The sequence below is a fragment of the Actinomadura xylanilytica genome, assembly GCF_030283145.1.
Classification (GTDB): Bacteria; Actinomycetota; Actinomycetes; order Streptosporangiales; family Streptosporangiaceae; genus Spirillospora; species Spirillospora xylanilytica.
Genome location: NZ_JASNWE010000001.1, coordinates 2,198,065 through 2,255,735 on the forward strand (window position 1 = coordinate 2,198,065; position 57,671 = coordinate 2,255,735).

Annotated in this window: 43 protein-coding genes and 2 pseudogenes (2 of these 45 only partly in view); 12 read left to right on the forward strand and 33 right to left on the reverse strand. The window is 73.4% G+C overall.

Annotation, left to right across the window (positions count from 1 at the left end; translation table 11 throughout):
- From QP090_RS10245 to QP090_RS10265, 5 genes are all read right to left on the reverse strand, one after another.
- On the reverse strand, positions 1–173 hold the 5' portion of the coding sequence (locus QP090_RS10245; RefSeq protein ID WP_285938354.1) for a LysE family transporter. The gene continues 7 nt to the left of window position 1, outside the view; only the first 173 of its 180 coding nucleotides appear in the window; it begins with the start codon at positions 171–173; the stop codon falls past the left edge of the window.
- Positions 174–192: 19 nt separating this feature from the next.
- Positions 193–1,239 (reverse strand): CU044_5270 family protein, encoded by a 1,047-nt coding sequence (locus tag QP090_RS10250; RefSeq protein ID WP_285938355.1) that lies wholly within the window; start codon positions 1,237–1,239, stop codon positions 193–195.
- Entirely contained in the window at positions 1,232–1,831 is a 600-nt protein-coding gene (locus QP090_RS10255) for an RNA polymerase sigma factor (RefSeq protein WP_285938356.1), read from the reverse strand. The genes QP090_RS10250 and QP090_RS10255 overlap by 8 nt, the downstream gene beginning before the upstream one ends.
- Positions 1,832–1,936: 105 nt before the next feature.
- Positions 1,937–2,758 carry a phosphoenolpyruvate hydrolase family protein gene (locus QP090_RS10260; RefSeq protein WP_285938358.1) on the reverse strand — a complete coding sequence of 274 codons (822 nt, stop codon included), beginning with the start codon at positions 2,756–2,758 and terminating at the stop codon, positions 1,937–1,939.
- Entirely contained in the window at positions 2,755–3,957 is a 1,203-nt protein-coding gene (locus QP090_RS10265) for a Tm-1-like ATP-binding domain-containing protein (RefSeq protein WP_285938359.1), read from the reverse strand. The genes QP090_RS10260 and QP090_RS10265 overlap by 4 nt, the downstream gene beginning before the upstream one ends.
- A gap of 188 nt (positions 3,958–4,145) precedes the next feature.
- On the opposite strand from QP090_RS10265, the gene QP090_RS10270 reads away from it, so the two are divergent.
- Positions 4,146–4,949, forward strand: a complete 804-nt coding sequence (locus QP090_RS10270; RefSeq protein ID WP_285938360.1) for an SAM-dependent methyltransferase — start codon at positions 4,146–4,148, stop codon at positions 4,947–4,949.
- Between the two features lie 47 nt (positions 4,950–4,996).
- Here the strand turns inward: QP090_RS10270 and QP090_RS10275 are convergent, their stop codons facing one another.
- The 5 genes and pseudogenes from QP090_RS10275 to QP090_RS10295 form a co-directional block, all read right to left on the reverse strand.
- Positions 4,997–6,217 (reverse strand): epoxide hydrolase family protein, encoded by a 1,221-nt coding sequence (locus tag QP090_RS10275; RefSeq protein WP_285938361.1) that lies wholly within the window; start codon positions 6,215–6,217, stop codon positions 4,997–4,999.
- Between the two features lie 34 nt (positions 6,218–6,251).
- Positions 6,252–6,698 carry a MarR family winged helix-turn-helix transcriptional regulator gene (locus tag QP090_RS10280; RefSeq protein ID WP_285938362.1) on the reverse strand — a complete coding sequence of 149 codons (447 nt, stop codon included), beginning with the start codon at positions 6,696–6,698 and terminating at the stop codon, positions 6,252–6,254.
- A gap of 34 nt (positions 6,699–6,732) precedes the next feature.
- Entirely contained in the window at positions 6,733–7,155 is a 423-nt protein-coding gene (locus tag QP090_RS10285) for an ATP-binding protein (RefSeq protein WP_285938363.1), read from the reverse strand.
- 91 nt (positions 7,156–7,246) lie between these two features.
- Entirely contained in the window at positions 7,247–8,395 is a 1,149-nt protein-coding gene (locus QP090_RS10290; protein WP_285938364.1) for a helix-turn-helix domain-containing protein, read from the reverse strand.
- A gap of 54 nt (positions 8,396–8,449) precedes the next feature.
- Positions 8,450–8,713, reverse strand: a pseudogene (locus tag QP090_RS10295) (DUF6461 domain-containing protein); the annotation flags it as partial.
- A gap of 328 nt (positions 8,714–9,041) precedes the next feature.
- Here QP090_RS10295 and hisS point away from each other — a divergent pair.
- From hisS to QP090_RS10310, 3 genes are all read left to right on the forward strand, one after another.
- Complete coding sequence (hisS, locus tag QP090_RS10300) at positions 9,042–10,358, forward strand: histidine--tRNA ligase (RefSeq protein WP_285938365.1); 1,317 nt, start codon at positions 9,042–9,044, stop codon at positions 10,356–10,358.
- Between the two features lie 32 nt (positions 10,359–10,390).
- Positions 10,391–11,002, forward strand: coding sequence for a hypothetical protein (locus QP090_RS10305; protein WP_285938366.1), 612 nt, complete (start codon positions 10,391–10,393; stop codon positions 11,000–11,002).
- Positions 11,003–11,311: 309 nt separating this feature from the next.
- Positions 11,312–13,126: a serine/threonine-protein kinase gene (locus QP090_RS10310; RefSeq protein WP_285938367.1), complete on the forward strand. Its 1,815-nt coding sequence runs from the start codon at positions 11,312–11,314 to the stop codon at positions 13,124–13,126.
- Between the two features lie 3 nt (positions 13,127–13,129).
- Here the strand turns inward: QP090_RS10310 and QP090_RS10315 are convergent, their stop codons facing one another.
- From QP090_RS10315 to QP090_RS10340, 6 genes are all read right to left on the reverse strand, one after another.
- Complete coding sequence (locus QP090_RS10315) at positions 13,130–13,840, reverse strand: ABC transporter ATP-binding protein (RefSeq protein WP_285938368.1); 711 nt, start codon at positions 13,838–13,840, stop codon at positions 13,130–13,132.
- Positions 13,833–14,807, reverse strand: coding sequence for an ABC transporter ATP-binding protein (locus tag QP090_RS10320; protein WP_285938369.1), 975 nt, complete (start codon positions 14,805–14,807; stop codon positions 13,833–13,835). Before QP090_RS10320 ends, QP090_RS10315 begins: the two co-directional genes overlap by 8 nt.
- Before the next feature lie 16 nt (positions 14,808–14,823).
- On the reverse strand, positions 14,824–17,532 hold the full coding sequence (locus QP090_RS10325) for an FtsX-like permease family protein (protein WP_285938370.1): 2,709 nt from the start codon (positions 17,530–17,532) through the stop codon (positions 14,824–14,826).
- Complete coding sequence (locus QP090_RS10330) at positions 17,529–20,858, reverse strand: FtsX-like permease family protein (protein ID WP_285938371.1); 3,330 nt, start codon at positions 20,856–20,858, stop codon at positions 17,529–17,531. Before QP090_RS10330 ends, QP090_RS10325 begins: the two co-directional genes overlap by 4 nt.
- Before the next feature lie 73 nt (positions 20,859–20,931).
- Positions 20,932–23,448: a nitrate- and nitrite sensing domain-containing protein gene (locus QP090_RS10335; RefSeq protein WP_285938372.1), complete on the reverse strand. Its 2,517-nt coding sequence runs from the start codon at positions 23,446–23,448 to the stop codon at positions 20,932–20,934.
- A 267-nt stretch (positions 23,449–23,715) separates the two neighbouring features.
- Complete coding sequence (locus tag QP090_RS10340; protein WP_285938373.1) at positions 23,716–25,104, reverse strand: cytochrome P450; 1,389 nt, start codon at positions 25,102–25,104, stop codon at positions 23,716–23,718.
- A gap of 359 nt (positions 25,105–25,463) precedes the next feature.
- Here QP090_RS10340 and QP090_RS10345 point away from each other — a divergent pair, with 359 nt between their 5' ends.
- Positions 25,464–28,442, forward strand: a complete 2,979-nt coding sequence (locus QP090_RS10345; protein ID WP_285938374.1) for an AAA family ATPase — start codon at positions 25,464–25,466, stop codon at positions 28,440–28,442.
- On the opposite strand, the gene QP090_RS10350 is transcribed toward QP090_RS10345, so the two are convergent.
- Together QP090_RS10350 and QP090_RS10355 are read right to left on the reverse strand one after the other, a co-directional pair.
- Complete coding sequence (locus QP090_RS10350; RefSeq protein WP_285938375.1) at positions 28,439–29,689, reverse strand: alpha/beta fold hydrolase; 1,251 nt, start codon at positions 29,687–29,689, stop codon at positions 28,439–28,441. The genes QP090_RS10345 and QP090_RS10350 overlap by 4 nt on opposite strands.
- Before the next feature lie 66 nt (positions 29,690–29,755).
- Positions 29,756–30,241: a protein-tyrosine phosphatase family protein gene (locus tag QP090_RS10355; protein ID WP_285938376.1), complete on the reverse strand. Its 486-nt coding sequence runs from the start codon at positions 30,239–30,241 to the stop codon at positions 29,756–29,758.
- A gap of 201 nt (positions 30,242–30,442) precedes the next feature.
- Between QP090_RS10355 and QP090_RS10360 the strand changes: the two genes are divergently transcribed.
- A complete protein-coding gene (locus QP090_RS10360) occupies positions 30,443–31,003 on the forward strand; it encodes a dihydrofolate reductase family protein (protein ID WP_285938377.1) in 561 nt (186 codons plus the stop codon).
- A 61-nt stretch (positions 31,004–31,064) separates the two neighbouring features.
- Here QP090_RS10360 and QP090_RS10365 read toward each other — a convergent pair whose 3' ends face one another.
- Positions 31,065–31,841 carry a methyltransferase domain-containing protein gene (locus tag QP090_RS10365; protein WP_285938378.1) on the reverse strand — a complete coding sequence of 259 codons (777 nt, stop codon included), beginning with the start codon at positions 31,839–31,841 and terminating at the stop codon, positions 31,065–31,067.
- A gap of 141 nt (positions 31,842–31,982) precedes the next feature.
- On the opposite strand from QP090_RS10365, the gene QP090_RS10370 reads away from it, so the two are divergent.
- Both QP090_RS10370 and QP090_RS10375 read left to right on the forward strand, forming a co-directional pair.
- Entirely contained in the window at positions 31,983–35,513 is a 3,531-nt protein-coding gene (locus QP090_RS10370; protein ID WP_285938379.1) for a bifunctional glycosyltransferase/CDP-glycerol:glycerophosphate glycerophosphotransferase, read from the forward strand.
- Positions 35,514–35,581: 68 nt separating this feature from the next.
- Entirely contained in the window at positions 35,582–35,860 is a 279-nt protein-coding gene (locus QP090_RS10375; protein WP_285938380.1) for a hypothetical protein, read from the forward strand.
- A 30-nt stretch (positions 35,861–35,890) separates the two neighbouring features.
- Here QP090_RS10375 and QP090_RS10380 read toward each other — a convergent pair whose 3' ends face one another.
- A complete protein-coding gene (locus QP090_RS10380) occupies positions 35,891–36,802 on the reverse strand; it encodes a Sco1979 family transcriptional regulator (protein WP_329519434.1) in 912 nt (303 codons plus the stop codon).
- Positions 36,803–37,071: 269 nt separating this feature from the next.
- Between QP090_RS10380 and QP090_RS10385 the strand changes: the two genes are divergently transcribed.
- Complete coding sequence (locus QP090_RS10385) at positions 37,072–37,428, forward strand: YciI family protein (protein ID WP_285938381.1); 357 nt, start codon at positions 37,072–37,074, stop codon at positions 37,426–37,428.
- A 169-nt stretch (positions 37,429–37,597) separates the two neighbouring features.
- Positions 37,598–38,806, forward strand: a complete 1,209-nt coding sequence (locus tag QP090_RS10390; protein ID WP_285938630.1) for an RNA polymerase sigma factor — start codon at positions 37,598–37,600, stop codon at positions 38,804–38,806.
- Here QP090_RS10390 and QP090_RS10395 read toward each other — a convergent pair.
- Together QP090_RS10395 and QP090_RS10400 are read right to left on the reverse strand one after the other, a co-directional pair.
- On the reverse strand, positions 38,800–39,990 hold the full coding sequence (locus tag QP090_RS10395) for an FAD-dependent monooxygenase (RefSeq protein WP_285938382.1): 1,191 nt from the start codon (positions 39,988–39,990) through the stop codon (positions 38,800–38,802). The genes QP090_RS10390 and QP090_RS10395 overlap by 7 nt on opposite strands.
- Positions 39,991–40,124: 134 nt before the next feature.
- The gene (locus QP090_RS10400; RefSeq protein ID WP_285938384.1) at positions 40,125–40,703 is read right to left on the reverse strand and encodes a TetR/AcrR family transcriptional regulator; all 579 of its coding nucleotides are present in this window, start codon (positions 40,701–40,703) and stop codon (positions 40,125–40,127) included.
- A gap of 200 nt (positions 40,704–40,903) precedes the next feature.
- On the opposite strand from QP090_RS10400, the gene QP090_RS10405 reads away from it, so the two are divergent.
- Positions 40,904–42,406 (forward strand): MDR family MFS transporter, encoded by a 1,503-nt coding sequence (locus tag QP090_RS10405; RefSeq protein WP_285938386.1) that lies wholly within the window; start codon positions 40,904–40,906, stop codon positions 42,404–42,406.
- 19 nt (positions 42,407–42,425) lie between these two features.
- Here the strand turns inward: QP090_RS10405 and QP090_RS10410 are convergent, their stop codons facing one another.
- The 5 genes from QP090_RS10410 to QP090_RS10430 all read right to left on the reverse strand — a co-directional run bounded on the left by QP090_RS10410 (position 42,426) and on the right by QP090_RS10430 (position 49,057).
- A complete protein-coding gene (locus QP090_RS10410) occupies positions 42,426–43,781 on the reverse strand; it encodes an NAD(P)/FAD-dependent oxidoreductase (RefSeq protein ID WP_285938387.1) in 1,356 nt (451 codons plus the stop codon).
- Complete coding sequence (locus QP090_RS10415) at positions 43,778–45,217, reverse strand: NAD(P)/FAD-dependent oxidoreductase (protein WP_285938388.1); 1,440 nt, start codon at positions 45,215–45,217, stop codon at positions 43,778–43,780. Before QP090_RS10415 ends, QP090_RS10410 begins: the two co-directional genes overlap by 4 nt.
- Positions 45,214–46,674 (reverse strand): FGGY family carbohydrate kinase, encoded by a 1,461-nt coding sequence (locus QP090_RS10420; protein WP_285938389.1) that lies wholly within the window; start codon positions 46,672–46,674, stop codon positions 45,214–45,216. The genes QP090_RS10415 and QP090_RS10420 overlap by 4 nt, the downstream gene beginning before the upstream one ends.
- Complete coding sequence (locus QP090_RS10425) at positions 46,671–48,218, reverse strand: amino acid permease (protein WP_285938390.1); 1,548 nt, start codon at positions 48,216–48,218, stop codon at positions 46,671–46,673. Before QP090_RS10425 ends, QP090_RS10420 begins: the two co-directional genes overlap by 4 nt.
- 74 nt (positions 48,219–48,292) lie before the next feature.
- Positions 48,293–49,057, reverse strand: a complete 765-nt coding sequence (locus QP090_RS10430; RefSeq protein ID WP_285938391.1) for a DeoR/GlpR family DNA-binding transcription regulator — start codon at positions 49,055–49,057, stop codon at positions 48,293–48,295.
- A 120-nt stretch (positions 49,058–49,177) separates the two neighbouring features.
- Between QP090_RS10430 and QP090_RS10435 the strand changes: the two genes are divergently transcribed.
- Positions 49,178–50,140, forward strand: coding sequence for a threonine/serine dehydratase (locus tag QP090_RS10435; RefSeq protein WP_285938392.1), 963 nt, complete (start codon positions 49,178–49,180; stop codon positions 50,138–50,140).
- Here the strand turns inward: QP090_RS10435 and add are convergent, their stop codons facing one another.
- From add to QP090_RS10465, 6 genes and pseudogenes are all read right to left on the reverse strand, one after another.
- Positions 50,141–51,148, reverse strand: coding sequence for an adenosine deaminase (gene add, locus QP090_RS10440; RefSeq protein ID WP_285938393.1), 1,008 nt, complete (start codon positions 51,146–51,148; stop codon positions 50,141–50,143).
- 67 nt (positions 51,149–51,215) lie between these two features.
- Positions 51,216–52,391, reverse strand: coding sequence for a DUF6493 family protein (locus QP090_RS10445; protein ID WP_285938394.1), 1,176 nt, complete (start codon positions 52,389–52,391; stop codon positions 51,216–51,218).
- 54 nt (positions 52,392–52,445) lie between these two features.
- The gene (locus tag QP090_RS10450; protein ID WP_285938395.1) at positions 52,446–53,843 is read right to left on the reverse strand and encodes a serine hydrolase domain-containing protein; all 1,398 of its coding nucleotides are present in this window, start codon (positions 53,841–53,843) and stop codon (positions 52,446–52,448) included.
- A 370-nt stretch (positions 53,844–54,213) separates the two neighbouring features.
- Positions 54,214–55,122 (reverse strand): annotated as a pseudogene (locus QP090_RS10455) (RNA polymerase sigma factor); the annotation flags it as partial.
- A gap of 167 nt (positions 55,123–55,289) precedes the next feature.
- Positions 55,290–55,805: a flavoprotein gene (locus QP090_RS10460; RefSeq protein ID WP_285938396.1), complete on the reverse strand. Its 516-nt coding sequence runs from the start codon at positions 55,803–55,805 to the stop codon at positions 55,290–55,292.
- 157 nt (positions 55,806–55,962) lie between these two features.
- On the reverse strand, positions 55,963–57,671 hold the 3' portion of the coding sequence (locus QP090_RS10465) for a pyruvate carboxylase (RefSeq protein ID WP_285938397.1). It continues 1,663 nt past the right edge of the window; 1,709 of the gene's 3,372 nt are visible here — the last part of the coding sequence; its start codon lies beyond the right edge, outside the window; it ends in the stop codon at positions 55,963–55,965.

Genomic DNA, 57,671 nt, shown 5'->3' on the forward strand with positions numbered 1-57,671 from the left:
GACCGCCGTCGCCAGCCCCAGGCCAGGCACCCGGTGATGATGCCGAGCGCGGCGGCGAGCCCGCCGCGCCGTCCGTCGGAGACGGAGGTCCTCAGCACCAGCAGGGTGTCCAGCCCCGGCGTCACGTTGATGAGCATCGCGACACCGGCGAAGGCGACGACGGCAGTGATCATGCCCCGGAGGATAGGCCGGTCAGACCGGAGGGGCCTGGTCGGCGAGCGAGACGCGTAGCTGCGCCGTCGCGCCCGTGACGGTCCCGACCGGCATCTTGGCCTTCCCGGCGTTGATGACGACGCTTCGCGTGCCGAGGAAGTCGTAGGTCTTCGGGTCGAAGACGTACTCCTCCCGCTCGGCGCCGATGGGGTCGACCATCGACGCGGCGACGCCCTTGCGGCCCGCCGCGTCCGCGGCCTTGCCGGTGGTGGTGACGCCGTGGATCGCCGACGCCGCCTTGAACAGCGCGGCCCGCTGCGCCGCCGGCAGGTACACCTCCCCGAGCAGCTCGCCGACCCGTCCCCAGGCGTCCCAGTCGGCGCGGGCGTCGTGGCCGAGGCCGGTGTAGAGGTGCTCGTACATCTTCGCCGGGTCGGTGGGGAGTCGGCTCACGGCCTGGTAGCCGGTGCGCCCGCCGGTGCCGTCGGTGTCCGCGAGCTTCTCCGGGCCCCTCCGGCCGACCTCCTTCAGCGCGTGCGGCGGGATCGCCTCGCCGGGGATCGCCTTCGGCGCCAGCCTCTCGGCCTCGATGAAGCCGCGGGTGGAGTCGCCGTCCAGGGGGAGCCAGACCTTGCGCTTCTCCCTGGTCAGGTACGCCCAGTGCCGTCCGGCGTCGTTGTCCTCGGACAGGTTGGTGCTCTGCGACTCGTAGACCAGGAACTGGCCGGGCTTGGGGTGCAGCTCCTTCTGCCCGCGGACGCTGTCGGCCGCGCGGTTGAGGAGCTGCACCGACGCCACGGGCATCAGGTGGGGCGTCGTCGTGCCCGACCCGCCGTGCGGCGACGGGTCGCCGGTGACGACCACCGCCCCGGCGACCAGCGCCCCGGCGGCCAGTCCCGCCCCCAGGCCGAAGCCGAGAGTGCGGCGACGCGCGCGGGGCCGGGGCCGCGCGCGGCTCGTGCCGGGGGCGGACGCGTCGGCGGCGCCGATGGCGGCCATCAGCCGCCCCTCCTCGGCGCGGAGGTCGGCCGCGGCCGGACGCGGGATCTCGGCACGGAGCCGTTCCAGCTCGGACATCTCATTCATGGACGGGTTCCTCGCTCACGATGGCCATCGGGTTGATCCCGCCGAGTTCCGCGCGGAGTTTCTTTCGAGCCCGGTTAACGCGCGACCGGACGGTGCCGACGCGCACGCCGAGCGCCTGGGCGACCTCCGGATAGCTGAGGCCGCCCCACACCACCAGCAGCAGCGCGTCGCGATGCCCCTTGGGCAGCGCGGCGAGCGCGCCGGCCAGGTTCCGGCGGGTCGCCTCGGCGCTGATCCGCTCGTCGCTGCGGTCGGTGAACGGCGCCGTCACCGGGTCGGTGCCGGTGCGCTCCAGGAGCCGCCACTGCTGGACCTCGGTCCGGACGTGCCGGCGCATCAGGTTGGTCGCGATGCCGTACAGCCAGGGCCGCGCGTTCGGGCGGGCCAGGTCGTAGCGGTCCCGCTGCCGGAACGCGGCCATGAAGGTCTCCGCCACCACGTCCTCGGCGGCGTCGCCGCCCAGCCTGCGGACGGCGTACCGCTTGATGTCGGGGGCATGCCGGCGGAAGACCTCGGCGAACGCCTCCGGCTCGCGCCGGGACCGTTCGATGCACGAGGCGTCGTCGGCCTCCGCCAGGCTCGTATCGCTCATTCTCTGGCCTCTCGGCTTCGGATCAGGTCATCCGCTGTTGCCGAGTGGGCCGCCCGCGGTTCCCTCCCCGCCGACGAAATTTTCCGGACGGGCCTCGCGCGAGGGTCAGACCTCCAGGTTCTTGAAGGCGCTGACCTGGGCGGTGATGGCCTGTTCGGTGGGGAGGCGCTCGATCGAGGACGCGCCGAAGAATCCCACCACGCCCTGCGTGCGGGACAGGACGTACGCGGCGTCGTCCGGTTCGGCGATGGGCCCGCCGTGGCACAGGACGAGGATGTCGGGACGCACGGACGCGGCGGCGTCGCGCATCGCCTGGACGCGGGTGACGGCCTCGTCCAGGGTGAGCGCGGTGCCGGCGCCGATGCTGCCCTTGGTGGTCAGGCCGACGTGCGGGACGAGCACGTCGGCGCCGGCCTCGGCCATCGCGCGGGCCTGGTCCTCGTCGAAGACGTACGGGGCGGTGACCAGGTCGCGTTCGCGGGCGAGGCGGACCATCTCGACCTCCAGGGCGAAGCCCATGCCGGTCTCTTCGAGGTTCTGCCGGAACACCCCGTCGTACAGGCCGACGGTGGGGAAGTTCTGCACCCCGGCGAAGCCCATGGCCTTGAGTTGGTCGAGGAAGCGCGGCATGACCCGGAACGGGTCGGTGCCGCAGACCCCGGCGAGGACGGGCGTGTCGCGCACGACGGGCAGGACCTCGGCGGCCATGTCGACGACGATCTGGTTGGCGTCCCCGTACGGCAGCAGCCCGGCCAGGGAGCCCCGGCCCGCCATCCGGTAGCGGCCGGAGTTGTAGATGATGATCATGTCGACGCCGCCGGCCTCGGCGCACTTGGCCGACAGGCCGGTGCCTGCACCCGCGCCGATCACCGGCCGGTGCTCGGCGACCGAGCGGCGCAGCCGGTCCAGGACGGTCGAGCGGTTCATGCGGAGCCCCCTGTGATCATCTGGTGCAGCCGGTCGGCCATGGCGCGGCCGAACTCCGGGTCGTTCACGTGCAGGTCGAGCCGTTCGGCGGCCGGCATCGCGGCGAACGCCGCCGCGTCGGCCTCGGGGTCGTGGAACGGCAGGCCGGGCGCGTCCAGCGCCGACACCCCGCGCAGCGGGACCAGCAGCGCCGCGGGCCCGGTCGCGGCGGCCACCTTCGCGGCGACCCGGCGGCCGAGCTCGGCCATCTCGTCCGGCGTCGTCCGCATCAGGGTGACCGTGGGATTGTGCTCGTAGAACAGGCGGCCCGCGAAGCGCTCCGGGACGGTGTCGCGCGGGCCGAAGTTGACCATGTCGAGCGCGCCCGGCGCGACCACCTGCGGGACGCCGTGCCGTCCCGCGGCGGTCAGCCGGTCGGGTCCGGCCGACAGGACGCCGCCGACCAGGTCGTCGGCGAGCTCGGTGGTGGTCAGGTCGAGGACGCCCGCGAGCAGGCCGCTGCCGACCAGGCTCTCCAGCGCCCGGCCGCCCGAGCCGGTCGAGTGGAACACCAGCACCTCGTAGCCGAGCTCCTCCAGGCGTTCGCGGGCGGCGTCGACGCCGGGGGTGGTGACGCCGAACATCGAGGCGGCGACGAGGGGGCGGTCGCCCTCGGCGGCGGGCTCGGTCGCGTACGCCTGCGCCATCCCGGCCGCCGCGGCGGCGGCGTTGCCGAGGATGAGCCGGGACACCCGGTTGACGCCCGCGATGTCGACCACGCTGTAGGTCAGGGTCACGTCCTTGGCCCCGATGTAGGGCGACACGTCGCCGGACGCCATCGTCGAGACGATCAGCTTGGGCAGCCCGACCGGCAGGTCGCGGACGGCCCGCGCCGCGATCGACGACCCGCCGCTGCCGCCGACCGCGAGGACGGCGTCCACCCTGCCCTCGCCCAGCAGCTCGCTCAGGACGGCGGCGGCGCCCTCGCCCATCGCGGTGACGGCGGCCCCGCGGTCGCCCGCCGAGCGGAGCGTCTCGACGTCGGAGCCGCCGGCCCGCGCGACGCGTTCGGCGGTGACGTCGGCGATCGTCCCGGACGGCGGCCAGACGCCCGTGTCGACGAGGATCACGTCCGCCCCGAGCGCGCCCAGCCGGTCGCGGAGCCACGCGTACTCGTGCCCCTTGGTGTCGAGCGTCCCGATCAGCACGACCGTCGCCATCTCACTCCTCACCCGTCATCCGCCCGTTTCCGGTCATATGCCCGCTGAGCAGGCATCTCACCTCATGATCTCACCGCCGGGCGCGCCGCCCCCGCCCGGTCGGCCGGGGCGGGCGGCGGGGCATCGACCGGGCCGACTCGGGGAATGGCATCCCACGGGGATCACTCACGAGGAAGGCCGGCCCGCTCATGGCTGACGAATCGCCCAAGCGCTCGCCCTTGATCGACACGTCCGTGCCGCATTCCGCGCGCATCTGGAACTACTGGCTCGGCGGCAAGGACAACTACCCCGTCGACCGGGAGGCCGGTGATCAATATCTTCGGGTGTATCCCGGAATCGTGAACATCGCCCGCAACGGGCGGCAGTTCCTCCGCCGCTCGGTGCGGTACCTGGCCGGCGAGGCGGGCGTCCGGCAGTTCCTCGACTGCGGGACGGGCCTGCCCACCGCCGACAACACCCACGAGGTCGCGCAGCGGGTGGCGCCCGACTCGCACATCGTCTACGTCGACCACGACCCGCTGGTGCTCGAGCAGGCGAAGGACCTGCTGACCAGCACGCCCGAGGGCGCCACCAGCTATATCCAGGCCGACCTGAACGACCCCGCCGAGATCCTCGGGCTCGCGAGCGGCGGGCTCGACCTCGACCGGCCGGTCGCGCTGCTGTTCATGGGGGTCCTCGGGCACGTCGACCGGTACGAGGACGCCCTGTCGATCGTCCGGACGCTGATGGCGGGACTCGCGCCGGGCAGCTACCTGGCGCTGTACGACAGCACCGACGCCGACGCCGCGCTCAACCAGGCGCAGCAGGAGTACGACGACACCGGCGCGGTCCCGTACCGGCTGCGCAAGCCCGAGCAGATCAAGGCGTACTTCGACGGGCTGGACGTGGCCGAGCCCGGCGTGGTGGCCTGCGAGGACTGGCGCCCGGAGACACAGACCCCGGGCGGCTCGCCGCGGACGTCCACCCTCTGCGGGGTCGGCCGCAAACCGTAGGCCGGCGCCCGGCGCCGGGACGTCCGGCACCGGGCCCGCGGCGCCGTTCAGCGCCGGCCGCGGAACGTCCGGCGCAGGTCGTCCACCCAGCCGTCGGGGACCTCCCAGGGGATGAAGTGGCCGCCCGCGTCGTGGGCGGTGAGGTTGACGTGGTTGTACCAGCCGGACCGGTCGCCGGACACCCAGCTCTCGACCCGCTGCCCGGTGGTGACGCCGGGCGGGTTCTCGTAACCGACGAAAGTGATGCCCGTCGGGGCCTCGATGACCGGCCACCGGTCGTGGGAGGGCGTCCAGGGATAGCGGTTGGCGTTGGCGTAGTAGCGGATCGAGGTGCCGATGGTGTTGTTCACCCAGAAGATCATGGCGTGGGTGAGGAGGTCGTCCTTCGAGAAGACCGTCTCGATGTCGCCGTGATTATCGCTCCAGTTGACCCAGCGCTCCAGGATCCAGGCGAGCATGCCGACCGGCGAGTCGGTGAGCCCGTAGGAGAGGGTGCTGGGGTCGATGACATGGGCGGCCAGGTGGACGGCGAAGCGCCGCTCCAGGGCGACGACCTGCTGGTGCACGGGCTCGGGCAGCCCCTCGGGCAGCGGCCGTCCGCCGCTGAAGTCCCAGGCCCGGTCACCGTTGAAGAAGTCGAGCTTCAGGCCGGAGCCGATGTGGACGGCGTGCACCTCGCCCGCGTACTTGTGGCCGAGCTGGCCGGTGACCAGCGCGCCGACGTCGCATCCTCCGGCGGCGTACTTGGCGTGGCCGAGGGTGTCGGTCATCAGCGTGTGCCAGAGGTCGGCGACCTTCCAGAAGTTCATGTCGGGGTGGTCGCGCAGCGGGGCGGAGAAGCCGAAGCCCGGCAGCGAGGGGACGATGACGTCGAACGCGTCGGCCGGGTCGCCGCCGAACGCGGCGGGGTCGGCGAGCGGGTCGATGACCTTCGACCAGTGCCAGAACGTCCACGGCCATCCGTGGGTGAGGATGAGCGGCGTGGGGTTCGGGCCGACGCCGGGCTTGCGCATGAAGTGCACCGGAACGCCGTCGACGCTCACCCGGTAGTGCTCGTAGGCGTTGATCGCGGCTTCGGCCTTGCGCCAGTCGTACTCGTCGAGCCAGTACTCGGCGAGTTCCTGGAGGTAAACGCGAGCGACGCCGTAGTGCCAGTCGTCGTTGCCCACGTCGTCGGGCCATCTCGTGAGCCGCAGCCGCGCCTTGAGGTCGTCCAGGACGGTGTCGGGGACGTGAATGGGCGTCGGTTCCAGCGGAAAACGCGTCATGGGAGTCCTTTCAAAACGGGAGAACGGCGGCGGCTCAGCGCTCGACGTCCATGAGCGCGGCCATCCGCGCCAGCGCGGGCAGGGCGGCGCCGATGGCGTGCCGTTCCTCAAGGGTCAGGGCCTCGGCCAGCTCGGAGAACTGGCGCACGCGGTCCTGGTGCCGGGTCTGGATGATTCGTGCACCGGCCGGGGTCACCTGGACGAGCACCGCGCGCCCGTCGGCGGGGTCGGGCCGGCGCTCCACCAGCCCGTCGCGCTCCAGCCGGCTGACGAGCTGGGTGATCGCGGGCTGGGTGATCTGCTCGGTCGTCTTCAGCGCGGTCAGCCGCATCGGCCCCTTGTGGACCAGCGTGTGCAGGACCGACAGCGTGGTGAAGGTGTGCTTCTCGGTCGCGGGGAGCCGGATCGAGCCCCGGGTGAACTTCCCGAGCACCACGGCGAGGTCGCCGACGTCGAGGCCCTGTTCGTCCTGTGCTGGCATGCCGGTCAATATATCAGCAGCTTATTTAAACTGCTTATATAATCTCGTCCCGTGCGACCGGCTCCAGCTCCGCGAAGACGACCTTCCCGCGCCCGTCGAGCGGCCGGGTCCCCCAGCGGGACACCAGCGCCTCCAGCAGTTGCAGGCCCCGTCCGCCCTCCGCGCCGAGGTCGGGCGGACGCACCACGGGCCGGAGGTCGGAGCAGTCCCACGCCTCCACGACGACACACCCGTCCTCGCGCCGGAACACCCGCACGACGACCGGGTCGCCGCACCGCGAACCGTGCTGGATCGCGTTGGTCGCGAGTTCGCTGGCGACCGTCCGGGCGACATGGTCGTCGAGCCCCCAGGCCCCGAACACCATCCCGACGAAGTCGCGCACCTGCTTCACCGCCTCCGGACGAGCCTTGATCACCAACGTGGCGGGGGCGACTTCATACTCCTTGCCGAGGCTCATGCGCCATGACCATAAGAGCCCGCCGAAGCGATGTCATTGGCACTAACAATGGACCCCGACCGCAACTACCCCGGACAGTTGTCCGCCCAGATCAGTACTCCAGATGAATGAAATCGGCCAATTCTCGCATGTCGGAAGTGAGGGTCCGGCGCTTGGCCACGATCTGCCCGAGGATGTCGCGCGCCATCGGCTGCTTGTCGATCCACTCGGGACTGGTGACCCGGACCTCCTTCAAGATCTCGAAGGAGTCGGCGTACCGATGGAGTCTCATATTGGCCTTGGCCACGTCCAGGCGGTGGCGATTCCGGCTGGACGCCCGAGCCCGGAAGCCGCTCCTGGGAATCTTCGCCGCGAGTTCCAGCACCCGATCGGGCCTGTCCTCGATCATGTAGTTCTCGGCCCGCCGCGTGGCCACCGCGACCGGGCCGAATTCGCGCAGGGGGTCGGAAGGCGGCGCCCACTCGATCCTCAACGCCACCGCCGCCGCCTGGGCGAACCTGAGCGCGTCCGCCGACTCGCCCGGCTCGTTGTTCCGGGACGCTGCGGTGGAGACGCGCAGGAGCAGCCCGCCCCACGTGGCCAGTTCCTCCGGCGTGGCACGGGAGACGCGCGGCTCGACCTCGTCCGCCCAGCGTACGGCCAGGTCGAGCGTCCCGGCCAGGTCGCCCTGCCGCATCAGGAGCCAGCAGCGGGTGTTGATGATCGCCGCCTCCTCGAATCGTCCGGGCGCGTCGTCGAGGGCCCTGCGCAGCGCGATCTCGGCCGCGGCGAACTGCCGGGCCATGATCAGCAGGTGCGCGGCGAGATGCACCCCGCGCGAGCGGAGCTGCCGCTCTCCGTCCCCCAGGGCCAGCACGTCCCGCAACAGCGCCGGGAGCAACTCTCCGAGCTCGTCGAATCTGTTGTCGGTGAACAGGACCTCGGCCGCTTCCACCGCGCCGGCCACCCCCGCCGCGGTCGGCATCTCGTCCGGCCGACCGTTCAGCCCGAGAAGGGCGTCCCTGATCGATTCCCATTCACCGGAGGTGATCTCCCCGGGCTCCGGCCTGATGATCAGATCGGACGTCGACACCTGAAGACTCTTCGCCAGCTTGCGGAGGGTCTCCAGCCGCGTGTCCTCCCGTTCGCCCTGCTCGAGTTTCCTGATCAGAGACAGCGAGACCCCGGAGTGAAAGGCAAGATCCTTCTGGGTGAGCCCACGACGTTTCCTCACACTCTGAAGACGCTCGGCAAGGTTCATGCCTTCAGTCTGCCTCGCGATCGTGAAAGGCGGCCATCGATCTCCTCGAGGGCGTCACCGTCTACTGGTTCTCGCCGATCCCTCTGACAGCCGGGCCAGGCTGTCGGAGTCGATGCACAGGCCGGCATCGGGCTCGAAGGCGACCCCCCAGCCGTCGGCCGCGAAGACGCCGACGACGGCGTCTTCGTCCCACTCGTGCATCCAGTGCTCGTACAGGTCGGTGGCACCAGTGATGCAGGGCGGATCGGCCGGACGGGCATCCAGCCTCTCCAGTAGACGTTCGGGGGTCAGGCCGCGGACCATCGTCACGGCGTAGCCCTGGTGGGTATCGCGAGGCGGCGTTCGTGACCGCGCTGACGGTCATGCTGCATGGGCACAAGCTCACGGTCGAGAGGCTCGGTGAGCGGCTCGTGCGCGTGACGGCGGGGCCGGGGTGTCGCAGGGCGGGGCGTCCTAGAAGCTCGTCCGCGCGCAGGCCGCGCGGGCGCGGGTCCTGTGGCCAAGGGCAAGCACGGTCCCAGGACCCATCCAGACGCCGAGCGGGAGGTGCGCCCCTTTCGCTCCCGCCCGGTCTGGACTCCCCATGCGAGGGGGACCGCTCCATTACGTTGGGAGCCTTCCAACGGGCTTTCCAGAAGGGTTCTCCATGGCATCGCAGCAGTTCGATCCGCCGTCGGGTACGCGGGACTTCGTCGCGGCCGACCTGCGTCAGCGTGAGCGGGTCTTCCACGCGGCGAGGACGGTGTTCGAGCGGTACGGGTTCGAGCCGTTGCAGACCCCGGCGTTCGAGCGCCTGGAGACCCTGACGGGCAAGTACGGCGACGAGGGCGACAAGCTGATCTTCAAGATCCTCAAGCGGGGGGTGCACGAGGGGTCGGGCGAGGCGGACATGGCGCTTCGCTATGACCAGACGGTTCCGCTGGCGCGGGTGGTCGCCGCCCACGGCAGTCGGCTCCCCACCCCCTACAAGCGCTATGTGATCGGCCCGGTGTGGCGGGCCGACCGGCCCGGCAAGGGCCGCTTCCGCGAGTTCACCCAGTGCGACATCGACGTGGTGGGGTCGTCCTCGCCGCTGGTGGAGGCCGAAGTGGTGTGCGCGGGCGCTGACGCGCTGGATGCGATGGGCGTGCGGGACTTCGCGATCCTGGTCAACAGCCGCAAGGCGCTGACCGGGCTCATGCAGGTGCACGGCGTCGCGGCCGATCGCGCGGCGGGCGCGCTGATCACGCTTGACAAGCTGGACAAGCTTCCGCCGGCAGAGGTGAGTGCCGAGCTGGTGGAGGCGCGCGGCCTGGACCGGGCGACCGCCGAGAACCTGGTGAACGACGTCACCGCCGACGACGCCGTACAGCGGATGCAGGCGGTACTCAAGGACGACCCGGACGGCGCCGAAGGACTCGCCGAGATCGACCGGCTGCTGGAGCTGGCCGGGCCGCACGTGGGTGAGGACCGCCTCAAGTTCGCGCCGAACCTGGTCCGCGGTTTGGACTACTACACGGGGGCGATCTGGGAAGTGGTCGCGCCGGGCCTGCCGGGGTCGATCGCCTCAGGCGGCCGGTACGACCACCTGATCAAGGCGATGGGCGGTCCGGACGTGCCCGCATGCGGGTTCTCCATAGGCGTCGAGCGGATCATCGGCGCGCTGGGCGCGGTCGACGAGGCGGCGGACCGCATCGACGTTGCGGTCACGGTGATGAGCGAGGCGTTTGTCGCCGACGCGTTCGGGTTCGCGCAGGCGCTCCGGGGCGCAGGCCACACGGTAGAGATCTTCCTTGGCACGACTCGCAAGCTGGGCAAGCAGCTCAAGTGGGCGGCCGACCGCCGCGCCCGCTACGCGCTGCTCCAGGGCGACAGCGAGCACGCCGAAGGCGCGGTGACGATCCGGGATCTGGAGACCGGCGACCAGGAGCGTGTTTCGGTCGGCGGCCTCGTGACGGCCCTGGATCACAAGCTCAGGATGTAGGTACCCGACCCGATCCACCATCGGAGGTAGACATGGGTGTGCAGGGAGATCGCATCCTCACCGCCGTCGCTGACAAGGGGTTCCCCGACCCCTGGAACGCGTTCGGCGAGCACCTGTCGTGGGAGGCCGCATACGCCGTCCAGCTCAAGACGGCCATCGATGCGGCCCGCAAGGAGCCCGGCGGCCCCGACGCTGAGGAGGCGCTGACGCTGTTCGACCGCAAGGCGGCCAACCTGGACGCGGCCGGGACGCTGCTGGCCACTGTCACCGCCGAGTATGACGCCTCGGGTATGTGGGCGGTGCTGGATGAGCGCGCCTCCCGTCTGGACGTGGCCGATGTGTCCGAGCGCTGGGCGCAGGGACTCGTGCACCACCCGTTCCCCATCGCGCTCCGGTCCCTGGAATTCAACTGGGGCTATATGCAGGAGCACGGCGTCCGGGCCTTCTACGAGATGACCACCCGCTACGTCGCCGACCTGGCCGAGAACACCGCGCGATGGCGGGCGGCGTTCGAGGCCGAGCGCGCCACAGGCGTCATCGACCGCATCACCACCGTGGAAGCCGACCTCGCCAGCGAGGAAGCCCCGATGCACTGCGACATATGCAAGAAGACCATCACGGCGCTGCTGTATCTGGACGGCTGAGCCGACCACAGCAGGCCGACCAGACCGGGGCCGGGAACGCCCGGCCCCGACCGGTTCAGGCGGCCCGACTGCTCTCGGCTTGCGGTAGGTGCACCAGCACGGGCCGTGGGTGGCCGGGACGGTCGGCGTCCAGCCGTTGGGCGCACCGGCGATGACGCGCTCCAGGTCCACTACGCGAATCCCTGATGGTCGCCGCCTCCGCCGATCACCATCCAGATCCGTCCCGGCGGCATCGTCCGAACAACCCGGACACGGGACCGTACATCTCAGAAAATGGGCGGCGATGTGCGTCCAAGGAGGAGATGTCCGGTGAGTGAGTGGCAGATCGCTGGGTTCGCGGAAGTGCGGGAGCTCGGCGCGGGCGCGCAGGGCCGGGTGGTGCTGGCCCGGCACGAGGAGTCCGGGGCGCCGGTCGCGATCAAGTACGTGACGTCGGCGGCCGGGCGGGACGTGGCGCGGCTCCGGCATGAGGCCCGGCTGCTCGGGCAGGTCGCCGACCCGCACGTGGCGCGGCTGTACCGGCTGGTGGAGAGCGAGCACGGCGCCGCGATCGTGATGGAGGCGGTGGACGGGGTGTCGCTGCGGCGCGTCCTCGCCGAGCGCGGGAGCCTCACCCCGGAGCAGTCGCTCCTGGTGCTGAAGGGATCGCTGGCGGGGCTGGCGGCGGCGCACGCGGCGGGCGTGGTGCACCGCGACTACAAGCCGGCGAACGTGGTGGTGCGGGCGGACGGGCTGAGCAAGCTGATCGACTTCGGCATCGCGGTGCCGGTGGGTGAGCAGGACCGGTCGGGCACCCCCGCGTACATGGCGCCCGAGCAGTGGCGCGGCGAGCCGGTCACCCCGGCGGCCGACGTGTACGCGGCAACATGCGTGTTCTTCGAGTGCCTGACGGGGCGCCGTCCGTTCACCGGTGACCTGGGCGCGCTCAGGAGCGGGCACCTGGACGCGCCGCCGCCTGTGGAGGACGTCCCGGACGGGCTGCGCGAACTGCTGGCGCGCGGGATGGCCAAGACGCCCGACGGGCGTCCGGCGGGCGCGGCGGTGTTCGTCCAGGAGCTGGAGTCCGCCGCCACAGCCGCGTACGGGACGGACTGGGAGGCGCGCGGCGTCCAGGCCCTCGCGGGCGCGGCGGTCGCACTCGCCGCGGTGTTCCCGCTGGCCGCGGCCGGGATCGCGCCCGTCGCCGCAGGCGGCGCGGTCGCGGCGGGTGGAACCGCGGCGGCAGGCGGAGCGGCGGCGGCGGCAGGCGGGACGACGGCGGCAGGCGGAGCGGCGGCTGGAGCGGGCGGTACTGCGGCGGCGGGGTCGGGGATTCTTGCCGGGGTCGGGGCCAAAGTCGCGGTGGCCGTGGCGGGGACGGCGGTCGTCGCGGGCGCCGGCGGGACGGCGGTCTACTCCGCGGGGCACGGTCGGGACGAGCCTCGGGTGCGTCCGGTCGCGGCGACGGTGTCCACCCAGAACGAGACGCTCAGCGGCGTGCCGGTGGCGGTCCGCGCGCAGTACGCGCAGATCAGCGGGCACCGCGACCCGGCCGTCCAGCGGAGGATCAACCAGGAGCTGCGCGCCCCACTGGACTGGAGCATCGACAGGATCAGGCAGGCGACGGCCCGGTCCCGCGCCCAGTGCAGCGGGCAGAGCCGGGTGAGCACCGCCGTCCGGATGGGCGTGCGGGGGCCGTCCCTCATCTCGGTGGTCTACAAGACCGACAACCGGTACTGCTTCCCGGCCGACGGGGCGCTGCCGGGCTGGGCGGTCACCCTGGACCTCAAGACCGGCCGCGCGTACACGGCGGAGGACATCTTCAAGCCGAGCACGCTCACGTCCGCCGGTCTCCAGGTGCTGTGGAGCCGCCTCACCAGCAAGGAGGGGACGTTCTGGGGCCCCGACGGGTGCATGGGCGACCACCCCCCGCAGCGGTCCGACTTCCTGCCGAGCAGCGAGCCCACCCTTGACGGGGGCAGGCAGAAGGGCCCGCCGTACGCGACGGTGTTCCTCGCGCCCGACCACTTCGAGGTGAACTGGTCGACGGAGGGCAGCGCCTGCACGTCCGACCAGCTCACCGGGCCGTACGCGAAGGTCCGCGACCTGCTCGAGCCGGACTTCGCCGCCCTGCTGCCCGGGTGAGCGTCAGGGGACGGCGGGCGCGGCCTCGGTGATGACGCCGTCGCTGAGGTCCAGGACGCGGTCGGCCATGCCGAGCAGGGTCTGGTCGTGCGTGGCGACCACGACGGTCACGCCCTCGCTCTGCACCACGGCGCGCAGCAGCGGCATGATGGCGCCCGCCGTCTCGGAGTCGAGCTGCCCGGTCGGCTCGTCGGCCAGGAGCAGCCGGGGGCGGTTGGCGAGGGCGCGGGCGATCGCGACGCGCTGCTGCTGCCCGCCCGACAGCTCGTAGGGGCGCTGCTCGGCGTGCTCGTCGAGGCCGACCAGCGCGAGGAGCAGCCGGACCCGCTCGGCGCGCTCGGCGGGCGCCATCCGGACGAGGCGGAGCGGCACCTCCACGTTCTCGGCCGCCGACAGCACCGGGATCAGCCCGTGCGACTGGAACACGAAGCCGATGGTCTCGCGGCGCAGCCGGATCAGGTCGTCCTCGCCGAGCCCGCCGACGTCCTGCCCGCCGACGCGGACGGTGCCGGCGTCCGGGGAGTCCAGGCCGCCGATCAGGTTGAGCAGGGTGGTCTTGCCCGATCCGGAGCGGCCCTTGACCGCCACCAGCTCGCCGGCGGGGATGGTGAACGACGCGCCGCGCAGCGCGGGCACCTCGATCCGTCCGGTCCGGTAGGTCCGGGTCAGCCCCTCGACGGCGACCATCGGCCCGTCCGATGCCGGTTCACTCATCGCGGGTCCCCTCCCCCTCGTCGGCGGGGCGCGGCCGGTCCGGCCAGACGCCCACGTGGTCGTCCTCCAGCGCCATCCGGACGCGTTCCTTCATGTCCAGCGCCTGGGTGAAGCCCTTGGGGAGCTGGACGCGGCCGGCCCGGTCCAGCACCGCGTACTCCTCGCTGACGCGGGTGCCGTCGGCGGAGTCGCGGCGGCGGACCTCGCTGCTGGTGCGGCCGTCGCGGATGCCGACCGTCCGGTCGACCTGCCCGGACACCTGGGCGTCGTGGGTCACCACCACGGTGGTGGTGCCGAGCTCCTGGTTGACCTGCCGCAGCGCCTCGAACACCTCGCCCGCGGTGACCGAGTCCAGCTCGCCGGTCGGCTCGTCGGCGAGCATGACGTGCGGCTCGTTCGCGACGGCGACGGCGATCGCGATCCGCTGCTGCTGCCCGCCCGACAGCTCGGCGGGACGGCGGCCCGCGCAGTCGCCGACGCCGAGCATGCCGAGCAGCTCGGCGGCGCGGATCGCGCGGGCCTTGCGGGACCGTCCGGCGAAGCGCATCGGCAGCTCGACGTTCTGGACGGCGGTGAGGTACGGGAGCAGGTTGCGGGCGGTCTGCTGCCAGATGAAGCCGACCTGCTCGCGGCGGAAGCCGAGCCGCTGCCGGGCCGTCATGGTGAGCAGGTCGGACCCGGCGACGCGGGCGACGCCGGCGGTCGGCACGTCCAGCCCGGACAGGATGTTGAGCAGCGTGGACTTGCCCGACCCGGACGCGCCGACGATCGCGACCAGCTCGCCGGGCTCGATCAGCAGGTCCAGGCCCTGGAGCGCGACGACCTCGACGCCGTCGGTCTGGTAGATCCGCACCAGGTTGTCGCACACGATGTGCGCGTCCGCGCCATAGACGGGGCCGCGGTCGGCGGCCCGGCGCTCCAGCTCGGCCAGGTCGGGCGCCTTGGGCGCCCCCGGTGCCGGGCTCATGTCCGGTCCCCCATGCTCAGTCTCCCGTTCTCAGGATCCCGCCGAGCCCCCGGCGGGAGTCGAAGGCGGCGTCGACGGCGAGGGCCGCGACGGCGGTCAGCAGCAGTGCCCCGGCGAGCACGAGCAGGGACGTCGCGTCCACCACGAGGGTCCCGGTGGCGTGGCCGCCGGTGTAGGAGCGCAGGTCCACGACGGGCCCGGTGATGCCCGGCAGCAGCAGGCCGAGCACCCAGCCGGCGACGACGGCGCTCAGCGTCACCGGGGCGATCTCGATGAGCGCGAGGCCGCGGCGCTGCCGCCGGCTCAGCCCGAGGACCTCCAGGTGGGCGACGGTGCGTCCGCGCGCGCGGGCGCCGACGACGAGCACCAGCAGCACGGCGAGGAGCCCGTACGCGGCGACGACGAGCGCGCCGCCGGCGAACGCGTCGTGCACGACCGACACCATGGGCGCCTCGGTCAGGGCGTCCAGCGCGGCCGACCGCGTGGTGACGACGCCGCCCGACCCGCCGAAGCCGGTCCCCTTGGGGATCGAGGCGGTCGTCGCGGCCCGCAGCCCGGCCGCGTCGATCCCGGCGCCCTTGGCGAAGACGTCGGTCGGGGCACCGGCCGGGACGCCGGGCAGCCGGTACGGGACGATCACGTACGGCGCGTCGCGCGGCTGGCCGGGGAACCCGGGCGAGGCGTCCAGCCGTCCGGCGGGGTTCACCTTGACCGGGGTCGCGCTGGCCGGTTCCAGGGTGATCGGACGGGACGTCCCGGCGAGGCGGGCCGCCTCCGGCGACAGCAGCGCGCTCGACGCGCCGGACGGGGCGGACGGCAGGGACGCGGCCTCGCCGCCGGCGAGCTCGCGGTAGGCGTCGAGGTCGATCGCGATGACGGTGATCTCGGTGCGGGTCCCGCCCGCCTCCGCCCCGCCCAGCCTGGCCGTGGTCACCCGCGCCGGGATCGCCCCGGTGACGCCGCGGACGGCGCGCACCCGGGCGACAACGCCGGGATCCAGTTCCTCGGCGGCGACGTGCGCGTCGGCGCCGACTTCGAGCCAGGCGGCGCGTTCCTGCCCGTGCCGCAGCGCGGTGTCGACGGTCGCGGCGAATCCCGCGACGGCGGCGGCCAGCAGCAGCACGACCAGGGGCAGCGCGGTGACCAGGTGCTGCCGGGAGGCGCGGGCCACGCCGACGAACGCGACGGTGGAGCGGCCCCGGCGCAGCAGCCGTCCGGCGAGGCGCAGCGGGTAGGCGTAGCCGCGCAGCACCAGCAGCCCGAGGGCGACGCCGAGCAGCACCGGAGCGGCGGCGATCAGCGGGTCGGTGCCGTGCTCGGCCTGTCCTTCCAGGCCGCGCCGCCGCAGCAGCATCACGCCGATGACGGCGAGCACCACGAACAGGGCCTCCACGACGAGGCGCGGCTTGGACGGCCGCGCCGCCGCGATGTCGCCGCGTCCGCCGTCGCCGCCCTGGGCCGCGTCGAGTCCGCTGCCCTGCCCCCGCACCACCAGCACGATCGGCAGGACGAGGACCAGCACGGCCAGGATGCCGACCGCGTACGCCGACACCCACTGCGGCGGCCCGAGATCGGCCAGCAGCCCGAGGCCGGTTCCCGCCGCGGCGGCGGGCAGCACCGCGAGCGCGGCCAGCCCGCCCACCGGGACGGCGATCTGCCGGAGCGCGGCGCCGCGCGCCCGCATCGTCCCGAGGATCGGGCGGAGCCGCTCGCCGAGCAGCCCGGCGGCGAGCAGCAGCACCCCGGCCGCCACGGCCAGCAGCCCGCTGAACATCAGGCTGAGGATCGTCTCGGCGGTGCGGTTCTGCCCGAAGAAGGTGGTGAGGCGGCCGTCCAGCGCGGTGACGACCTGGCAGGGGAACACGTCGGCGCGGCCGGACACGGTGGCCCGGAAGGCGGTCAGCTCGCCGGCCATCTTCCGGGCGTCGGCGGTGCTGACCGAGCCGGGGCGGATCGGCAGCCGCCAGCTGTAGTTCAGCGTGCGCCCGGGACCGTCGAGCAGGCGCCGGTAGCCGACCGGGTCGAGCAGCAGGGTGGCCTGCTCGGCCTCGACGCCGTCGCCGACGACGATCGTCTCCGGGGAGAGCATCCCGGCCCGGATCCGCCAGTACTGGTCGGACGCGCTGCGCGGCTCGTACAGCGCGGCGATCTCGACACGCAGCGGGGCGCCCCGCTCGACCGACTCGTCGCCGAGCGTGATCTCGTCGCCGACCTTGTAGCCGAGCTTGTCGGCGTACTTCTTGGAGGCCGTGACCTTGAGCGGCGCGTCCTTCTGGTCGGTCAGGTCGTCGCCGGGCTCCGCGCCGGCCACGTAGCGGACGCGCTGGAGCGCGCCGAGGTCCCAGGACAGGTAGGCCAGCCGGGGCTTCTCGAAGGTGCCCTGCGCGGCCATCCGGGTGGTGGTGATGGACATCTCGGGGATGTCGCTCACCGCCCGGAAGGTGGGCGGGAGCGCCGACTGCCAGTCCTCGCTCTGGAACGTCATGGCCTGGATGTCCGGGATCGACCTGCGGCCCTGGGCGGACGGCACCGACGCCTCGACCCGCAGGTCGGCGTCGCCGCCGACCGCGTCGCCGCCGACCGCGGCGTCGGCGGCGCGGTCGTAGCCCGCGGCCGTCCGGGCCGGGACCGCGACGGCGAGCAGCGCCGACAGCAGTGTCAGGACGGCGAGCGCCACGAGCGGCGCCCACTGCGCGCGGACCAGCCGCGTGAACGGGCCGTTCATCGGTCCTCCCCCGCCCGCAGGCCGGCGGTCAGCCCCCGGCGCCGCAGCACCCGGATCAGCAGCAGGAGCACCAGCCCGAGGATCGCCGCGACCCCGGCGAGCATGGCCAGCACCAGCGGCCACCGCACCACCAGGTCGGCGGGCGGGTACGACGGCGCGGCCTGCACGTTCAGCACGATGTCGGGGACGACGAGCTGGGCCACCACCAGGCCGAGCACCAGCCCCCCGGCGAGGCCGAGCACGACCAGGAACGCCTGCTCGACGGCGAGCATCCCGGCGAGCTGCCCGGACCGCACGCCGAGCGTCCGCAGCACGGTGAACTCCCTGGTCCGTTCCCGGACCGAGACGGCCGCGTTCACCACGAAGGCGATCACGGCGAACGCGAGCGCGGCGCCGAAGCCGAGCATCAGCGCGCCCTGGAGCGCGGCGCCGAGCGGGGCGTCGCGGAGCTCGTCGCGGAGCGCGATCCGGTCGCCCTCGGCCGTCCCCCACGCGCTGTGCGCGGCCAGCTCGCGGACGGCCGGGGCGGTCCGCTCGCCGCGCACCGACGCCCACCACTCGGCGGGCCGGACGGACTCGGGCCCGGCGCTGCCGGCCGCGATCCGCCGCTCGGCGAGGGTCGGCAGGTCCACCAGCGCGGCGGGCTGGTCGGGCGGCGTGGAGGGCAGCGCCCGCACCACCGCGGTCACCTTGACCGGCTGGTCGCCGTCGCCGGTGGCGAGGGTGGTCGTCCCGCCGACCCCGACGTGCACGCGGGAGGCCAGCTTCTCGGTGACGACGGCGGGGACCACGGGCAGGAGCCGGGCGTTGGCGGCCTGCCCGCCGTGCTTGGGCGCGGTCCCGGCGGTGAGCAGCGCGTTCACCACGGCGCCCGACCCCCCGCGCTCGAACGTCGCCGGGGTGGCGGAGAGCGACACCGACAGCGGCCCCTCTCCACGTCCGGCCGTGGGCGCCTTGCGCAGATTCGGGGCGAACACGTCCCATCCGGTGCCGTGCGGCATCCTCACCTCACCCGCGCCGGTACCGCCCTCGCCGCGCATCTTCAGCAGGTCGAGGGTGAGGGCGCCGGACGTGGGGTTGTCGTCGTAGCCGTACTGGAGGCCGCGGATCGACAGCGGATGGCTGAGCACGCCGCCGGGTCCGGCGAGGCCGGCGGTGTCCACCTCGGCCGTGTGGGTCCGCCCGTCGACCGCGAGCCCGGTCAGCGGCGCGGTGTGGGTCAGCCCGCGCGCGTCCTCGATGATCGCCTTGGCCTGGAAGGCGCCCGCCGGGGCCGTCTCCCCGGGCGCCGCCTTCAGCCGCAGGTCGAACAGCAGCCGCTCGGGACGGCCCGGCACGGGGGCCACCGGCACCGCGGGACGCGCCGCCGCCAGCCGCCCGAGGTCCATGCCGCGCAGCAGGTCGGGCCGGACGCGCAGGATCGGGCCGAGCGCCTTGGCGTCGGCGGCGAGCAGGATCGCGGGGCCGTTCCCGACGGTGGCGTCCTTGCGCACCACCGCGGTCGCGGCGGTGACGCCGGGCAGCGCGGCGAACCGGCCGCCGAGCCCGAGGGTCGCCGGGCCGCCGGGCGCGCTCGGCGCCGCCAGCCGCAGGTCGGCGGCGCTCTGGAAGGCGGCCTGGTCGGACTGCGACCTGCGCCAGGTCGCCATCGTCGTGACCGACAGCACCCCGACGGCCATCGCCATCACCAGCAGCAGCGCCGGGCCCGCGTAGCGGAGCTGCCGGCGGCTCACCTGCCGGGCGCCGAGCACGGGCGCCAGGCCCCGGCCGCGCGAGGCGGCCCGCTCGGCGGTGCTGGAGGCCACCGGCACCAGCCGCAGCAGCAGCACCCCGCCCGCGAGCAGCGCCAGCGCCGGGCCGGACACGATGAACGGGTCGATGCCCGACGCCGCTCCGTCCGAGCCCGTCCCGGACGTGGACGCGGCGCCGCCGTACCGGGTGAGCTGCCAGATCCCGAGCCCCGCGACGACCAGCAGCGCCAGGTCGGCGCCCGAGCCCTTCAGCCCGCCGCGCCGGGACCGGCCGATCGACGTCTGCGCCTCGACGAACGTCCGGTTGGCGCCGCGCAGCGTCGGGACGATCGACACCACCGCGCAGACCAGCGCGGTGGTGACCGACACCGCCCACAGCGGCGCGAGCGGCCCGGCGTCCAGGCTCAGGCCGGACGCCCGCACCGCCGGGGCCAGCCCCGCCACCCGCAGCAGCGGGCCCGCCAGCAGCGGCCCGAACACGGCGGCGGGCAGCACGGTGAGCAGCCCCTCGGTCAGGCTGATGCCCGCGAGTTGCCGGATCCCCACCCCGCGGGTGCGCAGCAGCGCCACCTCGGTGCGCCGGTGGTCGGCGAGCAGCCGCGCCACCAGCAGCCAGGCGTAGGCGGCCAGCAGGACGAGCTGGAGCACCGGCATCAGCATCGTGGACCTGGCGACCAGCACCGCGCCGTCGACCTGCGCGAGCAGGTCCGGCAGGGCGGTCGTGGCGGTGAAGCGGGTGCTGCCGCCGCCGGCCTTGGTGAAGACCGCGCCGCCGTCCCGCACCCGCTGCCCGAGCCCCTTCAGGTCACCGGCCTCGACGCCGCGCATGTCGGGCAGCACCGTCCACCGGATCTCGGTGCCGCTGCCGGTTCCGGCGGCGGTGAAGCGGGCCGCGAACGCCTCGGGCCGCACCACGAACGGCCCGTAGGTGGTGTAGTCGAGCCGCTCGGTGCCGGTGGTGACCAGCCGGTCGCCCTGCCAGAAGTACTCGTCGGGCCGCGGCACCTCGAACAGGCCGACCACCGTGACCTTGGCCGTCGAGGCGCGGTCGACGCGGCCGTGCATGGTCAGGGTGTCGCCCACGCCGACGCGCAGCGACCGCGCCGCGGCGGCGGGGAGCGTCGCCTCCAGCGCGGCGTCGCGGCCCGCGGCCGGCGCCGCCGCGGGCCAGCGGCCCTGCGCCAGCCGGGCGTGCCCCTCGATCCCGTCGTAGCTGGCGAACGCCGTCAGCTCGGGATGGCCCTCGTCCTCCTGACCGGGCAGGGTGAACGAATCGCTGCGGACGGCGGTGGACACCGTCAGCGGGACGTCCCGGTAGATCTGGCGCAGTGCCTGGTCGATCTGCCCGCGGGCGGTGTCGAACCCGCCCGCGGGCACCGACGCCGCGATCCTGGTGCCGGACGTCTCGAAGGACGCCCCGGCCAGCGTCCGGCGCAGTCCCTCGCGCGTCACCGTCCCCGCGTACCCGACCAGGGCCGCCAGCACGGTGGTCGCGAAGAGCGCCGTCGCGCAGGCGGCGAGCACCAGCGTCCGGTCGCCGGCCATCCTCCTGATCACGAGCCCCGATTGCCGCATAGGCGGAAATGATCAACCGAGGGTGACGCCCACCACAACCCCTTTCGGGATTTCTTGCTCTGTTTGGAACAATTCAGGCGTCCGGGGCGTCGTCCTCTCCCCGCCGTTCGCCCTGCGCGTTCCCGTCGGAGGCGCCGTCGTCGTCCGGCTCGTCCGCATGTGGTCCGGCCGCGCCGGACTTCCCGTCCTGCTCCGGAGCCTCCGGGGCCCCGGCGGTGTCAGGGCCGCCGGCCCCGGACTCCCCGGGGTTCTGGACCTGGTCGGCGGCGGCCCGGCCGCGGATCGTGCCGCGCTGGTAGGCGCCCATGATCCGCTGCACGTCCGCGGGCGACCGGCCGAGGTCCTCGGGCTCGGGCTCCTCGTCGGACGCCGGGGCGTCGGCGCGCAGCGCCGGGGCCAGGCTCTCCTGCGGCTTGCGGATCGGGAGCCCGCCCGGGGTGAGGGTGTCGTCGTCCTCCGGCTCGCCGCCGCGCCCGCCCCGGCCGCCGCGTCCCCCGGCCGGGACCGCGGCGGGCCGGTCGAGCCGGGCCGGCCGGGTCGGCAGCGGCCCGGCGTCGGCCTCGTCGTCGGCCTCGTCGTCGGAGCCGGACGGCTCGGGCGTCGGCAGCGCGACCAGGGCGGGGGCCTCGGGACGGGCCGTCGACAGCACCGCCAGGTTGCCGCGTCCGGGCGGGTCCTGCACGGCGGCGGGACGCGCCGGGGCGGCGGCCGGAACCGGGGCGGGCGCGGCGGCGACACCCGCGCCGACCAGCGGGCGCTCGGGCTCGGCGGACCGCTCGAACAGGGCCTCGGGTAGCAGCACCACCGCGGTGACGCCGCCGTACGGGGACCGCTTGAGCGTGGTGGTGATCAGGTGCCGGCGGGCGATCAGCCCGGCGACCAGCAGGCCGAGCCGCTCCTCGGGTGCCACGTCGAACTCCGGCGGGGTGGCGAGCATGTGGTTGGCCGACTCCAGCCGGTCGGGGTCCAGGCCGAGGCCCTTGTCCTCGATCGCGACCGCGAACCCGTTGGGGGTCATCTGGCCGCTGATCTCCACCGTGGTGTCCGGGCTGGAGAAGCTCAGCGCGTTCTCGATCAGCTCGGCGAGCAGCCGGATGACGTCGATCACCGCGTGCCCGCGCAGCCACGCGGGGTCGATCCGCTGGAACGTGGCGCGCTCGTAGTTCTCCACCTCACTGACCGCGGCGCGGATCACGTCCAGGATCGGGACCGGCCGGCGCCACACCCGGGTGGGCTGGCCGCCGGAGAGCTGCACCAGGTTCTCGGCGTTGCGCCGGGCGCGGGTGGTCAGGTGGTCCAGCCGGAGCAGGTCCTCCAGCTCCTTGCCGGCCAGGTCCTCGCGGCGCTCCATCCGGTCGATCATCTGGAGCTGCCGGTTGACCAGGCTCTGGTTGCGCTGCGCCAGGTTGCGCAGCGTCTTGCGGAAGCCGGCGCGCTGCTCGGCCTGCTGGACGGCCGCGGTGATCGCGGTCTCCTGCACCCGGTTGAACGCCCTGCCGACCCGGCCGATCTCGTCGTCGCCGAACCGCAGCGGCGGCGCCTGCGCGGCGACGTCGACCTTCTCACCGTGGCTCAGCCGGGTCATCACCTCGGGCAGCGCGACGTCGGCCAGCTCCTCGGCCGCGATCCGCAGCCGGTTGAGCTGCCGGAGGATCGCGCGCGCGGTGGTGAAGGCCAGCACGATGGAGGCGAGGACCGCGAACAGCCCGAGACCGACGACCAGGATCACCCGGGCCAGCACGCCGTAGCCGACCGGCACGGCCCGCTCCACCACCTCGTCACCACCCGTGTCGATGGCCTGGTCGATCTGGTCGAGGACGGGCCGGGTGAGCGACTGCCACTGCGCCGCGGTCACCCCGGGCCGCAGTTTGGCACGCTGCTTCATCGCCAGCACCCGGTCCTCGGTGACGCGCAGCGCGGTGAACGGTCCGCTCCGGTGCAGCGCCGCGACCCGGGCGCGGTCGGCGGGCGGGAGCTGCCGGGTCGCCTCGTCCATCCCGTACCGCTGGACGCCGACCGCCTGGCTGAACCGGTTGAACTCGCCCGAGGTGAACCGGCCAACGGCGATCACCCCGGCCATCTGCGCGTCCTCGCGGGCCAGCAGCTCGCGGGCGCGGGTGAGCGCGACCAGCGCGCGGCCGTCGGAGGAGACCCCCTCGTCGTCCAGCGCGGTGTTGAGCAGCACGATGGAGAACGCGGAGTCGATCGCCAGGTTGTAGGCCTGCGCGACACCCGCGCGATCGGCGGTGCCGCCGTCGACGGCGCTGCGGACGGCGGTCAGCGCCTCCAACCGCTTGCGGGTCTCGGCCACGTGGCCGACGACCTTGTCCGGGGCGTCCTTGGCGGTGCGGCCCCAGGAGGTGACGAGCTGGTCGGTCCGGGCCCGCTGATCGGCCAGCCCGGGCACGATCACGCCATGCCGGCCGAGCTGGATCATCGACAGTCGGCGCTCGTCCTGGAGCATGTTGATCAGGGACTTGGTGGGCCGGCCGACCGACGTGTCGATCTGGCCGGCCTCCAGCAGGTTCCAGCCGTCGCGCACGGTCACCCAAGCCGCGAACCCCCAGAGCGCGACAAGGGACAGCAGCATGGCCGTGATCTTCGCCCGCACACGTGTGTTGCGGGCGGCGGGTGACTTGCGCAGGCGCATCAACCAGTCCTCAAGCGATCCAAGGGGGGACAGGGACCGGGGAGGGCGCCCGTGCGCCCTCAGAGGTGGAGGAGACGGCGGGGCGGAGACCCTCAGGTCCCTGATTGCACGCAAAACACCCTAGCAACGCCGCTTTCGTCATGATCGCGGAACGTGGCCTTCACCTCGGCGCGCCAGGGAGGCGCAGGCCGCGTTCCGCTCGCCCGGCTACCTCGGGACGAGCTCCAGTTCGACGGACTCGCGCGGCTGGAGGGTGAGGGAGAGGCGGGGCTCGACCGGTGCGCCGTGCAGCCCGACCCGGTACCGGGTCAGCAGGGTCGCCACGATCAGCGACGCCTCCTGGCTGAAGAAGTGCTGCCCGAGGCACTGGTGGCCGCCGTCCCCGAACGGCAGGTAGGCCAGCGGGTGCCGGGCCCGGACCCGCTCGCGGGTGAAGCGGTCCGGGTCGAACTCCAGCGGACGCTCCCACACGTCCTCCACCCGGTGGGTCAGGTACGGGGAGATGACCAGCGTGGACCCGGCCGGGATCGGCACGCCGCCGATCACGTCGTCCGCGGTGGCCATCCGGGGCACCGCCCAGCCGACCGAGTAGATCCGCAGCACCTCGTTCAGCATCTGGTTGGTGTAGGTGAGCTGCCGGATGTGCTCGCGCCGCGGCCGGCCGCCGCCGACCACCCGGTCGACCTCCTCCTGGACCCGGGCGTAGACCTCCGGGTTCTGCGCCAGCGCGACCCACACCCAGGTCAGCGCGATCGCGCTGGACTCGCTCCCGGCCACGAACAGCGCCACGATGTCGTCGCAGATCTGCTCGTCGGTGAGCGACTCCCCGCCGGCACCGGTCCCGTTCAGCAGCCGGGTGACGACGTCGTCGCCGTCGCGCGGGCCCTTCCGGGCCGCGGTGATGACCGGCCGCAGGATCTCGTTCACCGTGCGGGTCGAGCGGTGGAACGCGCGGTCACCCGGCATCGGGACCCGGTGCGGGACGAACGGCATCGCCATCCGCCACAGCAGCGACCCCATCGCGGTGGCGATCGCGGCGCCGAGCCGGTCGCCCTCCTCGTCGGGCACCAGGTTGCCGAAGAAGACCGGGTTGATGACGCGCTGCACCATCCGGGTCATCTCCAGGCCGGCGTCGACCGGCCGGCCGGGCCCGACCCGCGTGCCGAGGTCGTCCACCGCGCCGCTGACCGAGGTGATCATCTGCTCGCTCATCGCGGCGAGGTATCTGGCCGAGAACGCCGATTGGAGGATCTCCCGGCTGGCCTGCCACTGGTTGCCCTCGCCGCCGATCCCGCCGCCGGTCAGCCGCCCGAGCGCGCTCCACATCGCCGCGCCGCGCGGGTAGTTCTCCGCGTGCGTGCGCAGGACGTGCTCCAGGTCCCGGGGGTGGGTGACCAGGAAGGGGCGGAACGGGCCGACGTTCATCCGGGTGATCGACCCCTGCGATTGCCGGCCGGCCGAGTCGAGGAAGCCGAGGGCGCCGCCGCGCCGCACGTCCGACAGCAGCCGGCGCAGCGGGATGACGTGGGGGGCGCGGCGCGCGCGGGGCGGACGGGGCGACCTGGCGGCGGTCCCGGATCCGATGGCGGTCGACATGACGGTTCCCTCGCTGGTTCTCGGACATAGGCCGATAACGGGCAGAAGTCACATGCAGAACAGGAGTGATGATCTTGCACTCAAGTATCACATAGCTCACTTTTCGCCACAAGATCGACGAGGGGAGGGCTTCGCGCCCCTGACGGCATGCTCCGATCACCGGTCAGCGAATCCTCCGACAACCGGAAAACCCGTCAGATAACTGAGAATCTCGCCACACACCCCGCCAAATTGACCACACGCGCACGTCCTGCCACACCAGGTGACGCCCCGTCCGGCGGATGTCACGACCCCGGCCGCGTGACGGTGGCGGAGTCCGGCACGATGGGGGCGACCCGATCGACCCCCGGAGGAGACGCATGCTCGGAATGGTGGTGTCGCAGACGAGGCCGAACGCGTTCCGCACGATCCTGGACGCGCTCCAGGCGCCCGGATCGGGACCGCGGCACATCCTGATCGAGCCCGGCACCTACCGCGCCGACGCCTGCCGCTGCTGGTGCACCGCGGTCATCACCGCGGCCGAGGGGCGCGGGTCGGTCGTCATCGACTGCTCCGACGAGTACCTCCTCCGGTCCGAGGGCCACCTCACGCTGCGCGGCCTGGTCCTGCGGAACTGGCACGACTCCGGCACGGTGCTCGACGTGACCGGCGGCACCGCCATCGTCGAGGACTGCGAGTTCGTCAACGCGTCCGACACCGCGCTGAACGCCTGGAACGCGGCGGAGCTGTTCCTGCGCGACAGCCTCGTGCGGGACGCCGGGATCTCCTACAACGACTCCGCCGGGATGATCGAGCGCAGCGCGGTCATCGACGCGTCCGCGTGCGGGATCGCCCTGCACAGCGGCAGCAAGGTCACCGTGCGCGGCAGCCTGGTGCGCGGCGCCGGGGAGCACGGCGTCTGGGTGAGCTCCGGCGCGTCCCCGCTGATCCAGGACTGCATGGTCGAGGACGCCGAGTTCGCCGGCATCCTGGTGCAGGACCACGCCAACGCCTCCATCCAGGGCGGCGCGATCCGGCGGGCCGGGCAGAGCGGCCTGGTCGTCCGCGACAAGGCCGCGGCCGACGCGCGCGGCCTCCTGGTCGAGGGCGCGGGCGCGGACGGGGTGTGGGTCACGACGTCGGGCTCGCTGACGGCGGCCGAGGTGACCGTCCGAGACTCCGGCAACCACGGGTTCTCCCTGGACGAGCGCGGCACCGGGCGCTTCGCCGACTGCACCGTCGAGGACGCGGGCGAGGCCGGCGTGGCCGTGTGCGACAAGACCACCGCCGCCGTCACCGGCGGCACCCTCACGCGCACCGACATCGGCGTTCTGGTGCTGACGGGCGGCACGCTCCACCTGGACCGCACCCGCGTGCGCGAGCACAGGGCCATCGGCATCGCGGTGCACGACCGTGCGCACGCCGACCTGCGCGGCTGCACGGTCACGGGCGGCACCGGGCCGGGTCTGGTGTTCGAGCGGGGCGCCGACGTCCGCTCCGAGGGCCTCGTCTCCGAGGACAACACCCGGCCCGACCTGATCGGCATCGAGTTCGAGGCCGCCGGCGCGCCCGCGTCCGCGTCGTCCGGCGGCGAAGCCCGGTCCGCGCCCGCGCCCGCCTCCGGCGCCGCCGCCGCCTCCGCCGCCGGGCGGTCCGGCGCCGGGACCGAGACCGGCGCCCCCGGGCAGGACGTCGCCGCGCTGCTCGCTGAGCTCGACGCGATGATCGGGCTCGACGGGGTGAAGCGGGAGATCGACAAGCTGGTCAAGCTGCTGCGCGTCGCCGAGCGGCGCCGCGCCGCCGGGCTGCCGGAGGGCCCGGCCATCGGACGGCACATGGTCTTCTCCGGCGCGCCCGGCACCGGGAAGACCACCGTCGCGCGGCTCTACGGCAAGATCCTCGCCGCGCTCGGCGCCGTCGCGTCCGGCGGGTTCAGCGAGGTGTCGCGCGGCGACCTGGTCGGCACGGTGCTCGGCGAGACGACCGAGAAGACCACCCGCGTGTTCGAGGAGGCGCGCGGCGGCGTCCTGTTCATCGACGAGGCCTACGCGCTGTCACGGCGCTTCGGCACGGGCGCCGACTTCGGCCAGGAGGCCATCGACACCCTGGTCAAGCTGATGGAGGACCACCGCGACGAGGTCGTGGTGGTCTTCGCCGGGTACCCGTCCGAGATGCGCGGGTTCCTGGCCGCCAACCCGGGGCTGGGCTCGCGGATCAGCCGCACGATCGAGTTCGAGAACCACGGCCCCGCCGAGCTGACCGCGATCACCCTGCAACTCGCGGACCAGTACGGCTTCCGCTTCAGCCCCGAGGCCCGCGACGTCCTGCTCGCCCACTTCCAGCGGGTGCGGCGCGGCGAGTCGTTCGGCAACGGCCGCGAGTCCCGGCGGGTCTTCGAGGCCGCGATCGAGCAGCAGGCGCTGCGCCTCGCCGACCTCGACACCGACGCGTCCCCCGAAGCCCTGACCACCCTCGTGCCCGAGGACCTGGCGGGCGTCGCCGGCGACGGCCTCGCCCTGCGGTTCGGCGACGCCCGCGACCCCGGCCGGCTCACCGCCGTCCTCGACCGGCTCGCCGCGATGACCGGGCTGGACGAGGTCAAGGGCCAGGTCCGCGACGTCCTGGACCTGATCGCGACCGCGCGCCGCCGCGACCAGGCCGGCCTCCCCGCCGACCCCGTCCCCGGCCACCTGGTCTTCTCCGGCCCGCCCGGCACCGGGAAGACCACCGTCGCGCGGCTCTACGCGGAGCTGCTCGCCGCCCTCGGCGTCCTCGCCCGCGGCCAGGTCGTCGAGGCGTCCCGCACCGACCTGGTCGGCTCGTACGTCGGGCGCACCGCCGAGCAGACCACCGAGGTCTTCGAGAAGGCGCGCGGCGGCGTGCTGTTCATCGACGAGGCGTACGCGCTGTCGCGGTCGGTCGGCGACGGCCACGACTTCGGCCAGGAGGCCATCGACACCCTGGTCAAGCTGATGGAGGACCACCGCGACGAGGTCGTGGTCATCGTCGCGGGCTACGCCGCCGAGATGGACGGATTCCTCGGCGCGAACCCCGGCCTGGCCTCCCGCTTCGCCCGCGTCCTCACGTTCGCCCCGTACGGCCTGGACGACCTGCTGACCATCCTCACCCGGACGGCGGAGACGTCCGGGTTCGAGCTCCCGGACGCGACCACCGCCGCGGCGCGCGCCCACCTGGCGTCCAGCGACCGCTACGCGCAGGGGAACGGCCGCGAGGTGCGCAAACTCCTGGAGGAGATGCGCACCCGCCACGCCCGCCGGATCGCCCGCCTGGGACGCGAAGGCCACCCCGTCAGCGACGACGCCCTGCGGATCCTGCTGCCCGAGGACGTCCCCGCCTAGACCTCACCCCGCATCATCGCGATGAGCCGGTCGAGCACCCGCGCGTCGGCCGACAGCCCGTTGTGCGCGTACTCACTGGTGACCCACGTGCGGACGCCCGGAATCGACGCGGCCGTCTCCAGCGACAGCTCGCGGTCGACGTACATGTCGTCGTAGTAGACGGCCGCCGCCACCGGCACGGTGTTCGCGGCCAGCCGCTCCGCGTCGTACAGGGCGGGCCACTCGTGGGACGCCAGCAGCTCGGCGGTCTCGCGCAGCGGGGTCAGCGCCGGGTCCTCCTCGAAGAACCACGGGTAGATCATCTCCCCCACGAACGAGAACGGCTCGGCCTCCAACTGCGGGAACTCGCCCCGGACCCGTTCCGCAGACCAGTCGGACACCGTCCCGTTGCAGACGCACGCCTCGTGCACGAGCGCGTACAGCGGCTGCGCCGCGTACGACACGGTCGCGCCCACGTCCTGGAGGAACGTGTCCGACAGGACACCGTCCCCCACGAACGCCTCGTCCAGCGTGTAGTGCAGGTCGTCGAACCGGCTGGACGAGCCGAGCCCCAGCCCGAGCGTCTGGAACCGGCGTGCCGTGAGCCGCTCCCCAGTGGGCAGCCGCACATCGTGCTCGGCCAGATGCCGCGCGATCCGCCCGGCCACGTCCCGGTCGCCGGGGTAGCGCGCGAAGTACCGCTCGTTCGCCGCGAGCACCCTCGGATACGCGGTGCGGTACCACTCGTCCGGCGTGGCGGTCAGGCTGGGCAGTCCCCCGGTGATGAACACCTCGCGCAGCCCCTCCGGGGCCAGCGACAGGTAGGTGACGGCGCAGAACCCGCCGAAGCTCTGCCCCAGCACGCTCCAGGGCCGGTCCCCGACGAGCCGCCGCCTGAAGAGCTCGGCATCCCGCACGATCGAGTCGGCGCGGAAGTGCCGCAGGTGGTCGGCGGCCTTCTCCGGCAGCGTCTGCCGGGTGGCGGGCGTGCTCCGTCCCGTACCGCGCTGGTCGAGCAGCAGCACCCGGTACTCCTTGAGCGCCCGGGGCAGCCAGGCCGCCGGCGAGGCCCCCGGCCGGGGCGCCTTGTTGCCGGGCCCGCCCTGGAGGAACACCAGCCACGGCAGGTCGTCCCCCTCCCGTCCGGGCGCCACCACCTCCCGCGCGAACACCTCGATCTTCGGCCCGTCCGGCTCGGCATGGTCGAGCGGGACGTCGAGGACATGGTCGGTGCACACGAAGCCGGGACGGCGAAAGCTGATCGTCATCCCCCCACTATCACCCGGGCCGGCCACCACGGGCCACCCGGGCGCGGTGCCGAGGCTGACGGCTCCTCAGCGCCAGCCCATCGTGGTGCAGAGCTGTTCGCCCCACGCGAGGCGGTGTTCGCCCACGCCCTCGGAGGTAGGGGTTCGCAGTCGCGCGAGCGTCAGCCTCGCGTCGTCGCCGCTCAGCCCGCTCGCACGGAGCAGCGCGTGAGCGAACATCCCGGTCCGGTGAATCCCGGCGGAGCAGTGGACGACGACCGCCGCGCCATCGCGGAGCGACCCGGCGGTGTCGAGCAGGACCTTGGCCAGTTCGCCGTCGCGTGCCGGCGGCGGCGGATCGGCATTGGCGAGGTCCACCCAGACCCACTCCAACCCCGCCGCCCGCGCGGCGGCCCCGACGGCCCCTGCTCCTTCCCGCCGGGACAGCAGCGTCACCAGATGGGTCGCACCGAGCGACCTCATCGCCGGGAGCGACTTCGCCTTCGGCCGGCGCGTCAACGCCAGCATGCCGCCGCCGACACCGACGAAGTCCACCGCGACCGTCCCTGTCATGACACAGACGGTAGACGATCCGCCCTCACGTCGGAGGGTCAGGTCCATGCCGGCAGGTCCGGCCTTCGGGGCGTCCAGGGTCTGAAGTGGCCTTCCGCCTAACGGCGGGAAAAGGGGACCGTAGGGATTTCGTAAGGCGGTTCGCGCACTCTGAGTGCAGCGAACGCCGGACGGGCGCCGCCCCACAGCACGGAGGACCTCATGCGCAAGATCATCAGCTCCACGTACATCTCGCTCGACGGCGTCATCGAGAACCCGCAGAACTGGACCATGGACCACGCCGGTGAGGAGTCCGGGACGTACGAGCACGAGCTGCTCTTCTCCTGCGACGCGGTGTTGGCCGGCCGCGAGACCTACCTCGGGTTCGGCGAGGCGTGGCCGGCGATGGAGGCCGAGACCGGCGACTACGGCGTCCGGATCAACAAGATGGACCACTACGTCGTCTCCGACTCCCTGGAGAAGGGCGACTGGGGGAACACCACCGTCATCAAGCGGGACGACGCCGTCGCCGAGATCCGCAGGCTGAAGGAGCAGGACGGGCAGGACATCGTCCAGTTCGGCTTCGGGGACGTCACGCGGACGCTGGTGGAGAACGGTCTGCTGGACGAACTGCGGCTCTGGATCTACCCCGTCCTGGTCGGCTCCGGTGAGCCCGCCGACCTGCTGACCAAGGCGGGCTTCTCCGCCACGTTCGAGACCGCCGGCACCAAGGTGCTCGACACCGGGGTCATCCTCGCGACCTTCGTCCCGAAGAAGGGATGAAGGAGGAGGGCTGGAGGAGGGCTGGAGGAGGGCTGGAGGAGGGCTGGAGGAGGTGCGGGCCTCAGGCGTTCGCCCGGCTGCGGCCCAGCAGGTGGAAGACCCGGCTGAGCCGGCGATAGGGGTCCTGGCGGCTCGCTCGCAGTTCGACGGCCGCCACGGCCGAGACCTCCTCGGTCGGCGCGAGGTCCATCAAGTCGGCGAAGAGCCAAACGCCGTACCAGGCCACCGGTTCCACCTCGTTGGCCCGCAGCAGCTCCGCCAGCCCCTCGACGGTGTCCGCCCGGGTGTCGACGCCGAGGACCCCGCGTTCACCGCCGGCCTCGAAGGCCGCCAGCGCGTCGGCCCAGCGCCGCTCCAGCGCGGGGCGGATCGCCAGGGTCTCGGCGTTGAGCGCCATCACCGAAACGATTCCATCAGGGGCCGCGCACCCGCACAGAGCGGCGATCAGCGGGCCGGGGTCGTCGACGTACATGAGGACGCCGTGGCAGAGCACGGCCGCGAAGCGCTCACCGCCGGTCGCCTCGGCGGCGTCCTCACCGCGGGCCCGCACCAGCCGGACGCGGTCGCGCACCTCGGGGGCTTCGGCTGCCAGCCTCTGCTCGGCCTGGGCCAGCATCGCCGGGGAGGAGTCCAGGAGGGTCACCCGGTAGCCCTCCCGGGCCAGCGGGAACGACTGATGGCCCGCCCCTCCCCCCACGTCCAGGACGGCTCCCGGCGGCTCGGGAAGGTGCTCCATCAACTGCTGGTGGAGCACGTAGGTGCGGACCTGCCCCTTCACCGTGGCGTACGCGCCGTCCACGAACCGGCCCGCGAGGGAAGCCCAGACGTCGTCGCTCATGGCCCCATCCTCGCAGCGGAGGATCTCGGGGACTCAGCCTCGGGGTTCACCTCGTCCGGAAGATCTCTCCCCAAAGCGTGAAGAAAGATCGGGACTTCGGACAACCCTCTATGACCACTTCGTCAGAGAGGCCCCGCACATATGACGCAGCCCCCCGTACCTCCCCCGAAGCTCAGCGTCATCGTTCCCTTCCACGACCTGGAGGAGTACCTCGGAGCGTGCCTGGAGTCGTTGGCGGGGCAGACACTGCGCGACTTCGAAGTGATCATGGTGGACGACGGTTCCACCGACGGCGGCGCCGTCATCGCCAAGCGGTACGCGGCGCGGGACCCGCGCTTCACACTGGTGCAGCAGGAGGGCCAGGGGCCGGGACCGGCCCGCAACACCGGCATCGGGCATGCGCGCGGGGAGTACCTGGCGTTCGCCGACGGTGACGACGTGCTGGCCCCGTACGCGTACGAGCTGATGGTCGGCTCCCTGGAGAAGACCGGCTCCGATCTCGTCTCGGGGAACGTGCGCCGGTTCGACGCGGCCAAGAGCTGGCCGTGCTGGCTGCACCACGAGGCGTGCGCGACGACCCGGACGCGGACGCACATCAGCCGCGACCCCGGCCTGTTGCAGGACCGGACGGTGTGGAACAAGGTGTTCCGGCGGTCGTTCTGGGACCGGCACAAGCTGGTCTACCCGCACATGCTGTACGAGGACCCGCCCGTGATGATCGCGGCGCATGTGCTGGCCGACTCGGTGGACGTGCTGTCGAACACCGTCTACTACTGGCGGCGGCGGGAAGGGTCGATCACCCGGCGCCGCGACGAGCTGGCGAACCTGACCGACCGGATGGAGTCGGTGCGGATGGTGCAGACCTTCCTCGCCGAGCGCGCGCCCGCACTCAAGAAGACCTACGACCGGTACGCGCTGGACGTGGACCTGGGGATCCTCACCGAGAGCCTGGCGGGCGCCGACGAGGCCGAGCAGGGGCGGATCCTCGACATGGGGGTGGAGTGCCTGGGCCGGTCCGAGCCGGAGGCGCTCCGGGACCTCCCGGTGAACCGGAGGCTGCGCTTCCACCTGCTCGGGCGGCGGATGCTCCCCGAACTGCTGGAGGTGCTCCAGTTCGAGAAGACCGGGGCCAAGAGCGTGCGCATGGTGTGCCGCGGGCGGCTGCGCAAGCGGTGGTACGCCGAGTACCCCTTCTTCGACGACCCGTCCACGAAGGTACCCCTCGACGTCTACCAGGTCTCCGAAGAGCTCAGATTATGGGCTCAGGTCGACGAGGTGCGCTGGCAGGACGGCATGCTCCGCCTTGAGGGGCACGCCAACTTCGAGCGCCTCCAGGTCGCCCGGCCGAGCGACCTGGAGCTGAAGATCTGGCTCCAGAACGATCGCGGCGGCCGGGTGTCCCTCGAGGTGGAGCGCGTCCTGCGCCCGGACGTCACGGCCGATTCGTCCCAGGGCGCGGTCAGCTACGACTGGTCGGGGTTCGTCGTCACGGTCGATCCGGCCCGGTTGAAGCGGAACGGCGGGAAGTCGTCCACCTGGCACCTGCACGCCGAGGCCGCCGTCACGGGGCTCAAGCGCGCCCAGAAGGTCGCCGGCCCCGCCGCGGCCCGCGCCAAGTGGCCGCACGCCCATCAGGTGGACGGGCGCACCCGGATCCAGCCGGTGACGGGCCCGGACGGATTCATCGTCCAGGTCCGCCGCGAGGACGTCACCGTGACCGGGCACCGCCAGGTCGACGGGCACCTCGAACTCCAGGGGGTGCTGGCCCGTGATCCGGGCGGCGAGGTGAGCGTGCGGGCGTCGCGGCTGCACGCGTCCGGCGACACCGGCCACGCCGTGCAGGGGCCGGTGACCCTCGTCCCCGGCTCCGACGGCACCGTCGCCTTCACCGCCCGGCTGCCGCTGGACCGCCTGGTCTCCGACCCCGACGGCCCGAACGGGCTCACCGGAACGGTCCCGGTCCGGGACGGCGTCGACTGGGACGTCCACCTGTCCGTCGCGGGCCGCCTCGTCAAGCCGGCCGTGCCCAGCGACTTCCGGGAGGACCGCTACCGGGTCCCGGGACGGGAGTTCTCCCTCACCCGCACCCGCTACGGGAACCTGCGCGCGGTGGAGCGGGCCCGGCGGCCCGTCGTCACCGCGGTGCGCTGGGAGTCCGGCGGCCGGCTGCTCCTCACCGGGGAGCACTGCGACCCGGACGACCGGCCCGGCCGGCTGATGCTCCGGCGCCGCCGCTCCAGCGAGACCCATGACGTCCACCTGACGTGGGACGGCGACCGGTTCACCGCCGAGATCCGTCCCGGCGCCATCGAGGTGTTCGGCGCCGGACGCGCCCTGGGCAGCGGGGTGTGGGAACTCCTCAGCCCGACGGGCACGGACGGCGAGGTCCTGGTGGGCGTGGAACGCGGCGCCATGGCCGCGCTGCCGGCGCCCCGCGCGGCGGGCGCGCACTGGGTGAGCGTGGACGCCCACCAGATCGACGCGCTGCTGCTGCGCGTCCGCGTGGCCCACCCCGACGAGGACCGCGGCGCCTACAACCAGCGCCGCGTCCAGGAGGTCGACTACCCGGCGCTGCGCCGGGGACCGCTGCGCGAGACGGTGGTGTTCGACTCCTATGCCGGGAACCAGTACTCCTGCAACCCCCGCGCCCTGTACGAGCACCTTCAGCGCCTGCGGCCCGACCTGGAGTGCGTGTGGGCCTCGTCCGACGGACGGTTCACCGTGCCCGGCGACGGGCGCGTGGTCCTGTACAACAGCCGCGAGCACTATGAGGCCCTCGCCCAGTCCCGCTACATCGTCGGGAACTTCGGGATCCCCTCCTGGTTCGTCAAGCGCGACGAGCAGACCTACCTGCAAACCTGGCACGGCACCCCGCTCAAGCGGCTCGCCTTCGACCTGGCCGACATGTCCTACCGGCGCACCGAGTCACTGGACTGGATGGACCGCGAGGTCCCCGCCTGGGACGCGCTGGTCTCCCCCAACCCGTTCACCACCCCGATCATGCGGCGGGCGTTCCGCTACGACGGCGAGATCCTCGAGACCGGATATCCCCGCAACGACATCCTGCACAGCCCCGACCGTGTCCAGATCGCCGCCCGGGTACGGGCGAGGCTGGGCATCCCCGCGGGCAAGCGGGTCGTGCTGTACGCGCCGACGTGGCGCGACGACCACCATCTCGCCCCCGGCAAGCGCGGCTTCACGCTCGAACTCGACCTGGAGCGGGCGCGCTCCGCGCTGGGCGAGGACCACGTGATCCTGATCCGCACCCACTACCTGATCAGCGACCGGTCCTGGGCCCGCTCGGACGGGTCGGTCATCGACGTCTCACACTACCCCGACATCGCGGAGCTCTACCTCGTCGCCGACGCCCTGGTCACCGACTACTCCTCGGCCATGTTCGACTTCGCCGCGACCGGCAAGCCCCAGCTCTTCTTCACCTACGACCTGGCCGCCTACCGCGACCACGTCCGCGGCTTCTATCTCGACTTCGAGCAGGAGGCGCCCGGCCCGCTGCTCAGCACCTCCGCCGAGGTCATCGACTCGATCGCGCGGCTCGACGACATCGCCGCCGACTACACCGGCGCCTACCGGGCCTTCACGGCCAAGTACTGCCCCCACGACGACGGACGGGCGTCAGAACGGCTGATCGAGCGCGTCTTCGGCCCGTCGTGACCGCCGCCCCCGCCCCCGTTCCGACGGGTCCCCTACCCGGCGCCGCACGCAAGCAGGAGGAAGTTCACGTGACCGACCCCGAGGCCCCCACCAGATCCGCCGAAGAGGAAGTGCAGCGCCTCAGGGCCGAGAACCTTCTCCTTCAGGACCAGATCGAGCAGCTCTGGCGGAGCCTGAAGAGCAGGGACCGCGAACTCCGGGTCCTCGGCGACTCCCTCGGCTGCCGCCTCGAACGAGCGGTCGCGGGCGTCGACCAGGACGTCCGGAGCTGGCTCCGCACCCGTCTCAACGTCGGGAACGGCGCGGCGCGCGCCCGCGACCACGACCCTTCGCGGGCCGGGGCGTAGGCCGGGATCGTCGGCGCCGGGGCGCGCGGATCAGGTCTCGTCGAGGATGCGCTGGAGCAGGGCCGGGGTCGCGGTGGGCGGCTCGGCCTGCACGCCCAGCCGGTCGAGGACGTCGCGGTAGCGGATGACCTCGGCGGCGCGGTCGGGGTAGATCGCGCCGGCGATCTGCTCCAGGTAGACCACGTCCGGAAGGGACGGCTCGGCGAACCGCAGCATCGTCATCGACCCGCCCTCGGCGGCGTGCCCGCCCGAGCTGAACGGCAGGATCTGCACGGTGACGTGCGGCCGGGCGGCCTCCTCGACCAGGTGCCGGAGCTGCGCGCGCATCACGGCCGGGCCGCCGACGGTGCGGCGGAGCGCGGCCTCGTCGAGCACCGCCCACAGCCTGACCGGGCCGGGACGCTCGAGGATGCGGCGGCGGCGCGCGCGCAGCTCGACGCGGCGGTCGATCTCGTCCTCGCCCGCCTCGGGATGGCCGGCCCGGATCAGCGCGCGGGCGTAGTCGTCGGTCTGGAGCAGCCCGGGGACGAACTGCACGTCGTAGACCCGGATGATCTCGGCGCCCTGCTCCAGCCCGAGGAACGGCTCGAACCAGCTCGGCACCACGTCGGCGAAGCGCTGCCACCAGCCGGGCGCGTTGGCCTGCTCGGCCAGCTCCAGCAGCGGGTCGCGCAGGCCCGGATCGGCGACGCCGTACAGCGTGAGCAGGTCGGCGACGTCGCGCTCCTTGAACCCGACCCGGCCCAGCTCCATCCGGCTGATCTTGGAGTGCGAGGCCCGGATCTCGTACCCCGCGGCGTCGGTGGAGATGCCGGCGGCCTCGCGGAGCCGGCGGAGCTGCGCGCCCACCAGCATCCGCAGCACCGTCGGGCCCGCCTGCTCGGCGCCCTGCGCCGCGGTGATCCCGACGGACGCGGCGGCTCCGGGTGATGGGTCTGTCACAGGACGCCTCCCAGGGCGCAACTCGCTCATGCCGTCCAGGCAAAGCTACTCGTCCCCACCAGGATCCCCAACGGACCCGGACCGCCCGGGCAGGGGAACTCTCTCCGGACGGCCACATCCCCCGCCCGCCTCCACCCCGCTGACCGGCCAGGACGGCGGGACTGAGAATTTCTCGGAAAAAAGGTCGTCCGCGTTGTCGATCCGGGCGTCCTTCGTTCGACGCGTGAGCAGAGGCCGGACCACGGCGCTCGCGGAGCGAAGGAGACACGATGCGGTTCCTGATGATGACCACCGACGACGGTTCGGCCGCCGGAGGTCTTCCGGACGAGGCGATGATGGCCGAGATGGGGCGCTTCGTCGAGGAGATGTCCCGGTCCGGGGCGCTGCTCGCCACCGGGGGGCTCGACCCGAAGGCCACCCACCTCTCCGCGTCCGGCGGGAAGGTCACCGTCACCGACGGCCCGTTCACCGAGGCCAAGGAGGCCGTGGTGGGGTTCGCGCTCATCGAGGTGGCGTCCAAGGCGGAGGCCGTCGAGCTGTCCACCCGGTTCTGGCAGATCATCGGGAACGGCGCGGGCGTGATCCAGCAGGTGTTCGGCCCGGAGGACCCCTTCCCCGGCCAGTGACCCGCCGGCGCCCGGCGGGCGGCCCGCCGGCACCGGCTTGCGCGCGGCGGCCGGTGGTGCTCTGATCGGCTCCGTGACGGATGCCCGAGTGGAACGCGCCGCGGTGCAAGGCACGATCGACGCGGTCTGGCGGCTCGAATCGGCCCGGATCATCGCCGGCCTCGCGCGGATGCTGCGCGACGTCGGCCTCGCCGAGGAGCTGGCGCAGGACGCGCTGGTCACCGCGCTCGAACAGTGGCCCGAGTCAGGCGTCCCGGACAATCCGGGCGCCTGGCTCATGGCCGTCGCCAAGCGCCGCGCGATCGACCGGATCCGCCGCGAGCGGCGGCTCGAGCACAAGCTGGAGGAGCTCGGGCACGGCCTGGCGGACGGCGCGGAGCCGGCCGAGTACGCGGCCGTCCTCGACGAGGACGACATCGGCGACGACCTGCTGCGGCTGGTGTTCACCGCGTGCCATCCGGTGCTGCCGACCCCGGCCCGGGTGGCGCTGACCCTGCGCCTGCTCGGCGGGCTGACCACCGAGGAGATCGCGCGGGCGTTCCTGGTGGCCGAGCCGACCGTCGCGCAGCGGATCGTCCGGGCCAAGCGGACGCTGGCGGAGGCGGGCGTCCCGTTCGAGGTGCCGGCCGGGGACGACCGGGCCGGGCGGCTCGCCTCGGTGCTGGAGGTCGTCTACCTGATCTTCAACGAGGGGTACGCGGCGACCACCGGCGACGACTGGGTCCGGGCCGACCTGTGCCTGGAGGCGCTGCGGCTCGGCCGCGTCCTCGCCGGGCTCGCCCCCGCTGAGCCCGAGGTGCACGGCCTGGTCGCGCTGATGGAGATCCAGGCGTCCCGCACCCGCGCCCGCACCGCGCCGTCCGGCGAGCCCGTCCCGATCCGCGAGCAGAACCGCGCGCTCTGGGACCGGCTGCTCATCCAGCGCGGCTTCGCCGCGCTCCTGCGCGCGGAGCGGGCCGCAGCGCCCGCCGCCGCGCCGGCCCCCGGGCCGTACGTGCTCCAGGCCGCGATCGCCGCCTGCCATGCGCAGGCCCGCACCGCGGACGACACCGACTGGGAACGCATCGCGGGACTGTACGAGCTCCTCGCCCGGACCGCGCCGTCGCCCGTCGTCGAGCTGAACCGCGCGGTCGCGCTCGGCATGGCGTACGGGCCGGAGCGGGGCCTCGCCCTCGTCGACGCCCTGGCCGGGGAGCCCGCGCTCAAGGGCTACCACCTGCTGCCCGGCGTGCGCGGCGACCTGCTCGCCCGGCTGGGCCGGTTCGGCGAGGCCCGGACGGAGTTCGAGCGCGCCGCGGACCTGACCCGCAACGCCCCCGAGCGCCGGGTGCTGCTGGAGCGGGCGGCGTCCTGCGCCCGCTCCGGCGCGGCTCAGTAGTCCTTGACGGCGATCGCCCCGCCCGCCTCGCCGAAGTCGCTGAAGTCGTGCTCCGCCGCGGCGTGCTCCGCCTCCTCCGCATCGCCCATCTCGGCGGCGGTCTGCGCCTCCACCCGCGCCTGGTTGGTCAGCGCGAGCTGCTGGTTGGCCGCGACGTACTCGCGCAGCTCGGCCTCGTACGCGGCGAACGCCTTGACGTGGTCGCCGCCCGCCGCCTTCAGCTCGCCCGCCAGCACGTACGCGCCGACCATCGCCATGCTGGTGCCCTGGCCCGAGAGCGGCGAGCCGCAGTAGCCCGCGTCGCCGAGCAGCGCGACCCGGCCGCGCGACCAGGAGTCCAGGTGGATCTGCGCCATCTCGTCGAAGTGGAAATCGGGCGCGTTCCACATGTACTCGATCAGCCGCGGGATCTCCCAGCCGCTGCGCCCGTCGAACCGCGATGCCATGATCCGCTTCTGCTCGGCGACGTCGCGGTAGTCGTACTCCAGCGGCTCCTCGGTCTGGAAGCCCAGGTAGACGCGGACCTCGGTGTTGCCGCGCACCGCCATCACCCCGCCGCCCCAGTCGCTGTCCGCGACCTGGTGGAAGATCTGCCAGCGGTCCAGGTCCAGGTGGTTCGGCGCGGTCCAGACCCCGAGGTAGGTGCCGAGGTGGGTGATGAAGTCCTCCTCGGGGCCGAACACCAGGCGGCGGGTGTTGGAGTGCAGCCCGTCCGCGCCGACCACCAGGTCGAACCGGCGGGACGAACCGCCGCGGAAGGTGACCTGCACCCCGTCCTCGTCCTGGGCGATGGCCGCGATCGAGTCCCCGTAGAGGTACTCGACGCCGTCGCCGGCCGCGCGGGTCAGGATCCCGGCCAGGTCGTCGCGGAGGAGCTCCACGTCCGGGCTGGCCAGGTCGCCGCCGGTGATGGTGTGCTCCTCGGAGCGGTACAGTTCGTTGCCCTCGCCGTCCACCATCGACATCCCGCGCATGTCGACGCTCGCGTCCCGGATCTCCTGGAGCACGCCCATCCGCTCGGCCACCTGCAGCGCCGGGCCGCGCACGTCGATCGCCTGGCCGCCGAGGAGCGGGCCGGACGCCAGCTCCACGACCGTCACGTTGAAGCCGTACCGGTCCAGCCAGTACGCGAGCGCGGGACCGGCGACGCTGGCGCCGGAGATGAGGATGTCGGGGTTGTTCATCTGAGCCTCTCCTTTGACCGTCCACCGGGATCGCCCCGGTGATGAAGAGACTGCTCGGGCGCGCTGACCGGGCACGCACCGAACGCTGACCGGACGCGCACGGCCCGGGACGGAGGCGCGGGTGGGGCGAGGCGCTACTCGGCCTCGGGCTCGATCGCCGCCAGGAGGTCCCCGGCGACCTGGAGGAGCGCGGCGCGCTTCTCCCCCGGATCGCCCTCGGTCTCGGCCATCGCGAACGTGCCGAACGAGATCGTGAAGATCGCGCTCATCACCCTGGCCCGGTCGACCATGCTCGCCTCGGGCGCGGAGATGAGGCCGCCCAGGGTGGCGAGCTGGTCGCGGAACCAGTCGCCGGACTCGCGCTTGCGCAGCGCGGCCTGGTTCTCCTGGAGGAAGCGGAAGATCCGCCTGCCCTCGTCGAGCACGGCGTGGAGGCGGCGCAGCAGCTCCACCCTGGTCTCCAGCGTGCGGGGCCGCCCGGCGCCCCAGGCGAGGATCTCGTCGACGGACGCGCGGACACCCCCGACCAGCGCCCCGACGATCTCCTCCTTGGTCTTGAAGTGGTAGTAGAGCGCGGCCTTGGTGACGTCCAGCCGCTCGGCGATCTCGCGGAGCGAGGTCTGGTCGTAGCCGCGTTCGAGGAAGAGCTCCAGGGCGACGTCCTGGATCCGCTGCCTGGTGTCCTTGCGGCGCCGCCGCGGTCTGGCGTCCACGTCGCTCCCCCTCCCGGTCGCCGGAGTCCCACGCTATCGCGTCCAACTTACTTGACGACCGGCTAGTTAGCGCCTTACCGTCGTCTCGCTAACTAGCCGGGCGGCAAGTAAGTTACCGAGCGGAGACGACCCCCATGACCACGACCTCGCCCCCTTCCCCACCTGGAACACCACCGCCGGACGACACTCCGCCGGAAGCCGTGCCGCAGGCGCGGAACCTGTACGTCGTGATCGGCGCGGTGCTGATCGCGATGCTGCTCGCCTCGCTCGACAACCTGATCCTCGGCACCGCGATGCCGAGCATCGTGGGCGAGCTCGGCGGGCTCGACCACCTGTCCTGGGTGGTGACCGCCTACACCCTCGCCACCGCCGTCTCCACCCCCGTCTGGGGCAAGGCCGGCGACATGTACGGGCGCAAGGGCGCCTTCCTGGCCTCGATCGTGATCTTCCTGGCCGGGTCCGCGCTGGCCGGGCTCTCGCAGGACATGACCCAGCTGGTCGCGTTCCGCGCGGTCCAGGGCCTCGGCGCAGGCGGGCTGATGGTCGGCGCGCTGGCCATCATCAGCAGCCTGGTGCCGCCCCGCGAGATGGGCCGGTACCAGGGGATGATCGCGGGCACGATGGGGCTGGCGATGATCGGCGGGCCGCTGGCCGGCGGCGCGATCACCGACCATCTCGGCTGGCGCTGGTGCTTCTACCTCAACCTGCCGCTCGGCGTCGTCGCCCTGGTCATGGTCGGGCTGGTGCTGCACCTGCCCAAGCTGCGCGCCACGGCCCGGATCGACTACGCCGGGGTGGCCGCGCTGGCCACCACGATCACCTCGATCGTGCTGATCACCACCTGGGGCGGCGGGCAGTACGGCTGGACGTCCCCGGCGATCCTCGGCCTGGGCGCGCTCGCCGCGGTGGCGTTCGGCGCGTTCCTGGCCGCCGAGCGCCGGGTGGCCGAACCGGTGCTGCCGCTCGGACTGTTCCGCAGCGCCAACTTCTCGCTGGTCACGGTGATCGCGTTCCTGCTCGGCTTCGGGATGTTCGGCGCGATGACGTTCCTGCCGCTGTTCCAGCAGACCGTGCAGGGCGCGTCGGCGTCCAGCGCGGGGATGCTCGGGATGCCGATGTTCCTGGCGATGGTGGCCGTCAACCTCGTCGCCGGGCCGGTCATCACCCGGACCGGCCGCTACAAGGTGTTCCTCGTCGCCGGCGGCGCGCTGCTCGCGACCGGGCTGGTGCTGCTGTCCACGATGGACACCGGCACCACCCGGCTCACCACCGGCCTGTACATGGTGCTGCTGGGCGCCGGGATGGGCTGCCTGATGCAGACCACGCTGATCGTCGCGCTCCAGAGCGTCGAGCCGAAGGACCTCGGCGTCGCGTCGTCCACCGCCACCCTCGGCCGGACGATCGGCGGCTCGATCGGGGCGTCGGTCGTCGGCGCGCTGTTCGCCGGCCGGGTGCAGGAGATCATGGCCGAGCGCGCCGGGACGGGCGGCGCCACCGGCGGGTCGGCGCAGCTCGACCCGGCCGCGCTGCGGAAGCTGCCCGCCGCGGCGCGGGACGCCTACGAGCACGCGGTCGCGGGCGGTACGCACCAGGCGTTCCTGGTCGCCGCCGGGTTCGGCCTGCTGGCGTTCGTGCTGGCCTGGTTCGTGAAGGAAGTGCCGCTCCGCGACCGCGCCCCGGCTCCCCCTCCGGACGAGGGGTGAGCCGGGGCGCGGGTCAGGACTACCTCAGGCCGACGTGGACCGGACCGCCGTGCGGGTCGACCGACCTGACCATGGACCACGGCACCCGGAACACCCGTCCCGGCGACGCGGGCCAGGGCACGGTGCGGCGGGCGAGCACCCGCCCGTCCTGGCGCAGGACGACCCGGGGGACGCGGACCAGCTCGTCGGTCCACAGCAGCAGCCGCCCGCGCGCGGGGGCCGGGTCGCCGGGACGGAGCAGTCCCGGCGCCACCCACCGGAACGGGGCGTCGGCGACGAACCGGACGCCGTCCGGGCTCGGCTCGCGGCCCGCGAGGAAGGCCAGCACCTCGCCGGCGACGTGCCGTCCGTCCAGCGCCGCGATGTCGGCGGTGTCGACCGGGTGCAGCACGTTGCCGGCGGCGAACACGCCGGGGCGGCTGGTGCGCAGCGCGGTGTCGACGAGCGGCCCGCGGGTGCCGGGGTCGATCTCCAGGCCCGCAGACCGGGCCAGCTCGTGGTCGGGGATCCAGTCTCCGGTGAGGACGAGGGTGTCGCACTCGACGGTGCGGCGCCGCCCGGTCGCCAGGTCCTCGATCTCGACGGCCTCGAGCCGCTTGTGCCCGCCGACGCCGGACCCGGCGCCGGACCCGCTGCCGTCTGACCCGGTGCCGCCGGACCCGATGATCCGGGTGAGGCGGGTGCGGGTCGCGACCGGGACGCCGAGCAGCGCCCGGCCCGGCAGGTTGAACGCGGCGTAGGACTCCGGGGAGGGCAGCTCGGTGGTCATCAGCACCGTCCGGCAGCCCGCCTCGCGCAGCGTGAGCACCGCCGACCAGCTCACCAGCTCGGCGCCCACGACCACCGCGCGGGTGCCGGGTGCGCCGTGGTGCAGGTGGACCAGGTTCTGGAGGTGGCCGGTGGTGTAGACGCCGGCCGGGCGGTCGCCGGGGATCTTGCGGGCCGGACGGGGCCGCTCGCGGGCCCCGGTCGCGAGCACGACGGCGCGGGCGTCCACCCGCAGCCGCCCCTGCGGCGAGGTGACCTCCAGCGAGCGGTCCCCCGCCCAGCCGGTGACGGTGGCCCCGGTGCGGACGGCCGCGCCCGCGATGACGGCGGCGTCCGCGAGCCGCCGCGCGTACGCGGGCCCGGTCATGACGCGGCGCAGGTCGCGCAGGCCGTAACCGGTGTGGTCGCTGTGCCTGGGGATGCCCCCGGCCTCGCGCTCCCGGTCGAGGACGAGCACCTGCCCGTCCAGGCGCGGGGCCAGCTCGGCGGCGGCGGTGAGCCCGGCCGGGCCGGCGCCGACGATGACCACGTCCGGCGTGAGCACGGCGGGCTCGACGGTCCCGGTGGTTCCAGGGGTTCCGGGGGTCTCCGGGGTTCGGGCGGTCATCGGCGGGCCTCCTCGGCGTCGCGGTCGCCTGCTTGGCAGGGACGGTCCGCGCAGGGACGGACGGCGGCGGCGCGGGTCGCGACCAGCTCGCCGACCTCGGCGCCGCAGTAGAAGCCCTGGCAGCGGCCGTTCATCGCGCGGGTGCGGCGGCGCAGGCCGTCCACCCCGGCGGGCGGCAGCGGCGAGTCGAACGCGTCGCGGATCTCGCCCGCGGTGACCCGCTCGCAGAAGCACACCACCCGTCCGTACTCGGGGTCGCGCGCGATCAGCCCGGCGTCCTGGTAGGGCCGCCGGTCCGCCTCGCCGATGTTGGGCATGCGCGGCGGCGCGGGCAGGTCGTCGCGCGGCTCCAGGACCAGGCCCGCCTCGCCGATCAGCGCGCGGACGTGCTCGGCGATCGCCATCCCGGCGGTGAGGCCGGTGGAGCGGATGCCGCCGACCAGCAGGTACCGGGCGTCCGCGTCGGCGTCGATGAGGAAGTCGCCGTGGTCGATGGCCGCGCGCAACCCGGCGTAACTGGCGGTGACCTCCTCTTCCAGCAGCCTCGGCATCAGCCGTCCGCCCTTGGAGAGCAGGAACGCGAAGCCGTCCTCGGAGGTGCCGGTGGCGGTGCGGTCGGCGAGGTCCTCGGCGGTCGGGCCGAGCATCACGTTCCCGTAGATGGTCGGGCTGACCAGCACACCCTTGCCGCGCGAGGTCGGCACCGGCAGGACGATCCGGTCGACCAGCGGGCGGGCCAGCTTGTCGTAGACGAAGAGCTCGCCGCGGCGGGGCGTGACGGTGAACCGGTCGTGCCCGAACAGCCGGTCGATCACGTCGGCGCCGAGCCCGGCCGCGTTGACGATCCAGCGGCCCCGGACGTCGCCGCCGGTGGTGCGCAGCAGGGTGCCCGACGCGTCCGGCTGGACGGCGGTGACGCGGTGGCCGAGCAGCACCCGCACGCCGCGCGCCTTGGCGTCGGTCGCCAGGGCCAGCGTGGTCGTCCAGGTGCAGATGATCGACTCGTCCGGGACGGTCAGGCCGCCGAGGACCCCGTCGCCGAGCGCGGGCACCTGCCGGTAGACCTCGTCCGCGCCGACGAGCTCGCAGCGCTCGTAGCCGTTGGCGGCGGCCTTGTCGCGCAGGCCCGGCAGGGCCTCGAGCTCCTCCTGGGTCCACGCGACGAGCAGCGCGCCGGTGCGCTCGACCGGGATCCCGGTCGAGGCGGCGTAACCCGACAGCAGCTCGTAGCCGCGCCGGACGAGCCGCGCCTCCAGGGTGCCGGGCTTGGCGTCGAAGCCGGTGTGCAGGATGGCGGTGTTGGCCTTGCTGGTGCCGTCGCCCACATCGTCGCGGGCGTCCAGCAGCGCGACCGAGAGCCGGTGGCCCGCCAGGTCCCTGGCGATGGCCGAGCCGACGACGCCCGCGCCGATCACGACCACGTCGACATCGGTCATGCGGATCCTCCTGAGTTCGGGGCCGGCCGGGCGGGGGTCTCCCGCGGCAGGCCCAGGGACACGGCGTCGCGCCACCGGGAGCGGAACTCGGCGGCGCGTTCGGCCGTCCAGCGGGGCTCGTAGCCGGTGCTGGGCGTCCAGTCGAAGACGGCCTGCTCGATCGCGAGCTCGGGCCGTACGGCGAGCCGGGCGAGGGCGGCGGCGCCGAGCGCGGTGGCGTGCGGCGACGGGTACACCTCGATCGGCGTCTGCATCAGGTCGGCGGTGGCCTGCATCAGCGTGCGGCTGCGGGTCAGGCCGCCGTCGACGCGGAGCGCGGTCAGCGGGGCGCCGAGGTCGGCGGCGACCAGGCCGCCGAGCTCGGCCACCTGGGCCGCGATGCCCTGGAGCACCGCGAGCACCAGGTGCTCCCGTCCCGTCGACAGGGTCATGCCGGTGAACGCGGCGGTCGCGTCGGAGCGCCACCAGGGGGCCGCGAGGCCCGCCAGCGCCGGCACGCAGAGGACGCCCCCGGAGTCCGGCGCTGCGACCGTGTCCAGGTCGGCGGCCGAGCCGATGAACCCCAGGTCGCGGATCCACCGGACCGCGGACGCGGCCGTGTAGACCTGCCCGTCCACGCAGTACGGGGTGTCGCCGCGGACCCGCCAGGCCACCGAGGAGGTGAGCCCGGACGGGGACCGCAGCGCCGTCCCGCCGGTGTTGGCCAGCAGGAACGCGCCCGTCCCGAACGTGCACTTGGCGGTGCCCGGCGTCAGGCAGCCCTCGGCGAGCAGCGCCGCCTGCTGGTCGACGACCAGGCCGGCCACCGGGATCTCCGGGCCGAACGCGCGGGTCGTCCCGACGACCTCGTCGCAGGCGGCGATCCTGGGCAGCCGCTCGTCGCCGAGCCCGAACAGCCGGGCCAGCTCCGGATCCCAGTCGGCCGCGTCGAGGTCCATCAGCAGGGACCGGCTCGCGGTGGACGCGTCGGTGACGAACTCGCCGGTGAGGTGGTGCACCAGCCAGGTGTCGGTGGTGGTCACCACCCCCTCGGTGGTGAGGTTGCGGCGCAGCCACGCCATCTTCGGGGCGGTGAAGTAGGGGTCGAGCACCAGCCCGGTGCGGCGCGCGATCCAGTCCGCGTGCTCGGCCAGCTCGGCGCACAGGCCCTCGGCGCGGCGGTCCTGCCAGACGATCGCCTGCGTCAGGGGCCGTCCGGTGGCGGGGTCCCAGGCCAGGACGGTCTCGCCCTGGTTGGCGAGCGCGACCGCCTCGACCGGCCGTCCGGCCTGCTCCATCGCCCGGCGGCCCGCCTCCAGCACCGAGGCGAGCAGCTCGCCCGGGTCCTGCTCGACGCCGCCGCCCGACAGATAGACGGGGTTGACCGGGACCTCGGCGAGACCGACCACCCCGTCCACCGGGTCGGCGACGATCGCCTTGGTCCCCGAGGTGCCCTGGTCGATGGCGAGGACGGTCACGGCTTCCCCTCCCCGGCGGTCGTCTCCATCACGGGCGTCTCCAGCACGGGCGTCTCCAGCACGGGCGTCTCCAGGTCGGGGACGCGGGTGAGCTGGGCGCGGCGGGTGGTCCACACGACGGCGAAGACCACCGCGCCGACCGCGACGGTCGCCAGCACGTAGAGCTGCGCGGCCCGGAAGTCGGACGGGATCACGAAGATCGACAGCTCCACGACCAGCCACACCACCGCGCCCACGACCACCGGGATCTCCCACTTGCCGAGCCGGAAGTCGCCCTCGGACGGGGTGTACCCGCGCCGGGTGAAGATGTAGAGCAGCACCGTTCCCGCGTACAGGATGGCGGGCATCAGCGTGCCGGCGCCGAGCAGGTCCGCCAGCGCGGTCTCGCTCTTGGAGAAGATCGCGACGATGCCCACCGAGGTCAGCGCGCACAGCACGGTGGCCCAGGTGGGTCCGCCGGTCGAGCGCGGCACCTGGCTGAGCGCGCGGGAGAACGGCAGCCGGCCGTCGCGGGCCATCGAGTGCACCAGCCGGCTGTTGCTGGTCATGATGATCAGGCCGCAGGCGAAGATCGCGATGCTCACCACGACCAGCATCGCGCTGGCCATGAAGTGCCCCACGGTGCTCTCGATCACCGCGGCGACCGGCGCCGAGCTGGCGGTCACCCCGGCCAGGTCGCCGCCCATCCCGACGGTGATCACGATCAGGAACAGCATCCCGATCACGCCGCTGATCAGGATCGCCCGGATCATCGCCCGGGGCACGACCTGCTTGGGGTTGTGCGTCTCCTCGGCCAGGTTGGCCGCCGACTCCCAGCCGACCAGGGTGAACGCGCCGAGCAGCGCCGACAGCATGAACGGCCCGAGGAACCCGAAGTAGCCCGCGGACTTGATCTCGCCGAACGAGCCGAGGTTGCCCCACTCGCCCTTGCCGAAGAAGATCACCGCGCCGGCGATCAGCAGGGTCAGCCCGATCATCGCGACGACCTCGGCCGCCACCGCCAGGTTGTTGATCTTGGTGGCGATCGGGGTGGACCAGATGATCAGCGCCATCTGGAGCAGCAGCACGATCGCGGTGACCCCGGCCCCCTTCATCGCGGTGTACTCCAGCCCGAACAGCGGGAACAGCGCCACCTGCGCCAGCCCGTAGTCGACGGCCACCACCACGATCGCCAGGAAGGTGAAGGACACCCAGCCGAACCACCAGCCGAGCACCGGCGAGGCCAGCCGGCTCGCCCACTGGTAGCTGTACCCCGACAGCGGGATGCGGCTGGCGAGCATGCCGTACACCAGCGCGACCAGCAGGGTGCCGGCCGTCGCGATCGGCCAGGTCCAGATGCCGGCCGGGCCGCCGTAACCGAGCACCGTGCCGAAGGTGGTGAACAGCCCGGTCGTGATCGAGATGAACGAGAACGCCACCGCGAACGACTCGAAGCGGCCCAGTGTCCGCGCGAACTGCGCGGTGTAGGCGCCGTCCTCGGCGGGGGCACCGGGTCCGGCCGGCACCGCGTCACGCGGTGCCGGCTGCGTGGAAGACTGGGTCATGGGTCGGACTCCTTGCGGTCAGAGGCTGGGCTTCCGGTCCGGGCCGGGCGGCGCTGCAACGCCGCCCGGCCCGCTCATGCGGACACGATCACTCCGTCGGCGCGTTCGACGGCGAGCTGCAACCCGGGCGGGACGGGGCGGTCGGTCACCAGGCCGTCGACCTCGTCCAGCCCGCACACGCGGTGCGGCGCCAGCCGGCCGAGCTTGCCCGAGTCGGCGAGGACGAACGAGCGCAGCGAGCTGGCGATGATGACCCGCCGCACCGCCACCTCGTCCAGATGGAAGTCGGTCAGCCCGGCGCCCGCGTCGACCCCGCCCGAGCCGAGGAAGGCGACGTCGGCGCGCAGGTCGGCGAAGAACGCGGCGGTCTGCGCGCCCGAGCAGGCCAGGTCGCCGGCGCGCACCCGCCCGCCCGAGGTCAGCACCTCGACGCCGGGGCGTCCGGCCAGCTCGGCGGCCACCAGCAGCGAGCAGGTCGCCACCGTGCCGCGGAACCCGGCCGGCAGCGCCCGCGCCACCTCCACGGCGGTGGTGCCGACATCGATGATCACGGTCTGGCCGGGGCGGAGCAGCGCGGCGGCGGCGCGGCCGATCGCGGCCTTGGCCTCGCCCGCGATCACGGCGCGCTCGGTGAAGGGGGCCTCCTCGCCCGAGCCGTCGGCCTTCGCGGTCGCGCCGCCGTGCACCCGCACCAGTGCGCCGCGCCGCTCCAGCACCACCAGGTCACGGCGGACGGTCTCGGCCGACACGCCGAGCAGGCGGCTCAGCTCGTCGGTGCCGACCACCCTGGTGCTGCGGAGCGCGTCGCCGATCCGGGCGTGCCGCTCAGCGGGCAACATGATTGCCCGTTGATGTGGGAACTTGACCGTCCATGGGGCTAAGTGTGGAGGGTTGTGCAATTCCGCGTCAAGAGCGCGTTAAGAACCTTTACTCTCGCCGCCTTCGGGCAGGATGCACCGGTGATCACTCGCATCGACGTCCAGGCCGCCGAGGCCCGCATCTCGGGCCGGATCCGCCGCACCCCGCTCATCGAGGCCGACCCCGCGGCGTTCGCCCCCGCCGGCGCCGAACCGGCCCGGCGGATGTGGCTGAAACTGGAGCAGACGCAGCACACCGGCTCGTTCAAGGCGCGCGGCGCGTTCAACCGCCTGCTGTCGGCCGCCGACGAGGGGCCGCTCCCCCGCGCCGGGGTCGTCGCTGCCTCCGGCGGCAACGCCGGCCTCGCCGTCGCCTACGCCGCCGCCCGGCTCGGCGTCCCCGCCGAGGTGTACGTCCCCGAGACCGCCCCGCAGATCAAGGTCGACAGGCTGCGCGCCCTCGGCGCGGCCGTCGTGCAGGTCGGCGACCGGTACGCCGAGGCGGCCGAGGCCGCCGTCGACCGCTCGACCGAGACCGGCGCGCTGTTCTGCCACCCCTACGACCAGCCGGAGATCTGCGCCGGCCAGGGCACCCTCGGCCTGGAACTCCTGGAGCAGGCGGGCGGCCAGATCGACGCGGTGCTGCTCGCGGTGGGCGGCGGCGGGCTGATGGCGGGCGTCGCCGCCGCCGTCGAAGGGCACGCCGCCGTCGTCGGCGCCGAGCCGGAGACCGCGCCGACCCTGCACGAGGCCCTGCGCGCCGGGAAACCCGTGGACGTGCCGGTCTCCGGCGTCGCCGCCGACTCGCTCGGCGCGTCCAGGGTCGGCGACATCGCCCTCGCGGTCGCCGCCCGCACCGGCGTCCGGGACGTCCTGGTGCCCGATTCGGCGATCATCGCCGCGCGCAAGCTGCTCTGGGACGAGTACCGCCTGGTCGTCGAGCACGGCACCGCCGCCGCCGTGGCCGCGCTGCGCACCGGCGCCTACCGCCCGGGCCCGGCCGAACGGGTCGCGGTCGTCCTGTGCGGCGCCAACACCGACCCGTCCGACCTCGCCGCGCCCTGATCAGGGGGCGGTGGCCGTGTACTCCGCCAGCTCGGCGAGGTAGCCGTCGCGGATCGCCGGCGGCAGCCAGGCGATCTCGAACGCGTTGCGCTCCAGCCGGGCCAGCTCGTCCCGGGTCAGCCCCAGCTCGTCCCGGACGAGCTGGAGGTTCTCGGCCACGTACGCCTCGAAGTAGGCGGGATCGTCGGAGTTGATCGTGACCCGCAGGCCCAGGTCGAGCATCCGGCGGACCACCTCGGCCTTGGGCCCGTCGGTCACGAAGCCGTTGGAGACCGGGCAGACGGTGAAACCGATCCCCCGCTCCCGGGCCTTGTCGACCAGCGCCGGGTCGTCCAGCGCGTTCACGCCGTGGTCGATCCGGTCGACGCCGATGACGTCCAGGCACTGGCGGATGTGCTCGGTGGTGTTCTCCTGGTCGACGTCGCAGTGCATCGTCAGCAGGTAGCCCTCCTCCCGGGCCCGCGCGAACACCCGCTCGAACTTCACCGGCGGGTTCCCGCGCTCGTCGGAGTCGAGCCCGACGCCCGCGATCCACTCCCGGTACGGCAGTGACTCCAGCAGCGTCGCCATCGCGAAGCCCGCCTCGGAGTCGCGCAGGAAGCACATGATGAGCTGCGCCCTGATCCCCTCGCGCCGCTCCGCGTCCAGGATCGCCCGGCGCAGCCCCCGGATCACCAGGTCGAACGGCACGCCCCGCGAGGTGTGCGCCTGCGGGTCGAAGAAGATCTCCGCGTACCGGACGTTCTGCGCCGCCGCCTTCACCAGGTACGCGGTCGCCAGGTCGTAGAAGTCGGGCTCGGTCCGCAGGACGTCCATGCTCGCGTAGTAGCCGACCAGGAACGAGGTCAGGCTGTCGAAGACATAGGCCGCCCGCGCCTCCTCGGCGCTCCGGTACGGCAGCTCGATCCCGTTGCGCCGGGCGAGCTCGAACTTCAGCTCGGGCTCCAGCGTCCCCTCGATGTGCAGATGCAGCTCGCACTTGGGCAGTCCGGCGATGAACTCGTCCATGTGGGCCTCCCCCGTTCGGCGTTTCCCCACGTCACGCTACCTGAGGCCACTGTGGGACAGACCCTGGCTAGGCGGCCGGTGGGCCCGGTGGGGCGTAGCGGGCCGTCAGTTGCGCGGCCAGATCGTCCGGTAGCAGCGGGACGGCGTCGCGGAGCGCGTCGGGCGCGGTCGTGTCGGGCAGCTTGAGCGCGAGCCGGACCGCCCTGCGCCGCACACCGGGAGAGGTGTGCCCGAACGCCCTGGCCAGCGCCGCCGCGCAGCCGTCGGCCAGCTCGGGCGACCGCCGCACCGTCGACTCCAGCCACGCCAGGCCGCCCCGGACGAGGCCGACCTCGCTGCGGAACAGCAGCCCGTCGAGCGCCTCCACCACGTACTCGGGCTTCAGGTCGGGCAGCTCGCGCAGCAGTCCGGCGGCGAGCTCGGCGACCGGGCCGGGGGCGGACGGGAGCAGCCGGACGTAGTCGCGGGCGTGGCGGCGCACGTGCCGCCGCCGCGCGTCGAGATCGGCGGGTTCGAGCAGCCGGTGCAGGCTGACGAAGAAGCGCAGGTCGGTGGCCGTCCCGCCGCGCAGGAACCGGCGGACGCAGCCGTCGAGCAGCGCGCGGCGGTCGACGGCGCCGCGGTCCGCGAGCGTGGCCAGCGTCCGCAGCCAGGAGGTGTTGCCGCGCAGCGCCCGGCCCACCCCCTCGGCCTCGAAGATCCGCGGCAGCAGCACCGGCAGCATCGGATCCTTGGCGCGGGGCGGCGCGGTCGACACCCAGCCGACGACGAGGGGATCATGCTCGGGGGGCTCGGCGCCGGTCTCGGCGAGGAGGGCCAGCGCCAGGTCGAGGCCGATGTGCCGGGGGCTGCGCAGCCGCAGCACGAGCCGCCGCGCGAGATCGGCCCGCCACGCGTCGTCGCGGTCGTCCCACAGGTCGAGCAGGCGGCCGGTGTCGTCGTGCTCGCCCGCCCAGCGGGAGGTGAACTCCCGCCGGTTGAGCCACGCCGCGACCGCCGCCGCGCCGCCGAGGGTGCCCGCGCCCGCCGCGCGGAACGCCGCGTCGTCGCCCATGAACGGCCGCGGGCCGCGGGGTGCCGCCGATCTGAGCAGCTCGGGGAGCCTGCGGGCGACCTCGCGGCGCTCGTCGTCGTCGAGGCCGCGGACGACCTCGGCGACCCCGTCCGGGTCGTGGGCGTCGATGCGGGCGGCGGTTTCGTTCCACGCGTCGGTCAGGTCGCGCTGCTGCGTCAGGCTCGACATGCCCCGGACGCTAGGGGGCGCCTCTGACACAACGGTGTCAGAGGCGCCGCGGCGTCAGGGACGGAACGCCCGGAACTGCAACGGCAGCGGCTGGACGGGGGTCTCGCCGCCCGACTTCGTCGTGGCGCCCTCGCCGCCGCACAGCGCCTGCACCAGGTGGGCGGAGAGCGCGTTGTCGACCGGGTGCGGCATCGGCGCGCCCTCGCCGTTGAGCTGCTGGTACTTCATCAGGTTGAGGCTCACCGACACCTGGCGGCGGCCGTCGGCGCTCGACAGCGACTGCGTCCCGGCACCGAACACCGCCCCGTCGTGGCCCCAGAACCGTCCGCACGGCAGGTCGAGCGCGTAGATGCCGAGGCCGTAGTTCATCGTGACGTTGCCCTCGGCGTCCTTGACCGGCACCGTCTTCTGCATCTCGGCCAGCGACGCCTTGGAGGTCAGGCCGCCGGTCAGCAGGGTGCGGTAGAACCGGTTGAGGTCGTCCATCGTGGAGACCAGCGCGCCGGCCGTCCAGGCCCAGCTCATGTCATAGGTGCTGTAGTCGCGCGGCGGCTTCACGTGCTGGTACAGCGACTCGTACATCTTGGAGTGCGGCCCGTCGAGCCGGGCGCCCTTCGGGAAGTAGGTGTGCTTGAGCCCGGCCTTCCCGATGACCTCGCGCGCGATGTAGGTCTCGGCCTTGCCGCCGGTGGCCTTCTCCAGGAGCAGCCCGGCGATCACGTAGTTGGTGTTGGAGTAGGACCAGCGCTCGCCGGGCGTACCGGTGCGCGGCAGCGACAGCCCCCAGTTGACGAGCTGCTCGGGCCGCAGCCTCCGGTGCCGGCCCTCGTCCAGGCTGGACGGCGACAGTTCGGCGAGCGAGGGGAACGCGATGCTCACGTAGTCGCCGATCCCGCTGGTGTGGTTCAGGACCATCCGGACGGTCACCTGCCGGCCGAGCTCCCCGGGGAACAGCTCCGGCAGGTAGATGCCGATCGGCTCGTCGAGGCCGAGCCGTCCGCGCTCGACCTGCTGCATCACCGCGGTCGCGACGAACGACTTGGTGATGCTCCCGATGCGCTGCTCCATGCCCGGCTTCACGGGACGCCCGGAGCGCACGTCGGCGACACCGGACGCCCCGTCCCACTGCCGCTTCCCGTCGCGGACCGCCGAGACCAGGCCGTACATGCCCGCCGCGTGGGTGGCGTCGAGCGTGGCCGAGAGCTTGGCGCGGTCCATTCCGGCCGGGCTCGGCGGCGGCGAGGCCGGCAGGGCGGCGAGGCCCGGGCCCGCGGGGGCCGCCGGGACGGCGCCGACGCCCGGGACGAACGCGCCGCCCGGCATCGGCACGGTGCCCGCCCCCGGTGTGACGGGTCCGGCGGCCGACGCGGAGCCCGGCACCATCGACACCGCCAGCACCGCCGCCATGCCCACTCCCGCGAGCCTCAGCCGTACGAACCGACTCGTCGCCATTCCGCCTACTCTCCCGTCCATGCCGTGCCAGGAGAAGTCTTCCCGGACAATCTCCCCAGTGTCATCCCACCGCAGGAGGAGTTCCACATTCCGCCGAAGTCACCCCGGGAGAGGATGATCACAACGGGCTCGGCCGGCCAGGTGGGCGCCCCCGTTGACGTGCACGATCTGTCCCGTGATGTGCCCGGCCCCGGGCGACGCGGGGAAGGCGATAGTAGCCGCGACGTCACCCGTGGTCCCGGCCCCGCCCGGTGGCCGTGCCGGCGATGAGCGCGGCCCGCCGCTCGCCGGCCGGGTGCACGGCGGACGCCCCGGCCGCCGCTGACGACCGGGGCGTCCGCACGGCTGCCGGGGCGGCCGTGGCGTCCGTTCAGCCGAGCATGTCGGCCAGGACCATGCGGCGGGACGGGTGGCGCAGCTTGTGCAGGCCCTTCGACTCGATCTGCCGGATGCGCTCGCGGGTGACCCCGTACATCCGGCCGACCTCCTCCAGCGTCTTGGGCTCGCCGCCGGCCAGGCCGAAGCGCAGCGAGATCACCCCGGCCTCGCGCTCGCTGAGGGTGTCGAGCACGCTGTCGAGCCGGTCGCGCAGCAGCGAGGCGGCGACGACGTCGGCCGGGTCGCCGGCGTCCAGGTCCTCGATCATGTCGCCCAGCTCGCCCGCGCCCTCCTCGCCGAGCGGGGTGTGCAGGGAGATCGGGTCGCGGGCGTGGCGCTGGAGCGCGCGCACCCGCTCGGGGGTCAGCTCCAGCTCGACCGCCAGCTCGGCCGGGGTGGGGTCGCGGCCGAGGTCCTGGGCCAGGCTGCGCTGCGCCCGGGTCATCCGGTTGATCACCTCGACCACGTGCACCGGGATGCGGATGGTGCGGCTCTGGTCGGCCAGCGCGCGGCTGATCGCCTGCTTGATCCACCAGACCGCGTAGGTGGAGAACTTCAGGCCGCGGCGGTACTCGAACTTCTCCACCGCGCGGATCAGCCCGAGATTGCCCTCCTGGATCAGGTCGGTCAGCGGCAGGCCGCGGCCGAGGTAACGCTTGGCGAGGGAGACGACCAGCCGCAGGTTCGCCTCGACCATGTGGTCCTTGGCCCGGCGACCGTCGGCGGCGATCCACTCCAGGTCATCCCGGTCGTCCTCGGCGAGCGCGGCCGGTGCGGCCAGGCGCTCGCGGGCGAACAGCCCGGCCTCGATCCGCTTGGCCAGGTCGACCTCCTGTTCGGCGGTCAGCAGCGGGGTCCGACCGATGCGGGAGAGGTAGTCCTTCATCGGGTCGGCGCCGGCGCTGGGGGGCGTGGCGCGGGCGTGTCTACGGTTCAGGGCGCTTCCTCTTTCTCGTCCGTCGGAGGGTGTCCGGCGCGCAACGTGGCCGTACCCCGCGGGAAGGCCGCACACACCCGTAGGAGGGGGGCGGCCTCTGAACGCCGGCGGCGCGCGGCCCGTGGCGACCTTCAGGCATCGCGGGCCGCATACCGCTCGTTCACGGCGTCGAGCACCATCCGCCAGGGAAGCCGTTTCGGCTCGCGCGGACCGTCCAGCAGGACGGTCACTCCCCACGAACGCAGCAGCGCGAGGTTCTGCTGGAATCGAGGATGCGCCATATGCGCCCGGTTGCTGTGCGGCACCACGACGGTCGGCAGCCCGAGCCCGTAACCCTCGACCAGGTACCCCAGCGCGACCGTGTCGCAGATGCCCGCACCCCACTTGTTGATGGTGTTCACGGTCGCCGGCGCGACGACGAGCGCGTCCGGCATCGGCAGCGCGTCCGGCTCGCCGGGCTGCTTGTACTCGCTGCGGACAGGGAACCCGGTCAGCTTCTCCAGACGCGGGACGTCGACGAAGCGCCGTCCGTAGGGCGTGGTCAGGACGCACACCGTCCACCCGTCCGCCTGGGCCGGCTCGACCAGTTCATGCGCGTTCTCCGACGGAAACGCACCGCAGCAGATCACATACAGGACTCGGCTCATACCGCATGGTGCGCACGAGCCCGCCGGACAAGGCAAGGCGGGCGGCCTCAGCGGCTCGCGTGTCGCTGCCGCCGGGCCGGGTCCTCGGACGCGGGACCGGGACCGGGACCGGGGCCGGTCCCGCGTCCGAGGGCCGTCGGGGCCGCCGGGTCGTCGGTCAGGCGATGACCAGGAGCAGGTCGCCCGCCTGCACCGGGGTGGCCCCGGCGACGGCGAGGCGGGTGACGGTGCCGGCCACCGGGGCGGTGATCGCGGCCTCCATCTTCATCGCCTCGATGGTGGCGACCACGTCGCCGGCGGCGACCTCGTCGCCCTTGGCGGCGCGCAGCGTGACCGAGCCGTCGAACGGCGCGGCGACCTGGCCGGGGTCGTTCGGGTCGGCGCGCTCGACCGGCGCCACGTCGGACGCGACCGACTTGTCGCGGACGCCGAGCGTGCGGAGCTGCCCGTTGACCGTGCAGATGACCTGCCGGACGCCCGCCTCGTCGATGTCGCCGACCGCTTCGAGCCCGGCCAGCACGCGGACGCCCGGTTCGAGGTCGAACGACACCTCGTGCCCCTGCCGCAGCCCGTACAGGAACGGGCCGGTCGGGAGCACCGACAGGTCGCCGAACGACGCGCGGGCCTCCCGGTAGTCCTTGGCGGGGCCGGGGAACAGCAAGCGGTCGAGCGTGTCGCGGACGCCCGGCCCGGCGAGGGCCTTCTCCTCGTCGGCGGTGAGCTCCGCGCGGGCGGGGGTGTGCTGCCGTCCGGCGAGGGCCTTGCCGCGGAACGGCTCGGGCCAGCCGCCGGGCGGGTCGCCCAGCTCCCCGGTCAGGAACCCGGTCACGCTGTCGGGGATGTCGTACCGCTCGGGGTTCTCGGCGAAGTCGTCCGGGTCCGCGCCGGCCGCGACCAGGTGCAGCGCGAGGTCGCCGACGACCTTGCTGGACGGGGTGACCTTGACCAGGCGGCCGAGGATCCGGTCGGCGGCGGCGTAGAGCCGCTCGATCTCCTCGAAGCGGTCGCCGAGGCCGAGCGCGACGGCCTGCTGCCGCAGGTTGGACAGCTGCCCGCCGGGGATCTCGTGGTGGTACACGCGGCCGGTCGGCGCCGGGATGCCCATCTCGAACGGCGCGTACAGCGTGCGGACGGCCTCCCAGTAGGGCTCCATCGCCGTGAGCGCGTCCAGGTCGAGGCCGGTGGCGCGCCCGGTGTAGTCGGTGTGCGCGACGATCGCCTGGAGCGGCGGCTGGCTGGTCGTCCCCGACAGCGGCGCGGCGGCGCCGTCCACCGCGTCCACCCCGGCCTCGATCGCGGCGAGGTAGGTGGCGAGCTGGCCGCCCGCGGTGTCGTGGGTGTGCAGGTGGACGGGCAGGTCGAAGCGCTCGCGCAGCACGGTGATCAGGGTGCGGGCGGCGGGGGCGCGCAGCAGCCCGGCCATGTCCTTGACGCACAGGACGTGCACGCCCGCGTCCACGAGCTGCTCGGCGAGCCGCAGGTAGTAGTCGAGCGTGTAGATCGTCTCGGCGGGCGAGGACAGGTCGCCGGTGTAGCAGAGCGTGCCCTCGACGAGCGCGTGCGTCTGGAGGCCCGCGTCGATGGCGGGACGCATCCGCTCGACGTCGTTGAGCGCGTCGAACACCCGGAAGATGTCGACGCCGGTGCGCGCCGCCTCAGCGACGAACGCGCGGGCGACCGAGTCGGGGTAGGGCGTGTAGCCGACGGTGTTGCGCCCGCGCAGCAGCATCTGGATGCACAGGTTCGGCGCGGCCTCGCGGATCGCGGCGAGCCGGTCCCACGGCGACTCGCCGAGGAAGCGCAGCGCGACGTCGTAGGTGGCGCCTCCCCACGCCTCCAGCGACAGGAGCTGCGGGGTCGTCCGCG

What these genes read in the sequence shown, in the direction of transcription:
- QP090_RS10250 (WP_285938355.1), bottom strand. Translation starts at nt 1,239, where the DNA reads ATGAATGAGATGTCCGAGCTGGAACGGCTCCGTGCCGAGATCCCGCGT.
- QP090_RS10255 (WP_285938356.1), bottom strand. Translation starts at nt 1,831, where the DNA reads ATGAGCGATACGAGCCTGGCGGAGGCCGACGACGCCTCGTGCATCGAA.
- QP090_RS10260 (WP_285938358.1), bottom strand. Translation starts at nt 2,758, where the DNA reads ATGAACCGCTCGACCGTCCTGGACCGGCTGCGCCGCTCGGTCGCCGAG.
- QP090_RS10265 (WP_285938359.1), bottom strand. Translation starts at nt 3,957, where the DNA reads ATGGCGACGGTCGTGCTGATCGGGACGCTCGACACCAAGGGGCACGAG.
- QP090_RS10270 (WP_285938360.1), top strand. Translation starts at nt 4,146, where the DNA reads ATGGCTGACGAATCGCCCAAGCGCTCGCCCTTGATCGACACGTCCGTG.
- QP090_RS10275 (WP_285938361.1), bottom strand. Translation starts at nt 6,217, where the DNA reads ATGACGCGTTTTCCGCTGGAACCGACGCCCATTCACGTCCCCGACACC.
- QP090_RS10280 (WP_285938362.1), bottom strand. Translation starts at nt 6,698, where the DNA reads ATGCCAGCACAGGACGAACAGGGCCTCGACGTCGGCGACCTCGCCGTG.
- QP090_RS10285 (WP_285938363.1), bottom strand. Translation starts at nt 7,155, where the DNA reads ATGAGCCTCGGCAAGGAGTATGAAGTCGCCCCCGCCACGTTGGTGATC.
- QP090_RS10290 (WP_285938364.1), bottom strand. Translation starts at nt 8,395, where the DNA reads ATGAACCTTGCCGAGCGTCTTCAGAGTGTGAGGAAACGTCGTGGGCTC.
- hisS (WP_285938365.1), top strand. Translation starts at nt 9,042, where the DNA reads ATGGCATCGCAGCAGTTCGATCCGCCGTCGGGTACGCGGGACTTCGTC.
- QP090_RS10305 (WP_285938366.1), top strand. Translation starts at nt 10,391, where the DNA reads ATGGGTGTGCAGGGAGATCGCATCCTCACCGCCGTCGCTGACAAGGGG.
- QP090_RS10315 (WP_285938368.1), bottom strand. Translation starts at nt 13,840, where the DNA reads ATGAGTGAACCGGCATCGGACGGGCCGATGGTCGCCGTCGAGGGGCTG.
- QP090_RS10320 (WP_285938369.1), bottom strand. Translation starts at nt 14,807, where the DNA reads ATGAGCCCGGCACCGGGGGCGCCCAAGGCGCCCGACCTGGCCGAGCTG.
- QP090_RS10325 (WP_285938370.1), bottom strand. Translation starts at nt 17,532, where the DNA reads ATGAACGGCCCGTTCACGCGGCTGGTCCGCGCGCAGTGGGCGCCGCTC.
- QP090_RS10330 (WP_285938371.1), bottom strand. Translation starts at nt 20,858, where the DNA reads ATGCGGCAATCGGGGCTCGTGATCAGGAGGATGGCCGGCGACCGGACG.
- QP090_RS10335 (WP_285938372.1), bottom strand. Translation starts at nt 23,448, where the DNA reads ATGCTGCTGTCCCTTGTCGCGCTCTGGGGGTTCGCGGCTTGGGTGACC.
- QP090_RS10340 (WP_285938373.1), bottom strand. Translation starts at nt 25,104, where the DNA reads ATGTCGACCGCCATCGGATCCGGGACCGCCGCCAGGTCGCCCCGTCCG.
- QP090_RS10345 (WP_285938374.1), top strand. Translation starts at nt 25,464, where the DNA reads ATGCTCGGAATGGTGGTGTCGCAGACGAGGCCGAACGCGTTCCGCACG.
- QP090_RS10350 (WP_285938375.1), bottom strand. Translation starts at nt 29,689, where the DNA reads ATGACGATCAGCTTTCGCCGTCCCGGCTTCGTGTGCACCGACCATGTC.
- QP090_RS10355 (WP_285938376.1), bottom strand. Translation starts at nt 30,241, where the DNA reads ATGACAGGGACGGTCGCGGTGGACTTCGTCGGTGTCGGCGGCGGCATG.
- QP090_RS10360 (WP_285938377.1), top strand. Translation starts at nt 30,443, where the DNA reads ATGCGCAAGATCATCAGCTCCACGTACATCTCGCTCGACGGCGTCATC.
- QP090_RS10365 (WP_285938378.1), bottom strand. Translation starts at nt 31,841, where the DNA reads ATGAGCGACGACGTCTGGGCTTCCCTCGCGGGCCGGTTCGTGGACGGC.
- QP090_RS10370 (WP_285938379.1), top strand. Translation starts at nt 31,983, where the DNA reads ATGACGCAGCCCCCCGTACCTCCCCCGAAGCTCAGCGTCATCGTTCCC.
- QP090_RS10385 (WP_285938381.1), top strand. Translation starts at nt 37,072, where the DNA reads ATGCGGTTCCTGATGATGACCACCGACGACGGTTCGGCCGCCGGAGGT.
- QP090_RS10390 (WP_285938630.1), top strand. Translation starts at nt 37,598, where the DNA reads ATGCTGCGCGACGTCGGCCTCGCCGAGGAGCTGGCGCAGGACGCGCTG.
- QP090_RS10395 (WP_285938382.1), bottom strand. Translation starts at nt 39,990, where the DNA reads ATGAACAACCCCGACATCCTCATCTCCGGCGCCAGCGTCGCCGGTCCC.
- QP090_RS10410 (WP_285938387.1), bottom strand. Translation starts at nt 43,781, where the DNA reads ATGACCGCCCGAACCCCGGAGACCCCCGGAACCCCTGGAACCACCGGG.
- QP090_RS10415 (WP_285938388.1), bottom strand. Translation starts at nt 45,217, where the DNA reads ATGACCGATGTCGACGTGGTCGTGATCGGCGCGGGCGTCGTCGGCTCG.
- QP090_RS10425 (WP_285938390.1), bottom strand. Translation starts at nt 48,218, where the DNA reads ATGACCCAGTCTTCCACGCAGCCGGCACCGCGTGACGCGGTGCCGGCC.
- QP090_RS10430 (WP_285938391.1), bottom strand. Translation starts at nt 49,057, where the DNA reads ATGTTGCCCGCTGAGCGGCACGCCCGGATCGGCGACGCGCTCCGCAGC.
- add (WP_285938393.1), bottom strand. Translation starts at nt 51,148, where the DNA reads ATGGACGAGTTCATCGCCGGACTGCCCAAGTGCGAGCTGCATCTGCAC.
- QP090_RS10445 (WP_285938394.1), bottom strand. Translation starts at nt 52,391, where the DNA reads ATGTCGAGCCTGACGCAGCAGCGCGACCTGACCGACGCGTGGAACGAA.
- QP090_RS10450 (WP_285938395.1), bottom strand. Translation starts at nt 53,843, where the DNA reads ATGGCGACGAGTCGGTTCGTACGGCTGAGGCTCGCGGGAGTGGGCATG.
- QP090_RS10460 (WP_285938396.1), bottom strand. Translation starts at nt 55,805, where the DNA reads ATGAGCCGAGTCCTGTATGTGATCTGCTGCGGTGCGTTTCCGTCGGAG.